Annotated in this window: 68 protein-coding genes and 2 other annotated features (1 of these 70 cut by a window edge); all 68 genes read right to left on the bottom strand. The window is 44.7% G+C overall.

The annotated features are described in order from the left end of the window. Nucleotides 1-40, bottom strand: partial view of a DNA-directed RNA polymerase subunit alpha gene (locus tag QMA04_RS17375; RefSeq protein ID WP_191716887.1) — the beginning only. It extends 905 nt beyond the left edge of the window; 40 of the gene's 945 nt are visible here — the first part of the coding sequence; the start codon lies at nt 38-40; its stop codon lies off the left edge, out of view. A gap of 130 nt (nt 41-170) precedes the next feature. Further along, entirely contained in the window at nt 171-560 is a 390-nt protein-coding gene (gene rpsK, locus QMA04_RS17370) for a 30S ribosomal protein S11 (protein ID WP_006828953.1), read from the bottom strand. Nucleotides 561-585: 25 nt separating this feature from the next. Beyond that, nucleotides 586-951, bottom strand: a complete 366-nt coding sequence (gene rpsM, locus QMA04_RS17365; RefSeq protein ID WP_006828952.1) for a 30S ribosomal protein S13 — start codon at nt 949-951, stop codon at nt 586-588. A gap of 23 nt (nt 952-974) precedes the next feature. Beyond that, nucleotides 975-1088 (bottom strand): 50S ribosomal protein L36, encoded by a 114-nt coding sequence (gene rpmJ / locus QMA04_RS17360; RefSeq protein WP_006828951.1) that lies wholly within the window; start codon nt 1086-1088, stop codon nt 975-977. A gap of 37 nt (nt 1089-1125) precedes the next feature. Further along, nucleotides 1126-1344, bottom strand: coding sequence for a translation initiation factor IF-1 (gene infA, locus QMA04_RS17355; RefSeq protein WP_006828950.1), 219 nt, complete (start codon nt 1342-1344; stop codon nt 1126-1128). Nucleotides 1345-1743: 399 nt separating this feature from the next. Continuing rightward, nucleotides 1744-2397 (bottom strand): adenylate kinase, encoded by a 654-nt coding sequence (locus QMA04_RS17350; RefSeq protein ID WP_191716886.1) that lies wholly within the window; start codon nt 2395-2397, stop codon nt 1744-1746. 61 nt (nt 2398-2458) lie between these two features. After that, entirely contained in the window at nt 2459-3754 is a 1296-nt protein-coding gene (secY, locus tag QMA04_RS17345; protein WP_191716885.1) for a preprotein translocase subunit SecY, read from the bottom strand. Then, nucleotides 3754-4194 (bottom strand): 50S ribosomal protein L15, encoded by a 441-nt coding sequence (gene rplO, locus QMA04_RS17340; RefSeq protein WP_038701928.1) that lies wholly within the window; start codon nt 4192-4194, stop codon nt 3754-3756. Before rplO ends, secY begins: the two co-directional genes overlap by 1 nt. 33 nt (nt 4195-4227) lie before the next feature. Further along, complete coding sequence (rpmD, locus tag QMA04_RS17335; RefSeq protein ID WP_038701926.1) at nt 4228-4410, bottom strand: 50S ribosomal protein L30; 183 nt, start codon at nt 4408-4410, stop codon at nt 4228-4230. Between the two features lie 14 nt (nt 4411-4424). Further along, nucleotides 4425-4925 carry a 30S ribosomal protein S5 gene (gene rpsE / locus QMA04_RS17330; RefSeq protein ID WP_191716884.1) on the bottom strand — a complete coding sequence of 167 codons (501 nt, stop codon included), beginning with the start codon at nt 4923-4925 and terminating at the stop codon, nt 4425-4427. A gap of 20 nt (nt 4926-4945) precedes the next feature. Continuing rightward, the gene (gene rplR, locus QMA04_RS17325) at nt 4946-5308 is read right to left on the bottom strand and encodes a 50S ribosomal protein L18 (protein WP_191716883.1); all 363 of its coding nucleotides are present in this window, start codon (nt 5306-5308) and stop codon (nt 4946-4948) included. Nucleotides 5309-5341: 33 nt separating this feature from the next. After that, entirely contained in the window at nt 5342-5881 is a 540-nt protein-coding gene (gene rplF / locus QMA04_RS17320) for a 50S ribosomal protein L6 (protein WP_191716882.1), read from the bottom strand. 30 nt (nt 5882-5911) lie between these two features. After that, nucleotides 5912-6310 carry a 30S ribosomal protein S8 gene (gene rpsH, locus QMA04_RS17315; RefSeq protein WP_006828942.1) on the bottom strand — a complete coding sequence of 133 codons (399 nt, stop codon included), beginning with the start codon at nt 6308-6310 and terminating at the stop codon, nt 5912-5914. A 29-nt stretch (nt 6311-6339) separates the two neighbouring features. Further along, entirely contained in the window at nt 6340-6525 is a 186-nt protein-coding gene (rpsN, locus tag QMA04_RS17310) for a 30S ribosomal protein S14 (protein ID WP_006828941.1), read from the bottom strand. Between the two features lie 19 nt (nt 6526-6544). Continuing rightward, entirely contained in the window at nt 6545-7084 is a 540-nt protein-coding gene (rplE, locus tag QMA04_RS17305; protein ID WP_191716881.1) for a 50S ribosomal protein L5, read from the bottom strand. 27 nt (nt 7085-7111) lie between these two features. Next, nucleotides 7112-7423 carry a 50S ribosomal protein L24 gene (gene rplX / locus QMA04_RS17300; RefSeq protein ID WP_058386721.1) on the bottom strand — a complete coding sequence of 104 codons (312 nt, stop codon included), beginning with the start codon at nt 7421-7423 and terminating at the stop codon, nt 7112-7114. A 35-nt stretch (nt 7424-7458) separates the two neighbouring features. Beyond that, nucleotides 7459-7827 (bottom strand): 50S ribosomal protein L14, encoded by a 369-nt coding sequence (rplN, locus tag QMA04_RS17295; RefSeq protein WP_006828938.1) that lies wholly within the window; start codon nt 7825-7827, stop codon nt 7459-7461. A gap of 47 nt (nt 7828-7874) precedes the next feature. Continuing rightward, nucleotides 7875-8138 (bottom strand): 30S ribosomal protein S17, encoded by a 264-nt coding sequence (gene rpsQ / locus QMA04_RS17290; protein ID WP_008432511.1) that lies wholly within the window; start codon nt 8136-8138, stop codon nt 7875-7877. Between the two features lie 24 nt (nt 8139-8162). Further along, nucleotides 8163-8363, bottom strand: a complete 201-nt coding sequence (gene rpmC, locus QMA04_RS17285) for a 50S ribosomal protein L29 (protein WP_006828936.1) — start codon at nt 8361-8363, stop codon at nt 8163-8165. Next, nucleotides 8353-8787, bottom strand: a complete 435-nt coding sequence (rplP, locus tag QMA04_RS17280) for a 50S ribosomal protein L16 (protein ID WP_038701916.1) — start codon at nt 8785-8787, stop codon at nt 8353-8355. Before rplP ends, rpmC begins: the two co-directional genes overlap by 11 nt. Before the next feature lies 1 nt (nt 8788). After that, a complete protein-coding gene (rpsC, locus tag QMA04_RS17275; RefSeq protein WP_006828934.1) occupies nt 8789-9445 on the bottom strand; it encodes a 30S ribosomal protein S3 in 657 nt (218 codons plus the stop codon). Nucleotides 9446-9448: 3 nt separating this feature from the next. Continuing rightward, nucleotides 9449-9790: a 50S ribosomal protein L22 gene (gene rplV, locus QMA04_RS17270; protein WP_008432509.1), complete on the bottom strand. Its 342-nt coding sequence runs from the start codon at nt 9788-9790 to the stop codon at nt 9449-9451. Nucleotides 9791-9809: 19 nt separating this feature from the next. After that, on the bottom strand, nt 9810-10088 hold the full coding sequence (rpsS, locus tag QMA04_RS17265; protein ID WP_068871362.1) for a 30S ribosomal protein S19: 279 nt from the start codon (nt 10086-10088) through the stop codon (nt 9810-9812). Nucleotides 10089-10148: 60 nt separating this feature from the next. Continuing rightward, a complete protein-coding gene (gene rplB, locus QMA04_RS17260; RefSeq protein WP_191716880.1) occupies nt 10149-10979 on the bottom strand; it encodes a 50S ribosomal protein L2 in 831 nt (276 codons plus the stop codon). A 45-nt stretch (nt 10980-11024) separates the two neighbouring features. Beyond that, a complete protein-coding gene (rplW, locus tag QMA04_RS17255) occupies nt 11025-11309 on the bottom strand; it encodes a 50S ribosomal protein L23 (protein WP_006828930.1) in 285 nt (94 codons plus the stop codon). Further along, a complete protein-coding gene (gene rplD, locus QMA04_RS17250) occupies nt 11309-11932 on the bottom strand; it encodes a 50S ribosomal protein L4 (RefSeq protein ID WP_191716879.1) in 624 nt (207 codons plus the stop codon). Before rplD ends, rplW begins: the two co-directional genes overlap by 1 nt. Before the next feature lie 29 nt (nt 11933-11961). Then, entirely contained in the window at nt 11962-12591 is a 630-nt protein-coding gene (gene rplC, locus QMA04_RS17245; protein WP_191716878.1) for a 50S ribosomal protein L3, read from the bottom strand. A 49-nt stretch (nt 12592-12640) separates the two neighbouring features. Continuing rightward, nucleotides 12641-12949, bottom strand: a complete 309-nt coding sequence (gene rpsJ, locus QMA04_RS17240; RefSeq protein WP_042478628.1) for a 30S ribosomal protein S10 — start codon at nt 12947-12949, stop codon at nt 12641-12643. Nucleotides 12950-13203: 254 nt separating this feature from the next. Beyond that, nucleotides 13204-14526 (bottom strand): Na+/H+ antiporter family protein, encoded by a 1323-nt coding sequence (locus tag QMA04_RS17235; RefSeq protein WP_290187206.1) that lies wholly within the window; start codon nt 14524-14526, stop codon nt 13204-13206. 250 nt (nt 14527-14776) lie between these two features. Beyond that, nucleotides 14777-15370, bottom strand: a complete 594-nt coding sequence (gene leuD, locus QMA04_RS17230) for a 3-isopropylmalate dehydratase small subunit (protein WP_191716876.1) — start codon at nt 15368-15370, stop codon at nt 14777-14779. A gap of 25 nt (nt 15371-15395) precedes the next feature. Continuing rightward, a complete protein-coding gene (gene leuC, locus QMA04_RS17225) occupies nt 15396-16814 on the bottom strand; it encodes a 3-isopropylmalate dehydratase large subunit (protein WP_191716875.1) in 1419 nt (472 codons plus the stop codon). Nucleotides 16815-16832: 18 nt separating this feature from the next. Beyond that, a complete protein-coding gene (gene leuB, locus QMA04_RS17220; RefSeq protein WP_191716874.1) occupies nt 16833-17933 on the bottom strand; it encodes a 3-isopropylmalate dehydrogenase in 1101 nt (366 codons plus the stop codon). Nucleotides 17934-17964: 31 nt separating this feature from the next. Continuing rightward, nucleotides 17965-19506, bottom strand: a complete 1542-nt coding sequence (locus QMA04_RS17215; protein ID WP_191716873.1) for a 2-isopropylmalate synthase — start codon at nt 19504-19506, stop codon at nt 17965-17967. After that, nucleotides 19493-20527, bottom strand: coding sequence for a ketol-acid reductoisomerase (ilvC, locus tag QMA04_RS17210; protein WP_191716872.1), 1035 nt, complete (start codon nt 20525-20527; stop codon nt 19493-19495). The genes QMA04_RS17215 and ilvC overlap by 14 nt, the downstream gene beginning before the upstream one ends. 27 nt (nt 20528-20554) lie before the next feature. Further along, a complete protein-coding gene (gene ilvN / locus QMA04_RS17205) occupies nt 20555-21067 on the bottom strand; it encodes an acetolactate synthase small subunit (protein WP_191716871.1) in 513 nt (170 codons plus the stop codon). Beyond that, nucleotides 21064-22791, bottom strand: coding sequence for a biosynthetic-type acetolactate synthase large subunit (gene ilvB / locus QMA04_RS17200; protein ID WP_191716870.1), 1728 nt, complete (start codon nt 22789-22791; stop codon nt 21064-21066). Before ilvB ends, ilvN begins: the two co-directional genes overlap by 4 nt. A 344-nt stretch (nt 22792-23135) precedes the next feature. Further along, complete coding sequence (gene ilvE, locus QMA04_RS17195) at nt 23136-24035, bottom strand: branched-chain-amino-acid transaminase (protein WP_191716869.1); 900 nt, start codon at nt 24033-24035, stop codon at nt 23136-23138. Nucleotides 24036-24360: 325 nt separating this feature from the next. After that, nucleotides 24361-25548: an elongation factor Tu gene (gene tuf, locus QMA04_RS17190; protein WP_290187205.1), complete on the bottom strand. Its 1188-nt coding sequence runs from the start codon at nt 25546-25548 to the stop codon at nt 24361-24363. 116 nt (nt 25549-25664) lie between these two features. Next, a complete protein-coding gene (fusA, locus tag QMA04_RS17185) occupies nt 25665-27743 on the bottom strand; it encodes an elongation factor G (RefSeq protein ID WP_290187204.1) in 2079 nt (692 codons plus the stop codon). A 50-nt stretch (nt 27744-27793) separates the two neighbouring features. Continuing rightward, complete coding sequence (gene rpsG / locus QMA04_RS17180) at nt 27794-28264, bottom strand: 30S ribosomal protein S7 (RefSeq protein ID WP_008432480.1); 471 nt, start codon at nt 28262-28264, stop codon at nt 27794-27796. A gap of 44 nt (nt 28265-28308) precedes the next feature. Further along, nucleotides 28309-28728: a 30S ribosomal protein S12 gene (gene rpsL / locus QMA04_RS17175; protein ID WP_290187203.1), complete on the bottom strand. Its 420-nt coding sequence runs from the start codon at nt 28726-28728 to the stop codon at nt 28309-28311. A gap of 98 nt (nt 28729-28826) precedes the next feature. Beyond that, nucleotides 28827-29075: a ribosomal L7Ae/L30e/S12e/Gadd45 family protein gene (locus QMA04_RS17170; protein WP_191716866.1), complete on the bottom strand. Its 249-nt coding sequence runs from the start codon at nt 29073-29075 to the stop codon at nt 28827-28829. A 138-nt stretch (nt 29076-29213) separates the two neighbouring features. Continuing rightward, complete coding sequence (gene rpoC / locus QMA04_RS17165) at nt 29214-32819, bottom strand: DNA-directed RNA polymerase subunit beta' (protein WP_191716865.1); 3606 nt, start codon at nt 32817-32819, stop codon at nt 29214-29216. A gap of 107 nt (nt 32820-32926) precedes the next feature. Further along, nucleotides 32927-36481 (bottom strand): DNA-directed RNA polymerase subunit beta, encoded by a 3555-nt coding sequence (gene rpoB, locus QMA04_RS17160; protein ID WP_191716864.1) that lies wholly within the window; start codon nt 36479-36481, stop codon nt 32927-32929. A 214-nt stretch (nt 36482-36695) separates the two neighbouring features. Beyond that, the gene (locus tag QMA04_RS17155; RefSeq protein ID WP_290187202.1) at nt 36696-37298 is read right to left on the bottom strand and encodes a class I SAM-dependent methyltransferase; all 603 of its coding nucleotides are present in this window, start codon (nt 37296-37298) and stop codon (nt 36696-36698) included. Between the two features lie 128 nt (nt 37299-37426). Next, a complete protein-coding gene (gene rplL / locus QMA04_RS17150) occupies nt 37427-37786 on the bottom strand; it encodes a 50S ribosomal protein L7/L12 (protein ID WP_290187201.1) in 360 nt (119 codons plus the stop codon). 56 nt (nt 37787-37842) lie between these two features. Continuing rightward, on the bottom strand, nt 37843-38343 hold the full coding sequence (gene rplJ, locus QMA04_RS17145) for a 50S ribosomal protein L10 (RefSeq protein WP_191716861.1): 501 nt from the start codon (nt 38341-38343) through the stop codon (nt 37843-37845). Nucleotides 38344-38374: 31 nt separating this feature from the next. Beyond that, nucleotides 38375-38523: a sequence feature (ribosomal protein L10 leader region), on the bottom strand. 42 nt (nt 38524-38565) lie between these two features. After that, nucleotides 38566-39264 (bottom strand): 50S ribosomal protein L1, encoded by a 699-nt coding sequence (gene rplA / locus QMA04_RS17140; RefSeq protein ID WP_191716860.1) that lies wholly within the window; start codon nt 39262-39264, stop codon nt 38566-38568. 105 nt (nt 39265-39369) lie between these two features. Continuing rightward, nucleotides 39370-39795: a 50S ribosomal protein L11 gene (rplK, locus tag QMA04_RS17135; protein ID WP_006828906.1), complete on the bottom strand. Its 426-nt coding sequence runs from the start codon at nt 39793-39795 to the stop codon at nt 39370-39372. Between the two features lie 164 nt (nt 39796-39959). Then, nucleotides 39960-40493, bottom strand: coding sequence for a transcription termination/antitermination protein NusG (gene nusG, locus QMA04_RS17130; RefSeq protein WP_142830501.1), 534 nt, complete (start codon nt 40491-40493; stop codon nt 39960-39962). A 103-nt stretch (nt 40494-40596) separates the two neighbouring features. Continuing rightward, complete coding sequence (gene secE, locus QMA04_RS17125; RefSeq protein WP_191716859.1) at nt 40597-40782, bottom strand: preprotein translocase subunit SecE; 186 nt, start codon at nt 40780-40782, stop codon at nt 40597-40599. Between the two features lie 59 nt (nt 40783-40841). Next, entirely contained in the window at nt 40842-40988 is a 147-nt protein-coding gene (rpmG, locus tag QMA04_RS17120; protein ID WP_142830497.1) for a 50S ribosomal protein L33, read from the bottom strand. A 69-nt stretch (nt 40989-41057) separates the two neighbouring features. Further along, the gene (sigH, locus tag QMA04_RS17115; protein ID WP_191716858.1) at nt 41058-41708 is read right to left on the bottom strand and encodes an RNA polymerase sporulation sigma factor SigH; all 651 of its coding nucleotides are present in this window, start codon (nt 41706-41708) and stop codon (nt 41058-41060) included. A 71-nt stretch (nt 41709-41779) separates the two neighbouring features. After that, complete coding sequence (locus QMA04_RS17110) at nt 41780-42289, bottom strand: NYN domain-containing protein (RefSeq protein WP_191716857.1); 510 nt, start codon at nt 42287-42289, stop codon at nt 41780-41782. Nucleotides 42290-42293: 4 nt separating this feature from the next. After that, a complete protein-coding gene (gene rlmB, locus QMA04_RS17105) occupies nt 42294-43049 on the bottom strand; it encodes a 23S rRNA (guanosine(2251)-2'-O)-methyltransferase RlmB (RefSeq protein WP_191716856.1) in 756 nt (251 codons plus the stop codon). After that, a complete protein-coding gene (locus tag QMA04_RS17100) occupies nt 43046-43465 on the bottom strand; it encodes a Mini-ribonuclease 3 (RefSeq protein WP_191716855.1) in 420 nt (139 codons plus the stop codon). Before QMA04_RS17100 ends, rlmB begins: the two co-directional genes overlap by 4 nt. A 5-nt stretch (nt 43466-43470) precedes the next feature. After that, nucleotides 43471-44871 (bottom strand): cysteine--tRNA ligase, encoded by a 1401-nt coding sequence (cysS, locus tag QMA04_RS17095; RefSeq protein ID WP_290187200.1) that lies wholly within the window; start codon nt 44869-44871, stop codon nt 43471-43473. Beyond that, on the bottom strand, nt 44868-45530 hold the full coding sequence (epsC, locus tag QMA04_RS17090) for a serine O-acetyltransferase EpsC (protein WP_203341395.1): 663 nt from the start codon (nt 45528-45530) through the stop codon (nt 44868-44870). Before epsC ends, cysS begins: the two co-directional genes overlap by 4 nt. A 53-nt stretch (nt 45531-45583) precedes the next feature. Then, nucleotides 45584-45802 (bottom strand) — a binding site (T-box leader). 43 nt (nt 45803-45845) lie between these two features. Continuing rightward, on the bottom strand, nt 45846-47309 hold the full coding sequence (gltX, locus tag QMA04_RS17085) for a glutamate--tRNA ligase (RefSeq protein ID WP_290187199.1): 1464 nt from the start codon (nt 47307-47309) through the stop codon (nt 45846-45848). 40 nt (nt 47310-47349) lie between these two features. Next, a complete protein-coding gene (ispF, locus tag QMA04_RS17080; protein ID WP_191716851.1) occupies nt 47350-47850 on the bottom strand; it encodes a 2-C-methyl-D-erythritol 2,4-cyclodiphosphate synthase in 501 nt (166 codons plus the stop codon). Next, nucleotides 47847-48542 (bottom strand): 2-C-methyl-D-erythritol 4-phosphate cytidylyltransferase, encoded by a 696-nt coding sequence (ispD, locus tag QMA04_RS17075; RefSeq protein ID WP_191716850.1) that lies wholly within the window; start codon nt 48540-48542, stop codon nt 47847-47849. The genes ispF and ispD overlap by 4 nt, the downstream gene beginning before the upstream one ends. Nucleotides 48543-48558: 16 nt before the next feature. Beyond that, nucleotides 48559-49653 (bottom strand): PIN/TRAM domain-containing protein, encoded by a 1095-nt coding sequence (locus tag QMA04_RS17070; protein ID WP_290187198.1) that lies wholly within the window; start codon nt 49651-49653, stop codon nt 48559-48561. Nucleotides 49654-49744: 91 nt separating this feature from the next. After that, nucleotides 49745-51121, bottom strand: coding sequence for a DNA repair protein RadA (radA, locus tag QMA04_RS17065; RefSeq protein ID WP_191716848.1), 1377 nt, complete (start codon nt 51119-51121; stop codon nt 49745-49747). Between the two features lie 61 nt (nt 51122-51182). Continuing rightward, nucleotides 51183-53645: an ATP-dependent Clp protease ATP-binding subunit gene (locus tag QMA04_RS17060; protein WP_191716847.1), complete on the bottom strand. Its 2463-nt coding sequence runs from the start codon at nt 53643-53645 to the stop codon at nt 51183-51185. Beyond that, entirely contained in the window at nt 53642-54733 is a 1092-nt protein-coding gene (gene mcsB, locus QMA04_RS17055; RefSeq protein ID WP_203341392.1) for a protein-arginine kinase McsB, read from the bottom strand. The genes QMA04_RS17060 and mcsB overlap by 4 nt, the downstream gene beginning before the upstream one ends. After that, nucleotides 54723-55256, bottom strand: coding sequence for a UvrB/UvrC motif-containing protein (locus QMA04_RS17050; RefSeq protein WP_191716845.1), 534 nt, complete (start codon nt 55254-55256; stop codon nt 54723-54725). Before QMA04_RS17050 ends, mcsB begins: the two co-directional genes overlap by 11 nt. A 12-nt stretch (nt 55257-55268) precedes the next feature. Beyond that, nucleotides 55269-55739: a CtsR family transcriptional regulator gene (locus tag QMA04_RS17045; RefSeq protein WP_191716844.1), complete on the bottom strand. Its 471-nt coding sequence runs from the start codon at nt 55737-55739 to the stop codon at nt 55269-55271. Nucleotides 55740-55891: 152 nt separating this feature from the next. Then, the gene (locus QMA04_RS17040) at nt 55892-56137 is read right to left on the bottom strand and encodes a hypothetical protein (protein WP_290187197.1); all 246 of its coding nucleotides are present in this window, start codon (nt 56135-56137) and stop codon (nt 55892-55894) included. Between the last annotated feature and the right edge of the window lie 96 nt (nt 56138-56233).

Here is a 56233-nt window from a genome sequence, read left to right as displayed (position 1 = left end):
TCTCAACCGTTTCAATCTTTGGTTTTTCTATTTCGAGCATTCATTTTACCCTCCTTCAAAACGTCGGTTTTTTTCGTTTCATCAAAGAATTCGATAGTCACAGACTTTCGCTACGATTCAGAACCCATCCAGTAAGTCGTGATGTTCAAAAATCCTATTCAGATTAACGATTATACGCGACGGCGTTTTGGTGGGCGGCAACCGTTGTGAGGTACTGGAGTTACATCTTTGATAGCTGTAACTTCTAGTCCGGCAGCTTGAAGTGCACGGATTGCAGCTTCACGACCTGAACCAGGACCTTTAACTGTAACTTCTAGAGTTTTAAGACCGTGTTCGATTGATGTTTTAGCAGCAGTTTCAGCAGCCATTTGAGCAGCGAAAGGAGTAGATTTACGTGAACCTCTAAATCCTAGAGCCCCTGCACTTGACCATGAAACAGCGTTACCCTGCATGTCAGTGATAGTAACGATTGTGTTATTGAATGTTGAGCGGATGTGAGCAATACCAGATTCGATATTCTTTTTCACACGACGCTTACGAGTTTGTTGTTTACGTGCCATGTTAAGAAGAAACCTCCTTTACTGATTATTTTTTCTTGTTAGCTACAGTTTTACGAGGACCTTTACGCGTACGCGCATTGTTCTTCGTATTTTGACCGCGGACCGGTAGTCCACGACGATGACGGATTCCTCGGAAGCTAGCAATTTCCATCAAACGTTTGATGTTCATTGAAACTTCACGGCGAAGGTCACCTTCGATTTTGTATTGATCTAATTGTTCACGGATATTGTTCAACTCGTCTTCTGTAAGATCACGAACGCGTGTCTCTTCAGAGATACCAGCAGCAGAAAGAACTTTCTGTGCAGTTGTTTTACCAACACCGAAAATGTATGTTAATGAAATAACAACGCGTTTGTCGCGCGGAATGTCAACACCAGCAATACGTGCCATGTGTGCGATGCACCTCCTTCAAATTAGCCTTGTCTTTGTTTGTGTTTCGGATTTTCACAGATTACCATTACTTTACCGTTTCTGCGAATAACTTTACATTTTTCACAGATCGGTTTTACAGATGGTCTCACTTTCATCTAACCCAACCTCCTTAGTAGTCCGGAGTGCAAAAGATTATTTAAAACGGTATGTGATACGACCGCGTGTTAAATCGTAAGGAGAAAGTTCCACTGTCACTTTATCTCCTGGCAGAATGCGGATGAAATGCATGCGAATCTTGCCTGATACGTGCGCAAGAATCGTATGGCCGTTTTCCAATTCCACTTTAAACATCGCGTTAGGCAAAGTCTCAACGACAGTTCCTTCGATTTCAATTACATCGTCTTTCGCCATCGACCCAGTCTCCCTTCTGTATACAAATCAGGTTCTCATCTTCAAACAGTATTTGCTGATTGAATAGTAGTAGTACATTCATTCACAAGAAATGCATGAGTGACATTCGAAAGACATTCTCCGAGTCCCGCAGATTAGCGGGCCGGGGGTAATCCGGCAAAGCCAGTCTGTCTCATGTATCCTCGACTGCCCGGACTGCTTTGGATGAGTTCCAAACCCGTTACACAGATGCTTCCACGAAACCCATTATACTAGTTTCAATGCACGATTGCACGAATGCGCACCTTGCATCAACGTTCATACTCTGAGCCTTGTTTGCTTTTGCAGCTCTCGAAAATTCATATCTCCGGTGCTCCTTAAAGCCACATGGAGGCAACTAACTGCGCCCGGCGCCGGGGATTAGCCTCGGTCGCCCTTTAGAAGAGCATCAATGTCAGCAAATACTTTTTGGATGTCCTGCTGTCCATCTATATTCTGCAGCACGTTTTTGCTTTCATAGAAATCAAGAAGCGGCTGCGTTTGTTGCATATTTACTTCTAAACGTTTAGTGACGGTTTCAGGCTTATCATCTTCACGCTGGTAGAGTTCTCCACCATCTTTGTCGCACACACCAGCAGTTGCCGGCGGGTTGAACACAGTATGGTAAGCAGTTCCACAAACTTTACAGATCCATCGGCCTGTCAAACGTGCAATTAATTCATCTTGTTCGACTTGAATATTTACGACATGCTCGATTCGCTTATCAAGATCGGCCAAAAGAGATTCCAACGCTTCAGCTTGAGGAACAGTACGCGGAAAGCCATCCAATAAGAAGCCATCCTCGCAGTCCTTTTCGCTAAGTCGTTCTCGGACAATGCCGATAGTCACTTCATCAGGCACTAGAGCACCTTGATCCATGAATGATTTTGCTTTCAAGCCCAGTTCCGTTCCGCCTTTTATAGCAGCTCGAAACATGTCACCTGTAGAAATATGAGGGATGTCGTACTTCTTAACAATTTCGTCTGCTTGAGTACCTTTTCCGGCACCCGGTAGACCCATTAATACGATATTCATACGTTTGTCCCCCTCAGACAATTGGACAAGAGACGCTTTCACGTCCCTCTAGATCCATTGATTATTTCATAAAGCCTTTGTAATGACGTTTCACAAGTTGAGATTCCAATTGTTTCATCGTCTCCAGTGCTACCCCTACAACAATCAGAAGGCTTGTTCCGCCGATTTGCGCCGATTGCGGTAAATTCGCAATGTTAATGAAGAAAATCGGTAGAATAGCGATGACTGCCAGGAAGATGGCACCGACGAATGTCAGTCGGTATAACACACTTGTTAAATAATCCTGCGTATTTTTACCCGGACGGATTCCCGGAATATATGCGCCTTGCTTTTTCAAGTTGTCTGACACGTTCTCAGGATTAACCTGAATAAATGCGTAGAAATACGTAAATGCTACGATCAAAGCGACATAAATGATCATGCCGACAGGGCGCGTATAATCGAACGTACTCTGAACCGCTTCCGTAAACGCGTTAGCACCAAAGAAAGAAGCAATGGTTTGTGGCGTAATGATAAACGCTACTGCAAAGATTACCGGGATAACTCCGGCCGCGTTCACTTTCAAAGGTAAATGCGTTTGCTGCCCGCTTGTCGTCTGACCACGGCCAGCAACTCGCTTCGCATACTGAATCGGTATTTTACGCAACGCTTGTTGAACGTAAATGACCAAAACCGTAATGGCAACAACAGCTAATGCAAGCAATGCCATGATGGCAATATTGATCGGAAGCTGATCTCCAGCTCCTTGGATCTGCTGTGCATACAATTGGTTAATAGCGCCTGGTACTGCAGCGACAATCCCTGCGAAGATGATAATCGAAATACCGTTCCCCACACCTTTTGCCGTAATCTGCTCACCAAGCCACAATAGGAACGCCGTACCAGCAGTCAAGACAATGGCGATGACAACATAAGTTGAAATCGTGTCGTTCTGGATTAAAGAACCGCCGTACATTTGGTTAAACCCATAAGACATACCGATTGCTTGAATAAAGGCAAGAACAATTGTGAAGTAGCGAGTGAATTGAGCAAGTTTCCGTCTTCCGACTTCTCCTTGTTTCGCCCACTCTGCAAATTTCGGTACAACATCCATCTGCAATAATTGCACAATGATTGACGCTGTAATGTATGGCATAATTCCCATCGCTAAAATCGAAAAGTTAGCTAGGGCACCTCCACCGAAAGTATTTAAGAATCCAACCAGACCCATCTGGTCAGTAGCTTGCAAAACCGAAGCGTCAACATTCGGTACTGGAACAAAAGTTCCAATACGGAAAATGATGAGCATCAATAATGTAAAGAATATTTTATTTCGAATATCAGTCACGCGCATAAAATTAGAGATTGTCTGAAACATTAAACCACCTCGGTTTGTCCGCCGGCAGCTTCAATCGCTTCTTTAGCTGATCCAGAGAATTTGTGAGCTTTTACTGTCAATTTCTTTTCTAAGCTACCGTTGCCCAGAATTTTGATTCCAGAACGTTCATTGCTCACAACACCTGTTTCGATCAACAATGCTGGTGTTACTTCTGTGCCTTCGTCGAAACGGTTAAGCACTTCGATGTTTACAACTGCATAGTCTTTACGGTTGATGTTGGTAAATCCACGTTTTGGCAAACGACGGAACAAAGGGTTTTGTCCACCTTCAAATCCAGGACGAACACCGCCGCCTGAACGAGCGTTTTGACCTTTATGACCTTTACCTGCTGTTTTACCAGTACCTGAACCGATACCGCGTCCGATACGCTTTCTCGAGCTGCGTGAACCTTCTGCTGGTTTTAATTCATGAAGTTTCATTTGGTTGGCACCTCCTTCTATAGAAATCCGTAATTAAACTTCTTTGATAGTTACTAAGTGAGCGACTTTATCAAGCATACCGCGAACGGCTGCATTGTCTTGGTGCTCAACAGTTTGGTGCATTTTGCGCAATCCCAAAGACTGAACAGTTTTGCGTTGTGCCGGTTTAGAACCGATCACGCTTTTTGTGAGGGTAATTTCCAATTTAGTTGCCATGTGATTTTCCCTCCTTATCCTAACAGTTCTGCAACTGATTTGCCGCGAAGTTTTGCAACTTCATCAGCACTCTTCAATTGAGTTAAACCGTTAATAGTTGCACGTACCATGTTGATTGGTGTGCTTGAACCTAGAGATTTAGACAAGATATCCTGTACTCCAGCTAATTCAAGTACCGCACGAACAGGTCCGCCAGCAATTACACCGGTACCTGGAGAAGCAGGTTTGATAAGAATTTGGCCTGCGCCAAAACGACCGATTACTAAGTGTGGAGTTGTACCCTTAACCATTGGTACTTCAATAAGGTTTTTCTTCGCATCTTCGATAGCTTTGCGGATTGCATCTGGAACTTCTTGAGCTTTACCAGTACCAAAACCAACATTACCATTTTTGTCGCCTACAACAACTAATGCGGAGAAACGGAAACGACGTCCACCTTTTACAACTTTAGCTACGCGATTGATTGTAACTACGCGTTCTTCAAGTTCAAGTTTGTTTGGATCAATACGACTCATGAAATGTGTCCCTCCTTTTTTTAGAATTCTAAACCATTTTCACGGGCAGCTTCTGCTAATGCTTTTACACGTCCATGATATAAATAACCACCGCGGTCGAAAACAACCGATTTTAAGCCGTTTTCAGTAGCGCGTTTTGCAATTGTTTCGCCGACTTTAGCTGCCGCTTCCACGTTGCCAGTAGATTCTACTGAGAAATCCTTCTCCATAGATGATGCACTTGCAAGTGTAACGCCATTCATATCGTCGATCAATTGAGCGTAGATGTATTTATTCGAACGGAATACGTTTAAACGTGGGCGTTGTGCTGTGCCTGTAATTTTAGAACGTACGCGTGCATGACGTTTTTTACGAGATGCGTTTTTATCGAGTTTCGTAATCACTGAGGTCACTCCTTTCAGCCTGCCTAAGCAGCATTATTTACCTGTTTTACCTTCTTTGCGGCGAACAACTTCACCTTCGTAACGGATACCTTTGCCTTTATATGGCTCTGGCGGACGTACTTGGCGGATGTTCGAAGCAAGAGCTCCAACACGTTCTTTATCGATGCCTTTGACGATGACTTTTGTGTTTGCTGGAACTTCAACTGTTACGCCGTCTTCCGGAGTGAATTCAACCGGATGAGAGTAACCTACGTTAAGAACCAATTTTGAGCCTTGTAATTGAGCACGGTAACCAACACCTACTAATTCAAGTGTGCGTTGGAATCCTTCTGAAACTCCAGTAACCATGTTTGCAAGCAAAGCACGGGATGTACCGTGGTTTGTGCGGTGATCTTTAGAATCTGAAGGACGTGACAATGTTAGGACGTTATCTTCTTGTGTGATTGTAATATCTTTGTTGAATACGCGAGTCAACTCGCCTTTAGGGCCTTTAACAGTTACGGCATTCTTGTCTCCAAGAGTTACGGTAACGTTAGCAGGAACCTCGATTGGTTTTTTACCTACACGTGACATTCTGTTGCACCTCCATTCGTTTGTTGCTTATTACCAAACGTATGCTATGATTTCTCCGCCGATTTGTTTCGCGCGGGCTTCTTTATCAGTTACCAAACCTTGTGATGTTGAGACTAAAGCGATTCCAAGACCGTTTAGTACACGTGGCACCTCGTTAGTTTTAGCGTAAACACGTAGTCCTGGTTTTGAAATGCGTTTCAATCCAGTAATAACGCGTTCGTTGTTAGCTCCGTATTTAAGGAAAATCCGGATCATGCCTTGTTTATCATCTTCAACATATTCTACGTCACGAACGAAACCTTCACGCTTAAGGATTTCAGCGATGTCTTTTTTCACATTAGAAGCCGGAAGCTCTAATTTCTCGTGACGAACCATGTTTGCGTTACGAATGCGTGTCAGCATATCTGCAATCGGATCTGTCATTGTCATTACTTTTACCTCCTTCCCAAATTAGGGGATTACCAGCTGGCTTTTTTGACGCCAGGAATTTGTCCCACATATGCAAGTTCACGGAAACAAATACGGCAAAGTTTAAATTTGCGTAATACTGAATGCGGACGTCCGCAACGTTCACAGCGTGTGTACTCTTGTACTTTAAACTTTGGCGTGCGTTTTTGTTTTGCGATCATAGATTTTTTAGCCACGTTTACGCCTCCCTCATGTTTACTTTTGGAACGGCATTCCGAATTGTGTTAATAACTCACGAGCTTCTTCATCAGAGTTCGCAGTTGTTACAATTACGATATCCATACCGCGTACTTTGTTAACTTTATCGTAGTCGATTTCAGGGAAGATCAATTGTTCTTTTACGCCAAGTGTGTAGTTACCGCGTCCGTCGAACGATTTGTTCGAGACGCCACGGAAGTCACGTACACGTGGAAGTGAGATAGCAATCAATTTATCCAGGAAGTCGTACATACGCTCTCCGCGTAGTGTAACTTTACATCCGATTGGCATACCTTCACGAAGACGGAAGCCAGCGATAGATTTTTTAGCTTTAGTAATAACTGGTTTTTGACCAGTGATTGTTTGTAATTCTTCAACAGCAGAGTCAAGTGACTTAGTGTTTTGAACAGCTTCGCCTACACCCATGTTGATAACAATTTTGTTTACTTGGGGTGCCTGCATTACAGATTTATATTCAAACTTGCTCACTAGAGCAGGAGTGATTTCATTCACATATTTTTCTTTTAGGCGGTTCATGTGTGTACCTCCCTTCATTCAGGAATTTTATTTATCTAATTTTTCGCCGGATTTTTTTGCAACACGAACTTTTTTACCATCTTCAACCTTGTATCCTACACGAGTCGGCTCGCCGGATTTAGGGTCAAGTAACATAACGTTAGAAACATGAATTGCTGCTTCTTGGCTGACAATTCCACCTTGCGGATTTGCCTGGTTCGGTTTTGTATGCTTTTTGATGATGTTGACACCTTCAACAAGCACACGGTCTTTCTTAGGTAAAGCAGTCAAAACAACGCCTGTTTTGCCTTTGTCTTTGCCTGAGATTACCTTAACTGTATCGCCTTTTTTAACATGCATTCTGTCGCACCTCCTTGGTATGGCACATTGATTTATTAAAGAACTTCAGGAGCAAGTGATACGATTTTCATGAAGCTGTTATCGCGAAGTTCGCGGGCAACAGGTCCGAAAATACGAGTTCCGCGTGGACCTTTGTCGTCACGGATAATGACACATGCATTTTCATCAAATTTGATATAAGTACCGTCTTTACGGCGAGCTCCGCTTTTCGTGCGAACGATGACAGCCTTAACGACTTCACCCTTCTTAACAACGCCACCTGGTGTTGCTTTTTTCACGGTACAAACGATTACGTCTCCGATGTTTGCAGTCTTGCGACCAGAACCACCAAGTACTTTAATCGTTAGTACTTCACGAGCACCCGAGTTGTCTGCAACTTTTAAACGACTTTCCTGTTGGATCACTTAGGTAACCTCCCTCCGGAATTTCTTAGGTTCCGAAATTATTTAAATTAGATGATAACCGCTTTTTCTACAATTTCCAATACGCGGAAACGTTTTGTAGCTGATAACGGACGAGTTTCCATGATGCGAACTACGTCGCCCATTTTCGCTTCGTTTAGCTCATCATGAGCTTTATATTTCTTAGAGTATTTTACACGTTTGCCATAGAATGCGTGCTTCTTTTGAGTTTCAACCATTACTGTAACGGTTTTGTCCATTTTGTCAGACACAACACGGCCTGTGTATACTTTGCGTTGGTTACGCTCAGTCATACTTGCAAACCTCCTCTCGATTTATCAGTTATTGCCACTGAGTACTCTTTCGTGAATCACAGTTTTCATACGGGCAATCGCTTTACGTACTTCGCGGATGCGAGCAGTGTTTTCTAATTGACCAGTAGCCAATTGGAAGCGAAGGTTGAAAAGCTCTTCTTTCAGTGATTTCACTTTTTGTTCAATCTCAGCAGTGGTTAGGTCACGGATTTCATTAGCTTTCATTCGATTCACCACCAATTTCTTCGCGTTTTACGAACTTCGTTTTGATTGGAAGTTTGTGAGATGCAAGGCGCAATGCTTCGCGTGCCACTTCTTCAGATACTCCACCAAGTTCGAACATGATTTTACCAGTTTTGACAACGGCTACCCAGCCTTCAGGTGAACCTTTACCAGATCCCATACGAACCTCTAGAGGCTTTTTCGTATATGGTTTATGCGGGAAAATTTTGATCCAGACTTTACCGCCACGTTTCATGTAACGAGTCATGGAAATACGTGCAGCTTCGATTTGACGGTTAGTGATCCAAGATGATTCTAATGCTTGGAGACCAAATTCGCCGAATGCGATTTCTTTACCGCCTTTAGCTTCGCCGCGCATCTTGCCTCGGTGCTCTCTACGATATTTAACGCGTTTAGGCATTAACATATTATTTGCCTCCTTCCTCAGATTTCTTCTTAGTTGGAAGGACTTCACCGCGGTAGATCCATACTTTTACGCCGAGCTTACCATAAGTTGTGTCTGCTTCAGCATGCGCATAATCAATATCAGCGCGGAGCGTATGGAGCGGAACAGTACCTTCACTGTAGTGTTCAGCACGCGCAATGTCAGCGCCGCCTAGACGTCCAGATACTTGAGTTTTGATTCCTTTAGCGCCAGAACGCATAGTGCGTTGGATCGCTTGTTTTTGTGCACGGCGGAAAGACACACGGTTTTCCAGTTGACGTGCAACACTTTCAGCAACCAATCTTGCATCAAGGTCAGCTCTTTTAATTTCAATGATGTTGATGTGTACACGCTTGCCAGTCATAGAGTTAAGCTGTTTGCGAAGTACTTCTACTTCAGATCCACCTTTACCGATTACCATACCTGGTTTCGCAGTGTGAATAGTTACGTTGACACGGTTTGCAGCGCGTTCAATTTCAATTTTAGAAACTGAAGCTTCTTTCAAACGTGCTTCAACATATTCACGGATTTTAATATCTTCGTGAAGAAGTGTCGCATAATCTTTCTCAGCGTACCATTTAGACTCCCAATCACGAATGATTCCGATACGCATCCCAATTGGATGTATTTTTTGTCCCACGAATTATCCCTCCTTCTGGTCAGATACCACTAGTGTAATGTGGCTTGTGCGTTTATTAATTGCGCTTGCGCGTCCCATTGCACGTGGACGGAAACGTTTAAGTGTTGGTCCTTCGTCAACGAATACTTCACTGATGACCAAGTCATTCAGATCCATTTCGTAGTTGTGTTCAGCGTTAGCAGCTGCAGATTTCAATAACTTCTCAACAACAACAGATGCTGCTTTCGGAGTGTGGTTCAAAATCGCAACAGCTTCGCCAATTTGCTTGCCTCGAATTAAATCTACAACTAAACGGACTTTACGAGGAGCAATACGTACTGTTCTAGCGACAGCTTTTGCTTGCATAGGGAAATCCTCCTCTCAATTAACGTCTTGTTTTCTTATCGTCTGCACCATGACTAGCGTATTTGCGTGTTGGAGCGAATTCGCCTAGTTTATGGCCCACCATGTCTTCAGTCACATATACTGGAATGTGTTTATGACCATCGTATACTGCGATTGTTTGTCCGATGAATGTCGGGAAAATTGTAGAACGGCGAGACCAAGTTTTGATCACTTGTTTTTTCTCAGAGTCCTTTTGTGCTTCAACTTTTTTCATAAGATGATCATCAACAAAAGGTCCTTTTTTCAAGCTGCGGCCCATGTGGGATCCTCCCTTCGTGATTGCACCACGGTTCTTTCGGCGAACCGTAGCGGAATCAAATTATTTTTTACGACGACGCACGATGAATTTATCGGATTTGTTCGTTTTCTTACGTGTCTTGTATCCAAGAGTAGGTTTGCCCCATGGAGACATAGGTGATTTACGTCCGATTGGCGAACGTCCTTCACCACCACCGTGTGGGTGATCGTTAGGGTTCATTACAGATCCGCGGACTGTTGGGCGGTTGCCTTTCCAGCGGTTACGTCCTGCTTTACCAATGTTGATCAATTCGTGCTGCTCATTTCCTACTGCACCGATAGTAGCGCGGCAAGTAGCAAGGATCATGCGAACTTCGCCTGATTGCAAACGAACTGTTACGTATTTACCTTCTTTACCCAATACTTGAGCTGAAGTTCCTGCAGAACGAACTAGTTGTCCGCCGCCGCCTGGCTTCAATTCGATGTTATGGATTGTAGAACCCATTGGGATGTTTGACAACGGCAAAGCGTTACCTGCCTTGATGTCTGCTTCAACACCTGACATGATTTGAGTTCCAACTTCGACTCCTTTAGGAGCTAGGATGTAACGTTTCTCACCATCAGCGTAATGAATCAAAGCGATGTTTGCAGAACGGTTTGGATCGTACTCGATTGTAGCAACGCGTCCTGGAATGCCATCTTTGTTACGTTTGAAATCAATCACACGGTATTGGCGTTTATGTCCACCACCGTGGTGGCGTACAGTAATTTTACCTTGGTTGTTACGGCCGCCTTTACGCTTTACAGGTCGTAAAAGCGATTTTTCAGGTTTGTTCGTAGTGATTTCAGCGAAATCTGAAGTTGTCATGTTACGACGACCGTTAGTGGTAGGTTTATATTTTCTTATGCCCACGTTGTTTCCCTCCTTCTTTAGTAGTTCTTTAAGAACTTATCGAAATTAAATTTCGAACAACTCGATATCTTTAGATTCAGCAGTCAATTTAACAATCGCTTTACGGCGTTTGTTTGTGTATCCTGCGTGTTTGCCCATACGCTTGAATTTGCCTTTGTAGTTCATGATGTTGACTTTCTCAACTTTCACGCCAAAGATCTCCTGCACGGCTTGTTTAACTTGTGTTTTGTTTGCGCGAGTGTCCACTTCAAAAGTGTACTTTTTCTCTGCCATTACTTCAGATGATTGCTCAGTAATGACCGGACGCTTTATTACATCACGTGCTTCCATTAACTAAGCACCTCCTCAATTTTTTCAATCGCTGCTTTTGTCATAACAATCTTGTCATGTCCAAGCAAGTCTAAGACGTTAATGCCATCTGCTGCTACCACTGTCATTCCTTTAAGGTTACGTGCAGATTTTGCAACGTTCTCATCAAGGTCAGCAGTTACGAACAAAGCTTTTTTGCCAATTGAAAGATCTTGGATCAACTGGTTGAATGCTTTTGTTTTTGGTGCATCAAATGTCAACCCTTCAAGTACCATCAGGTTTTCTCCAGCTACTGTAGATGAAAGCGCAGAGCGTAGAGCCAAACGACGGACTTTCTTAGGAAGTTTGTAGCTATAGCTACGTGGAGTTGGACCGAATACGATACCGCCTCCGCGCCATTGTGGTGAACGGATCGACCCTTGACGAGCACGGCCAGTTCCTTTTTGACGCCATGGTTTTTTACCACCACCAGCTACTTCAGAACGATTTTTTACTTTATGGTTACCTTGACGAAGTGAAGCGCGTTGAGACACTACTGCGTCAAATAACACTGATTCATTTGGTTCGATACCGAATACATAGTCGTTCAATTCGATGTCGCCAACTTGTGAACCTGTTTGATTTAATAAAGCTACTTTAGGCATTCTTGTTTCCTCCTTTCTCTAAAAAATTATTATTTCGCTTTAATTGCCGATTTAACACGGATCAATGCTTTGCGAGAACCAGGAACATTACCTTTAACAAGAAGCAGGTTACGTTCAAGATCAACTTTCACGATTGAAAGGTTTTGAATCGTAATTGTCGTGCCACCCATTTGACCAGGTAATTTCTTCTGTTTGAATACGCGGTTAGGAGCAACCGGACCCATTGAACCAGGACGACGGTGGTAACGTGAACCGTGTGTCATTGGTCCGCGAGATTGTCCGTGGCGTTTAATAACACCTTGGAAACCTTTACCTTTTGTTGTTCCTGTGACATCTACTACATCGCCTTCTGCGAATACATCTACTTTGACTTCTTGACCAATCTCGTAATCAGCTAAGTTTACATTGCGAAGTTCGCGAATGAAGCGCTTAGGAGCAGTGTTCGCTTTTGCTACGTGTCCTTTAGAAGGTTTGTTGGAAAGCTTTTCGCGCTTGTCTTCAAAACCTAATTGGATTGCTTCGTAGCCGTCAACCTCAACTGTTTTCTTTTGAAGTACTACGTTTGGAGCAGCTTCAATAACAGTTACAGGGATTAAATCACCGTTCTCAGCAAAAACTTGCGTCATACCGATTTTTCTACCTAAGATTCCTTTGGTCATGTTGTCACACCTCCTGTGATTATTTATGTTTTCTATTTTCGTTTACCGATTAAAGTTTAATTTCAATGTCAACGCCTGACGGTAAATCAAGTTTCATCAACGCATCGACAGTTTGTGGTGTCGGGTTAACGATATCGATTAGACGTTTGTGTGTGCGCATTTCAAATTGCTCACGAGAATCTTTGTACTTATGGACAGCACGCAAGATTGTGTAGACCGATCTTTCAGTCGGCAACGGTATCGGACCCGATACACTTGCACCTGAACGTTTAGCGGTTTCTACAATTTTCTCAGCAGACTGATCTAGAATTCTATGATCATATGCTTTTAAACGGATACGAATTTTTTGTTTTGCCATTATTTTCCCTCCTTTTCGCCTATTTTTGATAGACATTCTCCACGAAAATTTTCCAATCACTCGCCATGGCAAAGCGGCCGGGTGTATCGGTAACCTCTCGCTTCATCGCAGTCAAAGACCAACATTAACCATTATACAAAAGAAAAAAGAATTCCGCAAGTGTTTCCACGAAATTCTTTCTTATTCGCTTTTTTTATTATAACAGGATATTTTAGAACTTCAAGCATGACGATAATAGTCCGAACATTTCGAGCTTAACCCAGCACCATGACAGCAATCCAACCGAAAATCACCAGCGGTATATTGTAGTGGAGGAAGGTCGGCACGCATGTATCCCAGATATGGTTGTGCTGTCCGTCGACGTTCAATCCGGCTGTCGGGCCCAAAGTTGAGTCAGAAGCTGGTGACCCAGCATCTCCTAGCGCCCCTGCTGTACCAATCAGTGCAATGATCGCCATTGTGGAGAATTCGAACTCCAGGCTCAAAGGTACAAAGATGGCAGCAATAATCGGGATCGTTGCAAACGATGAGCCGATGCCCATCGTCACGAACAGGCCAACGATCAGCATTGCCAGCGCCGCAACACCCTTGTTGCCGGCAAACAGTTCAGATACGCTGGCAACCAATGGGGCAACGGCTCCTGTTGCCTGGATGACCGAGGCAAATCCATTTGCACTAATCATAACAAAACCGATAAAAGCCATCATGCGCATGCCTTCTGTAAGCACATCGTCCGCTTCACGCCATTTCATGGCACCGAAGACATACAGCACAAGAATTCCGGCAAGTGCACCGATGATCATCGAATCCGTCTGGATCTGAGCAATCAAAGCCGCAACTAATGCTGCGATCGTCACGATGACATCTTTTGTGGAAGCTGTCTTTTTCAGAGTTTCTTCTATAGAAGTAGAGGCTTTATGATAATCACGTGGTTTGCGGTAAGAGATGAACACTGCAATGATTAATCCGACCAATAGACCTGCGACTGGAATGGCCATGGCTTTTGGAATATCGGCCATATCAATCGCCAAACCTGCAAGTTCCATCTGCGTAAAAACAATCTTATGAAAAATCAGCCCAAAGCCATAAGGCAATAAAATATAAGGAGCTGTCAGACCGAACGTCAAGACAGCCGCGATCAAGCGGCGGTCGATCCGCAACTCATTCAAGATGTGCAAAATCGGCGGAACCAGTAACGGAATAAAAGCGATGTGAATCGGAATCAGGTTTTGCGAAAAGATGGCCATTGCCAGCAGCGCCAGAATGATAAGAGCTTTCGCTAAATTCGCCCGTGTCGCTTCACCGTCTTTATTGACCAATTTCAAGACGCCGGACACCAGCAGCTCCGGTATGCCGGTCCGTGAAATTGCTACGGCGAATCCACCAAGCATCGCATAGCTGAGTGCTATAGTCGCCCCTGCTCCCAATCCATCTGTAAATGATGTTAATGTATCCATAAATGATAATCCGCCGCTCAATCCGCCTGCAAGCGCCCCAATCAATAAAGCAAAGACGACGTTCACACGCAACAAGCTCAATACGAGCATGACTAAGACAGCGATGACAACTGCATTCATAAGTAACTCTCCTTTAGTTTGCTAAAGCGTTAAAGTACACACTTTAAATTACCAAAACCCGAATAGCTTGTCAATATCCTATAGCCGGATTATTGAAATACAAAAAAGTCCAAAAATAAAAACCCTTTACGGTTAGATGAACTGCCCCTCCATCATTAGGCATAACTAACAATGGAGGGGCAGTTCATTAGGCAAAGGGTTTATTGATGAGACAAGTTATTCGAACAGCAGCCGTCTGGATGCTTGTTCTTTAGTTAGCCTGCCGCTGCTTTTCTTCATAAGCTGCAATATAGGAGTCGTATTGGAAAGTCAACGCGATTTCATCCCAGCCCTTCAACAGCATTTCCTTCCAGTATGGATCGATATCAAATTCATAACGCGTACCATCCTGGCCAGTGACAGTCTGGTCTTCCAAATTGATTTCCAACTTGAATTCCTGGCGCTGCCCTTTATCAATCAGATCGTTCACTTCCTGATCTTTCAAACGGATCGGAAGGATGCCGTTTTTCACGCAGTTATTATAGAAGATGTCTGCATAGCTGGGAGCGATGACTACGCGGAATCCGTAATCCAAAATCGCCCAGGGAGCATGTTCACGAGAAGAACCGCAGCCGAAATTTTCTTGTGCGACCAGAATTTCGGAGTCGTTGAATCGTGGGTCATTCAGCACAAACTCTTCTATGGGTGTACCATCGGCATGGAAGCGCCAATGATAAAAGAGATATTTGCCGAATCCTGTTCGTTCAATACGCTTTAGAAACTCTTTCGAAATGATTTGGTCAGTATCTACGTTTTTGCGTTCAAGCGGCGTCAAGACGCTTGAGATTTTATTGATCGGTTTCATCGATGGGCCTCCTCATTTATGCCTGTCATGCTGATGGTACGGGCTCTTCCATGTAATTGCGGACATCTGTCAAGTGGCCTTCAATGGCAGCCGCTGCCGCCATCACAGGGCTCACCAGATGCGTCATCGATCCCGCTCCTTGGCGTCCTTCAAAATTCCGGTTGGATGTAGACGCACAACGTTCACCCGCAGGAACCGAATCTTCATTCATCGCCAGGCACATACTGCATCCCGTTTCACGCCATTCAAAGCCAGCTTCAAGAAATACTCGATCCAAGCCTTCCTGTTCTGCTGCACGTTTGACCGTTTCAGACCCAGGTACGACAATTGCCGTTACGGATGGATGCACTTTCTTGCCTTTAATGATTTCACTGGCAGCGCGCAAATCACCAAGACGGGCGTTCGTGCAGGAGCCGATGAAAACATGCTGAATATCGATTGAAGAAAGGGGCGTCCCTTCTTCCAGGTGCATATAAGCCAAAGCTTGCTTTAACGCATCTTTATCCGACTGCTTATCGTAATCTGCAGCGGATGGAACTCGTTCGGCAATGCCTGAACCCATCGAAGGGTTGGTTCCCCATGTAACGAATGGAGAAATCTCATCTGCATGGATTGTGACAGACGTATCGTACTGTGCGCCTTCGTCTGTTGCAAGAGCCAGCCAACGGGCAGCTTCTTTTTCAAACGCTTCGCCTTCAGGCACATGTCTGCGCCCTCTCAAGTACTCTACTGTTGTCTCATCCGGACTGATCAACCCGGCGCGTGCCCCAGCTTCAATCGACATATTGCAGATGGTCATCCGCTCTTCCATGGATAGGCCCCGAATAGCCTCTCCTGTGTACTCCATAATATGGCCGGTTCCCATATCGATGCCGAATTTAGAAATGATGGCCAGAATGACGTCTTTTGAAGAAACGCCAAACCCGAGCTTGCCATCGATCCGCACTTCCATGGTTTTTGGTTTTGATTGCCATAGCGTCTGAGTAGAAAGTACATGCTCCACTTCGCTGGTGCCGATACCGAATGCCAGAGCGCCAAAGGCTCCGTGTGTCGAAGTATGGCTGTCGCCGCAGACAATGGTCTTTCCTGGCTGCGTCAAGCCCAGCTCCGGTCCGATCACATGGACAATTCCCTGATCCGGATGGTTGATGCCCGCAAGCGGAACGCCGAACTCATCACAATTGTCCTGCAAGGTTTTGATCTGTTTCCGTGAAATGGGATCGGTGATCGTTTCCCGGTTACGGGTCGGAACATTATGGTCCATCGTTGCGAAGCAAAGATCCGGCCGGCGGACTTTGCGTCCGTTCAACCGAAGCCCTTCAAACGCTTGCGGAGATGTCACCTCATGCAATAAATGAAGATCGATATATAGCAGGTCCGGCTTTCCTTGCTCTTCGAAGACGATATGCTGTTCCCAAATTTTCTCTATGATTGTTTTTGCCATGCGAACCGCTCCTTCCACTTACACATAAGAGTACATGATGTGTTCTGATACAAATTCTCTTTCCAGTTCTTCCACTACTTTGGTGACGAAGCGATCGGTCGAAACGGTGCGTTTCCCGTCGCCTGCCAAATCACCTGTGCAATATCCGTCTTCCAAGACATCCATGACCGCTTTTTCGATAGCAGCCGCTTCTGTATGAAGGCCGAATGAATGCTTCAGCATCATTGCTGCAGACAAGATGGCCGCTGCCGGATTCGCTTTGTTTTGTCCTGCGATATCCGGTGCTGAACCATGTACGGGTTCGTAAAGGCCAAAACCGTCTGAACGGATGCTCGCAGACGGCAGCATGCCAAGTGAACCTGTGATGACCGAAGCTTCGTCGCTCAAGATATCACCGAACATATTCTCAGTCACTACGACATCGAAAGTACGTGGATCGGTAATCAATTTCATCGCTGCTGAATCAACCAGCATATGTTCCACTTCGATATCGGGATAGGCTTTTCTGCGTTCTTCCACAACTTCGCGCCATAGTTTGCTGGTTTCCAGTACGTTGGCTTTATCGACTGAAGTCACTTTGCCTCTGCGTGTGCGGGCAATTTCAAACGCCTGGTTGACGATGCGTTCGATTTCTTCTCTCGTATAAACCAATGTGTCCACCGCTGATTTTTCTGAACGGCGTTTCGGTTCTCCAAAATACAAACCGCTCGTCAATTCACGGACAATGACCATATCCACTTCTTTTGCCACCTCTTCTTTTAATGGCGAAGAAGCAAGTAAAGCCGGCACTGCTTTAACCGGACGGATATTGGCGAACAAATCGAAGTGCTTACGGATGTTCAAAAGCCCTTTTTCAGGACGAAGGTGAGCAGGATTGCTGTCCCATTTCGTTCCTCCGACTGCACCGAGGAGAATCGCGTCACTTTCTTCACAAACATCAATGGTTTGCTGAGGCAGCGGGTTGTCGAATTGATCAACTGCTGTACCTCCGATTGCCGCGTGCTTTAAATGAAAAGTATGTCCATAACGCATTGCAATGGATTGCAGCACTTTTACCGCCGCATCTGTTACTTCTGGTCCAATTCCGTCTCCTGGCAATACCGCTATTGTTTTTTTCATTTTAAATTCCTCCTCTTTCGATCTGTTCTTTTTACACTGCCGACATCCTGACTTTCTTTCCTACCTGGACAATTTGACGATTGACTGCATTCAAGTATGCTTTTGCTGTTGCTTCCAGAACATCCTGTGCGACATCCCGGCCCGTTACGGTCTCTCCGTCATAGCTCATATTGATGACCGCTTCACCTAAGGCGTCGCGCCCTTTGCCGATGGAAGTGACACGGTAGTCCAAGATATGGACTTTGCCTTCTACAATTCGTTCGAGCGTATTGAAAATCGCTTCCACTGATCCGGCGCCAGTAGCTGCTTCGCTGATCAATTCACCATTCGGGTGATAGGCAGAAGCGGTCGCCGTCGGGATATTGGCTGTGCCATATTGAACCTGAACACTTTCCAATTTGTAAACCGGTGTTTCCGTATCATGAATTTGCTGATCAGTCAGCAATACATATAAATCATCTTCCAAAATTTCTTTCTTGCGATCAGCCAACTTCTTGAATTCAGCAAATGCATTGTTCAGCTTTTCGTCTGTTAAATCAAAGCCCATTTTAACGGCCCGGTCTTTAAAGGCATGGCGCCCTGAATGTTTGCCAAGCACCAATTCAGTCGCTGCATCACCGATTAGTTCCGGCGTGATGATTTCATACGTCAACGGATTCTTCAGCATGCCATCCTGGTGGATACCTGATTCATGGGCAAATGCATTTTTGCCGACAACCGCTTTATTCGGTTGAATCAAACTGCCTGTCAATTGGCTGACCAATTGGCTTGTGCGTTTGATTTCATGTAGGTTGATCCCTGTTTCAACATTGAAGATCTGCTTGCGGATATGCAAAGCAACTGCAATCTCTTCAAGCGCTACGTTGCCGGCACGTTCACCGATGCCATTAATGGTTCCCTCGATTTGAGTAGCGCCATTTTCGATAGCGGCCAAGGTATTGGCAGTAGCCATCCCCAAGTCGTTATGGCAATGGGCTGACAACTTCACTTTTTCGATTCCTGCCACATGATCGGTCATGTACTTGAACATTGCCCCGTATTCTTGAGGCGTTGCATAACCGACTGTATCTGGAAGGTTAATCGTCGTCGCTCCCGCTTCAATCACTTTGCGGATAATATGAGCCAAAAATTCAGGGTCTGAGCGGGAAGCATCTTCCGCTGACCATTGGACCAACGGGAAGAACTTACGCGCGTATTTTACCGACTCTACAGCAAGTTCAACGACTTGCTCCGGTGTTTTGAATAATTTCGTTTCCATGTGGATAGGTGAAGTAGCCAAAAAGATATGAATATGCGGCTGTTCCGCTCCTTTTAGCGCTTCCCACGTCCGATCAATATCACTTTGCATCGAGCGGGCAAGGCCCGTTACGATGGAATTCTTCACTGTACCTGCGATTCGCTGCACAGCGTCAAAATCTCCTGGAGATGAAGCAGGAAATCCTGATTCGATAATCGTCACTCCCAGACGTTCAAGCTGGCGGGCGATTTCGATTTTCTCTGCTGTATTCAAGTTGATCCCGGCCGACTGTTCCCCGTCTCGTAATGTCGTATCGAAAATATCAATTTGTGACATTGGCGACCACCTCTTTTTGTTTAGCTTTTTTGCCTTCATTAACGAAAGGCATCATTGCACGCAATTCGCGGCCCACTTGTTCGATTTGGTGAGATTCTTCCGCTTTTTCGATTGCTGTAAATTCTGGACGATTCAATTGGTTTTCAAGCAACCAGCCTTTTGCGAATTTCCCTGTTTGGATATCCGTAAGCACATCTTTCATGCGAGCTTTCGTATCTGCATCCACAATGCGCGGCCCTGAAACAAAATCTCCCCACTGCGCTGTATCGGAAATTGAGTAGCGCATTCCTGACAAGCCACCTTCGTACATAAGGTCAACGATCAGTTTCAATTCGTGCATACATTCGAAGTAGGCAAGTTCCGGTTGGTAGCCGGCTTCAACCAATGTTTCAAATCCAGCTTTTACAAGTGAAGTGACACCGCCGCAAAGAACAGCTTGTTCTCCAAATAGATCCGTTTCCGTTTCTTCTTTGAATGTCGTTTCCAAAACGCCTGCACGTGTAGCTCCGATTCCTTTTGCATAAGCAAGGGCAATTTCCTGAGCTTGTCCTGAAACGTCCTGATGGATCGCGATCAATCCAGGAACTCCAGCACCTGCTTCATACGTACGGCGAACAAGATGTCCAGGTCCTTTTGGAGCTACCAAGAATACATCCACATCTGCAGGCGGCACGATTTGGTTAAAGTGAACGTTGAAGCCGTGTGCAAAAACAAGGGATTTCCCAGCTGTTAATGCCGGTTTGATTTCTGCGTTGTAGATTTGCGTCTGTTTTTCATCAGGCACTAAGATCATGATCACGTCTGCCGCTTCTGCTGCTTCTTTTACTGTAGCCACTTTCATGCCGTCGTTTTTAGCTTGATCGAATGATTTACCCTGGCGCACTCCAACTACTACATCAAATCCGGATTCTTTCAAGTTTTGAGCATGTGCATGGCCCTGAGAACCATAGCCGATCACCGCGATTGTCTTTCCTTTAAGTACCTGTTCGTTTACGTCTTGGTTATAATACATTTTAGCCATTTTTAATTTCCTCCTCGGGTTTGGGTTTTATAGGATGTTCAATTGCGGTGTTTGCGCTTTTTGTGTTTCTCTTACAAACGCGGATACTCCGGTTCGTGTCAGTTCTTTCACACCATACGGTCTCATCAGATCAATAAATGCTTCAATTTTTTCCGGGTCGCCTGTTACTTGGAATGTTGTTACATTTTTGCTCATGTCGACGACTGTCGCCCGGAACGGTTCGACGATGCTCAATACTTCGTTTCTGACTGCTGGCGGCACTACCACTTTCACCAGTGCCAGTTCTCTCATCACCATCGCCTTATCGGTAATGTCATTTACTTTAATGACATCAATTTGTTTCTGCAGCTGTTTCAGCAATTGCTCCAGCTTGCCTTTATCTTCTACATTGACCACAAAAGTCATTTTCGACATGCCAGGCTGCTCTGTGTGACCGACCGAAATGCTTTCGATGTTGAACTGCCGTTTCATCAATAATCCTGTAACGCGGTTCAACACCCCGCTTTGGTTGATCACCGTTGTTGTAATGACTCGTTTCATTCGCCTTTCACTCCGATCATTTCATTCAAGCCTTTGCCTGGTGCAACCATCGGATAAACACATTCCATCTGCACCACCCGGCAATCGATCAACACGGGCTCGTTTGAATTAAATGCTTCTGCAAAAACCGCTTCCGCTTCTTCCATCGTTTCGACTTTATAGCCTTTGATGTCATAAGCCGCCGCCAACTTCACAAAATCCGGTTGAACGGGAATCAAAGATTGTGAATAACGTCCTTCATAAAATGTTTCCTGCCATTGTCTAACCATTCCCAAGCTTTGGTTGTTCAGGATAACAACCTTCACCGGCAGCCGCAGCTCTTGAAGTAGGGACAGTTCCTGCAAAGTCATTTGGAATCCGGCATCCCCTACTATAGAGATAACTTGCTCATCCGGTTTCGCCAACTGGGCACCGATGGCTGCAGGGAAACCAAAGCCCATTGTGCCGAGGCCGCCTGATGTCACCCAGTTGTGAGGGTTATTGAAGCGGTAGTATTGAGCCGCCCACATTTGATGCTGCCCCACATCTGTTGTGACAACTGCATTGCCTCCGGTCAGTCGATGGATCAACTCTACGGCTTGTTGAGGCATGATTCCTTTCCGATCTCTTGCATGGTATTGAAGCGGGTATTCCACTTGGTTCCCGGATAGCATTTCAAGCCATTCTGCAGTGTCGGGGCTTCTAAATGATTGATTAAGCAATTGAAGCAGCGCCTCTTTGGCATCCGCAACAATCGGGACGGCTGTCGGAACATTTTTTCCGATTTCTGCCGGGTCGATATCAATATGGATTACTTGTGCATTTGGCGCAAAGCTTGCAAGATTTCCGGTCAACCGGTCATCGAATCGTGCACCAATATTCAACAAGACATCACAATCACATATTGCTGTATTCGCTGTATAAGTGCCGTGCATGCCGGCCATTCCGAGGAATAGTTCATGTTCGCCAGCAATGCTGCCTAAGCCCAACAATGTGTTGGTAACCGGAATTTGATGGCGCTCAGAGAAGACTTTCAACTCTTCTGTTGCCTTTGCCGCCAAGATACCGGCTCCAGCTAAAATCAACGGTCTTTTCGCCTGTGACAATAATTGAGCCGCTTTTTGGATTTGCAGGTAGTTCGGGTTCGTCGTTGGTTGATACCCTGGAAGATATACTGCCTCTTCTTCTTTATTGGATAAGAACAACTCAGTTGCTATATTTTTCGGTATATCGACCAAGACCGGTCCTGGACGTCCAGTAGAAGCAATATAGAAAGCTTCTTTAATGATTCTTGGAAGATCCGATACTTTTTTCACTTGGTAATTATGCTTTGTAATCGGTTGTGTGATGCCGATAATGTCTGCTTCCTGGAAAGCATCAGTCCCTATTACTGAAGTTGCGACCTGGCCTGTGAAAATGACCAGCGGCAAGGAGTCCAACATGGCATCCGCTATGCCTGTCACTAAGTTTGTTGCGCCTGGTCCTGATGTGGCAAGAACAACTCCGGCTTTTCCAGATACTCTTGCGTAGCCTTCTGCGGCGTGTATGGCACCTTGTTCATGTCTAGCCAATACATGGCGTATTGGATTTTTGTGCAAGGCATCGTAAATTGGCAGTACCGCGCCTCCTGGATAGCCGAAAATCATTTCAACACCCTGACCTTTTAAAGATTGAATCAGTACATCTGCACCATTGCCTGTCAGCTTCTGTTTAACTTCTTCTCTAACTTGTACGTTTACTCCCAATCCTTCCGCCTCCTTTTCTAAGTTTCCGGTGGCATGAAAACAAAAAAGCTTTTTCATCCCTACACAAAGAAACATGTTCTTCGCATAGGGATGAAAAAGCTTCATGGTACCACCCTATTTCACTGCGCAACCGCAGCCTCATGGATAAGCATTGCTTATCCGCTGATAACGATGATTTCTAACTTGCAAACCACCGGGACTACCTAAACAGCCGAAGCTTTTCAGCAATCCACTCAGAGGGGATGTCGCAAATGGTTGTATTACCGGCTTCCACCTGTACCGGCTCTCTGTGAATACAGTATCCATCTACTTTAACCTCGTCATTGAGTTGAACTTCTATTTTTTTATACTGCGTTTAAATGATCGCTATACACTTTTACTCCATCGTTCTGAACTAGTTCTCTGAATGATTCAAGCAAGTCGTTTGTAACCGGTCCGGGCTTCCCTTCGCCAATTACTCGGCCATCCACTTTCACTACCGCGATCACTTCTGCAGCTGTTCCTGTCAGGAACACCTCATCCGCTACATACACATCGTGTCTTGTGAAAACACCTTCTTGGATGTCGTAGCCTTTTTCTGCAGCTACATCCATGATTGCATTGCGCGTAATTCCTTCGAGTGCTCCTACATAACCAGGAGGAGTCAATAATTTGTTTTTACGGACAATGAAGATGTTATCTGCTGAGCCTTCAGCTACATACCCTTGATCATTCAGCATCAATGCTTCTGAGACACCTGCCAGATGAGCTTCCAGCTTAACCAGGATATTGTTCATGTAGTTCAAAGATTTCACTTTCGGACTCAATACATCCGAACGGCTTCTGCGTGTCGCAACCGATACAATCTCGATTCCTGTTTCGTACATTGATTTAGGGAACAGAGACAAAGGTTCGGCGATTACAATTACACTGGGATGCGAGCAACTGTAAGGATCCAATCCTAAGTTTCCTACGCCTCTTGAAACGATGAGGCGGATATAAGCATCTTTGAATTTATTTTCTCGTAATGTGTTAACAACAATTTGCGTCATTTCTTCAAAAGTGTGGGGAATCTCGAGCATTACCGATTTTGCTGAATCGTAAAGCCGCTCTAAATGTTCTTCCAGCCGAAAGACATTTCCGTTGTAAGAACGGATTCCTTCAAACACTCCATCACCGTATAAAAACCCGTGATCGTAGACTGAAATTTTAGCGTCTTCCTTTTTAACAAATTCGCCGTTTAGATAAATTACTTGTTCGCTCATGATGTCCACTTCTTTCTCGAAAGTTTTATAATATGCAATATATCGAATTCTGTTTGCGTCTAGTAAATTGTTGCTATCATATCGCCTATTTCAAAGCGTGTCAATCAACTATTGGTTATTTTTTTATGAATTTTGAATATTCATAAACTATGTATCCGTTTTCATTGTTGCTAACGCTGGCTTTTAAAGATTTTTTAAAAAGTTTGAATATTTTATGAACAGCTTGTATTTTCAGTGAATTTCCCCTAAGCCAGTTGGGAAAACGCAAAAAAAGACCCTGTCTCATAATAATGAGACAGGGTCTTAAATCAACACTCAGCAGTTATTACTTAGTGATTTTAGCAACAACGCCAGCGCCTACAGTACGTCCACCCTCACGGATAGAGAATTTAGTACCTTCTTCGATAGCGATTGGAGAGATCAAAGAAACAGTCATTTCAATGTTATCTCCAGGCATAACCATTTCTACGCCTTCAGGAAGGTTACAAACACCAGTTACATCAGTTGTACGGAAGTAGAACTGCGGACGGTAGTTTGAGAAGAATGGAGTGTGACGTCCACCCTCTTCTTTTGAAAGAACGTAAACTTCAGCATTGAACTCAGTGTGTGGAGTAATTGTGCCTGGTTTAGCCAATACTTGTCCACGTTGTACGTCGTCGCGAGAAACCCCGCGAAGAAGTGCACCGATGTTGTCGCCAGCTTCAGCATAGTCAAGCAATTTACGGAACATCTCTACACCAGTTACAGTTGTAGATTTTGGTTCTTCAGTAAGACCGATGATATCAACGTTATCACCGATTTTGATTTGTCCGCGTTCAACGCGTCCAGTAGCAACCGTACCACGGCCAGTGATTGAGAATACATCCTCAACAGGCATCATGAATGGCTTGTCAGTGTCACGTGGTGGAGTAGGGATGTACTCATCAACCGCGTTCATCAATTCAACGATTTTTTCTTCCCATTCTGCTTCTCCTTCAAGAGCTTTAAGAGCAGAACCTTTGATGACAGGAATGTCATCGCCAGGGAAGTCATATTCAGAAAGAAGGTCGCGGACTTCCATTTCAACTAGTTCAAGAAGTTCTTCGTCATCTACCATATCACATTTGTTCATGAATACTACTAGGTAAGGAACACCTACTTGTTTAGACAAAAGAATGTGCTCACGAGTTTGCGGCATTGGGCCATCAGCAGCAGATACTACTAGGATCCCGCCGTCCATTTGAGCAGCACCAGTGATCATGTTTTTAACATAATCGGCGTGTCCAGGGCAGTCAACGTGTGCGTAGTGGCGAGTTTCAGTTTCATACTCAACGTGTGAAGTATTGATTGTGATACCGCGCTCTTTTTCTTCAGGAGCGTTGTCGATTTGAGCGTAAGAACGAGCTTCCCCGCCTGATTTTTTAGCTAAAACTGTAGCGATTGCTGCAGTCAAAGTTGTTTTACCATGGTCAACGTGACCAATTGTACCAATATTCGCGTGTGTTTTAGAGCGATCAAATTTAGCTTTTCCCATTAGAAAAATCCTCCTCAAAATGTAAGTGAATGTTTTCATTTGAAGCGCCGGAATAATAGGGCCCTATTATTCCAGGCATACAAATTATTTATACTTGATTAAAGATCAAAATTCAATTATTGACCTTTATTTTTTTTGATGATTTCTTCAGAAATTGATTTCGGTACTTCTTCATAGTGATCGAAGTGCATTGAGAACACACCACGGCCTTGCGTGTTTGAACGCAATGAAGTTGCATAACCGAACATTTCTGCAAGAGGTACCATAGCACGAACTACCTGCGCGTTTCCGCGAGCGTCCATACCTTCTACACGGCCGCGGCGTGACGTGATGTCACCCATGATATCCCCAAGGTATTCCTCAGGAATAACAACCTCAACGCGCATAATTGGCTCAAGAAGAACCGGATTAACTTTCGAAATTGCATTTTTAAGTGCCATAGAAGCAGCAACTTTAAATGCCATCTCATTCGAGTCAACATCATGGTAAGATCCGTCGAACAAACGAGCTTTGATGTCGATCAATGGATATCCGGCGATAACACCGTTGTCTAGTGAGTCACGAAGACCCGCTTCAACTGCTGGGATGTATTCACGTGGAACAACACCACCAACGATACCATTTTCAAATTCAAAACCTGCTCCTTCTTCGTTTGGAGAGAATTCAATCCAAACGTGTCCGAATTGTCCACGTCCACCAGATTGGCGTACGAATTTACCTTCAACTTTAGCAGACTGACGGAATGTCTCACGGTAAGATACCTGAGGCGCACCCACGTTAGCTTCTACGTTGAACTCACGGCGCATACGGTCAACGAGGATATCAAGGTGAAGTTCACCCATACCCGCGATGATTGTTTGGCCAGTTTCCTGGTCAGTGTGCGCACGGAAAGTTGGATCTTCTTCTTGCAATTTCGCAAGGGCTTGACCCATTTTATCTTGATCGGCTTTAGACTTAGGTTCCACAGAAAGAGAAATAACAGGTTCTGGGAAGACCATGCGCTCAAGAATTACTTGTTGTTTCTCGTCACTTAAAGTATCACCTGTTGATGTATCTTTAAGGCCGATAGCAGCAGCGATATCTCCGCAGTATACTTCAGAAATTTCTTCACGGGAGTTTGCATGCATTTGAAGGATACGTCCTACGCGCTCACGCTTGCCTTTAGAAGAGTTCTGAACATATGAACCAGATTTAAGAGATCCAGAATACACACGGAAGAAAGTCAATTTCCCAACGTATGGATCTGTCATTACTTTAAACGCCAACGCAGAGAATGGTTCGTCTTCGCTAGGTTTACGCAATACCTCTTCGTCTGAATCAGGAAGAACACCAGTCATCGGAGGTACATCCAATGGAGATGGCAGGTAATCAATTACTGCATCAAGCATTAATTGAACCCCTTTGTTTTTGAAAGCAGTTCCGCAAACTACTGGGTAAAACTCAACGTCCAGTGTCCCTTTACGGATACCAGCTTTAAGTTCTTCTACAGTGATTTCTTCCCCACCAAGATATTTTTCCATCAAGTCTTCGTCAAGCTCAGCAACAGCTTCCACTAATTTAGTGTGCCATTCCTCAGCAAGTTCTTTGTACTCTTCAGGAATTTCGCCATCGGTAATTTCAGTTCCCTGATCATTTGCGTAGAAGCGTGCATTCATTTCAACTAGATCAATGATTGCTGAAAAGTTGTCTTCTGCGCCGATTGGCAATTGGATCGGGTGAGCATTAGCTTGTAGACGTTCATGCAATGTGCCTACAGAGTAAAGGAAGTCAGCACCGATTTTATCCATTTTGTTGATAAATACGATACGAGGAACTCCGTATGTTGTAGCTTGACGCCAAACTGTTTCAGTTTGAGGCTCAACACCTGATTGAGCATCAAGAACTGTAACAGCGCCATCAAGTACGCGTAATGAACGTTCAACTTCAACAGTGAAATCTACGTGTCCTGGAGTATCGATGATGTTTACACGGTGGTTTTTCCATGAAGCAGTTGTTGCAGCAGACGTGATTGTAATTCCACGTTCCTGCTCTTGCTCCATCCAGTCCATTTGAGAAGCACCTTCGTGCGTTTCTCCAATTTTGTGGATTTTACCAGTGTAGTATAAAATACGTTCCGTAGTAGTCGTTTTACCGGCATCGATGTGTGCCATGATCCCGATATTACGTGTCTTGTCTAATGGGAACTCTCTAGTCATGTTTTTTTCACCTTCCGTTTCGGTTTAAGATGTAAACATCTCGAAAGAAATTACCAGCGATAGTGAGCAAATGCTTTGTTTGCTTCCGCCATTTTATGAATATCTTCACGTTTTTTAACAGCTGCACCAGTGTTGTTAGCAGCATCTAGAATTTCATTAGCCAAACGCTCTTCCATTGTTTTCTCTCCACGAAGACGTGAATAGTTTACAAGGTAGCGAAGACCTAGAGTTGTACGGCGTTCAGGACGAACTTCAACCGGCACTTGGTAGTTAGCTCCACCAACACGGCGAGCGCGTACTTCAAGAACTGGCATAACGTTAGTCAATGCTTGTTCGTATACTTCAATCGGATCTTTACCGCTGCGTTCTTTAACTAACTCAAACGCTCCGTATAGGATCTTTTGTGAAGTACCTCTTTTTCCGTCAACCATCATTTTATTAATTAAGCGTGTCACCAATTTCGAATTGTAAATTGGATCTGGCAACACATCACGTTTAGCTACAGGACCTTTACGAGGCATGTATGTTCCTCCTTTCAACGAATTCTCTTCGTTAAATTAACTTATTATTTTTTTACTTTAGGACGTTTAGTTCCGTATTTAGAACGGCTTTGCATACGGCCGTTTACTCCAGCTGTATCAAGTGCTCCACGTACGATATGGTAACGCACACCCGGTAAATCTTTTACGCGTCCGCCGCGAAGAAGAACTACACTGTGCTCTTGAAGGTTGTGGCCTTCTCCAGGGATGTAAGCATTAACCTCGAGTTGGTTAGTCAAACGTACACGCGCATATTTACGCAATGCGGAGTTTGGTTTTTTCGGTGTCATCGTACCAACACGAGTACATACTCCACGTTTCTGTGGTGATGTCACGTTAGTCTGAGACTTTTTAAAGCTGTTATACCCTTTGTTTAACGCTGGTGAATCTGATTTCGTGCTCTTTGGTTTACGAGGCTTGTTAACTAATTGGTTAATTGTAGGCATCGATTTTTTCCTCCTCTCAAAAGGTGTTCTAATACCACATATCCAGGTGGTTCATTTTTGGGTAAAAAACAAAGTCTTTGTGATTTACACAAAAACTGTTATCCAGTAATAGCCACAGCAGCTGCACCGACATTAATGCCATATGCTTTGCCAAGCTTCAATCGTGAATCTGCAAATTCGATCCGAATACCTTTTTCTAAGGCTAGTAGGATAATCTGTTCGGTCATTCGATCGTCCGCGTCTCTTGCCACTATTACTTCTTGGACAATACCGCTCTTTAATGCTTTTACTGTCTGCTTTGTACCGATGATTATTTGACTTGCCTGTTTTACTTTTTCATTAGACATTTTCATATCCTCCAAAGCGTCAGACCGTTAACCATCAACCCTCAACATATTATCATTCTATGACAATGCTGTCAACAGGATTCTTAAAAAATCCCGGGGAGATTATTCAGGAACTCCCCGGAATCCATTATTTCATTTTTATGACTCTGTGCCGACAATTTCCTGCTTCTCCGCTTTTTCGCTTTGAGCAATCTTAATCTGGCGGTAACGCTGCATTCCTGTTCCAGCCGGAACAAGTTTACCGATAATGACGTTCTCTTTCAATCCGAGAAGTTCATCACGTTTTCCTTTTATCGCTGCATCTGTTAGGACACGAGTCGTTTCCTGGAAGGATGCGGCAGATAGGAAGGATTCTGTTTCAAGGGAAGCTTTTGTGATCCCCAGGATAACAGGACGGCTTGTCGCTGGCAGATTGCCTTCTAGAACCGCTTTGACGTTGGCTTCAGTGAATTGGTGAATATCCAATAGTGAACCTGGCAGCAATTCAGTGTCACCGGCTTCAATAACGCGGACTTTACGGAACATTTGACGAACCATAACTTCTACGTGCTTATCGCCGATTTCTACCCCTTGCATACGGTATACTTTTTGAACTTCTTTCAATAGATACACTTGAACAGCCTGAACGTCTTTTACTTGAAGCAATTGCTTCGGATCAATTGAACCGTCAGTCAATACTTCGCCTCGAACAATAGCATCATCCACTTGAACTTTAATGCGTGCATTATAAGGAGCTAGATATTTACGGGTTTCAACATCCCCTTGAATCGTTACTTCTTTCTGGCCTTCGCGAATTTCGTCAATTTCAGTAACGGTACCTGTAATTTCAGAAATAACTGCCTGGCCTTTCGGATTACGCGATTCGAAGATTTCCTGGATACGCGGAAGACCTTGTGTAATATCGTCTCCTGCTACCCCGCCTGTATGGAATGTACGCATCGTCAACTGAGTTCCTGGCTCACCGATTGATTGAGCTGCAATAATACCTACTGCTTCGCCCACTTCAACTTCGTCTCCAGTTGCCAAGTTAGTGCCGTAACACTTCTTACAAACGCCGTGTTTTGTATTACATGTAAACGCAGAGCGAATTGTTACTTCTTTAATGCCTGCTTCGATAATAAGGCGAGTCAGGTCTTGTGTAATCAATTCATCTTTCGCTACAATAACTTCTTTTGTTTCCGGATGGCGGATTGTTTTCTTAGCATGGCGGCCAACGATACGCTCATCAAGCTCTTCAATCACTTCTGTGCCTTCCATCAACGCCCCTACCAGCAAGCCTCTGTCCGTGCCACAATCATTTTCGCGGACAATTGCATCTTGTGCAACGTCTACCAAACGACGAGTCAAGTAACCAGAATCGGCTGTTTTCAGTGCTGTATCGGCAAGACCTTTACGAGCACCGTGAGTAGAGATGAAATATTCAAGTACTGTTAATCCTTCACGGAAGGAAGATTTAATCGGAAGTTCAATAATGCGTCCAGCCGGGTTGGCCATCAATCCACGCATACCCGCAAGCTGCGTAAAGTTAGATGCGTTACCACGAGCTCCGGAATCACTCATCATAAAGATTGGATTCAAGTTATCAAGAGATGCCATCAGTTTGTTCTGGATGATATCTTTTGCGTTGCTCCAATAAGAAATGACACGTGCATATCGCTCTTCTTCTGTAATCAATCCGCGACGGAATTGTTTCATTACTTTATCGACATTTTCTTGTGCATCAACCAAAATTTCTCCTTTGTCAGGAAGAACTACGATATCCGCTACACCAACAGTGATGCCGGCTTGTGTCGAATATTTGAATCCAAGGCTCTTCATACGGTCAAGCATCTTCGAAGTTTCCGTAATGTGGAAACGTTTGAAGACTTCCGCGATGATTTCCCCAAGAATTTTCTTCTTGAATGGAGTTACAAGTTCCGCTTCTTCAATATGCTTGCGAATATCTGTCGTTGTAGGGACAAAATATTTCGCTGGTGTTTCCACCTGCAGATTGTAATCAGTCGGTTCGTTGATGTACGGGAATGACTTCGGCAGAATTTCGTTGAAAATGATTTTACCAACAGTAGTCAATAACAGCATTTTGTTCTGTTCTTCTGTGAATGTCGGGTTGTTGACGGATCCAGCCTGAATTGCAATACGTGTATGCAAGTGGACATGGCCTGTTTGGTAAGCGATCATCACTTCTTCAGGTCCTGAGAAAGTAGCGCCTTCGCCTGTAGCACCTTTACGCTCCAGAGTTAAGTAATAGTTTCCTAGAACCATATCCTGAGATGGTGTTACAACAGGTTTTCCGTCTTTCGGGTTCAAGATGTTCTGAGCTGCAAGCATCAACAGACGTGCTTCTGCCTGAGCTTCGGATGATAGAGGTACGTGGACAGCCATTTGGTCACCATCGAAATCGGCGTTGTATGCAGTACATACAAGCGGATGCAGACGGATCGCTTTACCTTCAACCAATGTCGGTTCAAATGCCTGAATACCCAGTCTGTGAAGAGTCGGTGCGCGGTTCAATAGAACCGGATGCTCCTTGATGACATCTTCCAATACATCCCAAACTTCAGAGTGAAGACGTTCGATTTTGCGTTTCGCACTCTTGATGTTATGGGCCAATCCGCGTTCAACCAATTCTTTCATAACGAAAGGCTTGAACAACTCGATTGCCATTCCTTTCGGCAAACCACATTGATACATCTTCAGGTTAGGTCCAACTACGATAACGGAACGGCCTGAGTAATCAACTCGTTTACCAAGAAGGTTTTGGCGGAAACGCCCTTGTTTCCCTTTCAGCATATGAGAAAGAGATTTCAATGGACGGTTACCAGGTCCTGTGACCGGACGGCCGCGGCGGCCGTTGTCGATCAACGCATCAACAGCTTCTTGCAACATACGTTTTTCGTTTTGAACGATGATGCTTGGTGCACCAAGGTCCAAAAGACGTTTCAGACGGTTATTCCGGTTGATTACGCGGCGATAAAGGTCGTTTAAATCGGAAGTCGCAAAGCGGCCGCCGTCTAATTGAACCATCGGACGAAGTTCAGGTGGAATAACAGGAAGTACGTCTAGAATCATCCAGTCAGGGTTGTTGCCTGAGTTACGGAATGATTCAACCACTTCAAGACGTTTGATCGCACGGGTGCGGCGCTGGCCTTGAGCCGTTTTCAACTCTTCTTTCAAAGAATCCGTTTCGCGTTCAAGGTCAATTTCCTGCAATAGACGTTTGATTGCTTCCGCTCCCATGGCAGCTTGGAATTTCTTGCCAAACTTATCACGGTAAGCGCGGTATTCTTTTTCAGAAAGAAGCTGTTTCTTTTCAAGCGGTGTATCCGCAGGATCGATTACCACATAAGAAGCAAAGTAAATGACTTCTTCAAGTGAACGTGGAGACATATCCAAGATAAGTCCCATGCGGCTTGGAATTCCTTTGAAATACCAGATATGCGAAACAGGAGCTGCTAATTCAATATGTCCCATGCGTTCGCGGCGAACTTTTGAACGTGTTACTTCAACGCCGCAGCGATCGCAGACAACGCCTTTATAACGGACACGCTTGTATTTACCACAATGGCATTCCCAGTCTTTTGTAGGACCGAAAATACGTTCACAGAACAAACCATCTTTTTCAGGTTTCAGTGTACGGTAATTGATTGTTTCTGGCTTTTTGACTTCTCCATAAGACCATGAGCGAATTTTATCGGGTGACGCTAATCCGATTTTCATATACTCAAAATTATTAACATCTATCAAGGAGCCTACCTCCCTTTTGTCTCGAGTTTCTGTACGGCTCTTCCTCGGTAATGGCTAAACGAATAAATGGAGAACGGCCGTTTAAAGCCGTTCGATTCCAATGGGCATTAATCAATCGTTCCAACCGGTGCTTCTGTATCTGCAATCGGAAGGATGTTCAATGAATCCGCAGGCTGAAGATCTTCTTCTTCATCCAGGTCGCGCAATTCGATTTCTTCATCATCAATCGTCAGCATCTTGACATCCATACCTAAACTTTGAAGCTCTTTAATCAAAACTTTGAATGATTCCGGCACACTTGGTTCCGGTACACTTTCACCTTTGACGATCGCTTCATACGTTTTCACGCGGCCTACGACGTCATCCGACTTCACGGTTAAGATTTCCTGCAATGTATGTGCAGCACCATATGCTTCAAGTGCCCATACTTCCATTTCACCAAAACGCTGTCCGCCGAATTGTGCTTTACCACCCAATGGCTGTTGTGTAACCAATGAGTAAGGTCCAGTTGAACGGGCGTGCAATTTATCATCGACCATGTGGGCAAGTTTGATCATATACATGATCCCTACAGACACACGGTTATCGAATGCTTCACCAGAACGGCCATCATAGAGAATTGTTTTGCCATCGCGCGGCATACCTGATTCTTCCATTGTTTCCAGTACATCTTCTTCATTCGCTCCATCAAATACAGATGAAGCCATATGAATTCCAAGTGAACGGGAAGCCATTCCAAGATGCAGTTCAAGTACCTGACCGATATTCATACGCGATGGTACACCAAGTGGGTTCAACATGATGTCGACCGGTGTGCCGTCTGGCATGAATGGCATATCTTCTTCAGGAAGAATTCTTGAAATAACACCTTTGTTTCCGTGGCGTCCAGCCATTTTATCGCCGACGGAGATTTTACGTTTTTGAACGATATATGCACGAACCAACTGGTTTACACCCGGTGGCAATTCGTCTCCATCTTCACGGTTGAAGATTTTAACATCCAGTACAATACCGCCAGCGCCGTGAGGCACCCGCAATGAAGTATCGCGCACTTCACGTGCTTTTTCACCGAAGATCGCATGAAGAAGACGTTCTTCAGCAGTCAATTCCGTAACGCCCTTAGGTGTTACTTTACCGACTAGAATATCTCCATCTTTCACTTCAGCTCCGACACGGATAATTCCTCGGTCATCCAAGTTACGCAATGCGTCTTCCCCAACGTTCGGGATATCACGCGTAATTTCTTCCGGCCCCAATTTCGTATCACGTGAATCGGATTCGTACTCTTCGATATGGACAGATGTATAAACATCGTCTTTCACTAAGCGCTCACTCATGATGATCGCATCTTCGTAGTTAAAGCCATCCCATGTCATGAAGGCAACCAGTACGTTTCTTCCTAATGCCATCTCCCCACGTTCCATTGAAGGTCCGTCAGCAAGAATGTCGCGTTTGGAAATACGGTCTCCGACTTTAACGATCGGGCGTTGGTTATAACTTGTCCCTTGGTTAGAACGGACGAATTTCTGCAATTTGTAGGTATCCAGGTCGCCTCGGACTTCATTGCCATCCACAACTTCGATGCGGCGGACTGAAATTTCCTTGGCTTCCACGTATTCTACAATGCCATCATGTTTTGCAACGACAGCTGCACCAGAATCACGAGCTGCCAGGTGTTCCATACCGGTTCCAACAAAAGGAGCTTCCGGATTCAATAACGGAACTGCCTGACGCTGCATGTTCGCTCCCATCAATGCTCGGTTGGAGTCATCGTTTTCAAGGAACGGGATACAAGCTGTCGCTACAGAAACGACCTGTTTTGGAGAAACATCCATGTAATCGATGCTGCCGCGTTTATAAACGGTGTTTTCACCGCGGAAACGTGCCACAACACCATCGTCGGCAAATGAACCATCGTCATTCAGCTTCGAGTTGGCCTGAGCCACTACATAGTTATCTTCTTCATCCGCAGTCAGGTAATCAATCTGCGAGGTAACAAGCCCTGTCTCAGGGTCTACACGGCGATAAGGGGTTTCAATGAAACCGAACTTATTCACTTTCGCGAATGTTGACAGAGTATTGATCAATCCAATGTTCGGACCCTCAGGTGTTTCAATTGGACACATGCGGCCATAATGCGAATAGTGAACGTCACGCACTTCAAATCCAGCACGTTCACGCGTTAAACCACCGGGCCCAAGCGCCGACAGACGGCGTTTGTGTGTCAATTCAGCCAATGGATTGGTTTGATCCATAAACTGTGAAAGCTGCGAGCTGCCGAAGAACTCTTTAATTGATGCAATAACCGGACGGATATTGATCAATTGCTGAGGGACGATTGCCTGTGTATCGTTAATGGACATCCGTTCGCGCACAACGCGCTCCATACGGGACAATCCAATACGGAATTGGTTCTGAAGCAATTCCCCTACTGAACGAAGACGGCGGTTACCAAGATGATCGATATCATCCGTGTTTCCGACACCGTAAAGTAGGTTAAAGAAGTAACTGATAGAAGAAATAATATCAGCCGGCGTTACATGTTTGATCTTATCTTCTATATAAGCATTACTGATGACAGTGATTTCTTTCTGGTCTTCACTGTTTGGCGCGTAGATTTTGACCGACTGCAAGGTAACTTCGCCTTCCAGAACTCCGCCTACTTGAGAAACAGTATGGAAACCAACTCCATTTTCCAAGTTCGGGATCAAACGATCAAGTACACGACGGTCAATCAATGTGCCAGCTTCAACTAAAATTTCGCCAGTTTCAGGGTCCACCAATGTTTCAGCAATGGTTTGGTTGAAAAGACGGTTTTTAATATGAAGTTTTTTGTTCATTTTATAACGGCCGACATTTGCTAAGTCATAGCGTTTTGGGTCGAAAAAGCGTGAATACAATAAGCTCTTCGCACTTTCAACCGTCGGTGGCTCACCAGGGCGCAGGCGTTCGTAAATTTCAAGAAGCGCTTTTTCTGTGCTCTCTGTGTTATCTTTTTCAAGCGTATTTTGAAGGAATTCGTTATCGCCAAGTAAATCAATGATTTCTTGGTCAGATCCGAAGCCAAGAGCTCTCAAAAGAACCGTTACCGGCAATTTACGTGTGCGGTCAATTCTGACGTACACGACATCTTTCGCATCTGTCTCATATTCCAACCATGCTCCACGGTTCGGAATAACAGTTGCTCCAAAGCCTTTTTTACCGTTTTTGTCTGTCTTGTCGTGGAAATAAACACTTGGCGAACGAACCAATTGGGAAACGATGACGCGCTCTGCGCCGTTAATGACGAAAGTACCCGTTTCTGTCATTAATGGGAAATCCCCCATAAAGACATCCTGTTCTTTCACTTCATCTGTTTCTTTGTTGTGTAGACGCACTTTGACACGCAGCGGCGCTGCGTAAGTAACGTCACGTTCTTTCGATTCATCGACTGGATACTTCGGTTCCGCGAGACTGTAATCAACAAACTCGAGTGATAGATTTCCTGTGAAATCTTCAATCGGCGAGATATCCCGGAACATTTCGCGAAGTCCTTCTTCAAGGAACCATTCGTAAGATGACGATTGAATTTCGATCAAGTTCGGAAGATCCAGCACTTCACTGATTCTCGAAAAACTTCTGCGTTGACGATGTTGACCGTACTGAACTAGTTGACCTACCAACTTATTCACCCCTCAATAAAACGATTATAGGTCTTTGCGATTTCCACAAAATAGTGTATGATATCGAAAAGACAAAAAGAAAACGAGACTAAATTAGCTCATTTTCGGTTTACACGTGACTAGCTCTGTCGCCATGCCATGCCCGAAAAAGGGCAAACGACCTCAAAATAATAAATTTTGCATTTCATTATAATAACACAGGCGTTTTGTCAAGTCAAACTTTTCTCGCTTCGAAAATAAAGTAACCTTTCTTCTTATCGGCCACTTTTACTTCTCCGAAAAGCTCTTCCAGTTTCACCTGCGTAGAAGGCGCACCCTGCTTTTTCTGGATAACTACCCACAACGATCCACCATCCGCTAACTTTTCAGCAGCTTCTTCATAAAACCGGAAAATGGTGTCTTTCCCTGCCCGAATTGGCGGGTTTGTGAGAATAGCAGAAAACCCGGAAACCTCCACAGCACTCAACCCATCACTTTCGTAAATCTCGGCATTGGAAATATCATTTTTTTCAACATTTGTTTTTGCCAGTTCAATAGCCCGCGTATTCACGTCCACCATATGAACCTGTTTTTGGGGAAATGCTTTGGCGACCGCCATTCCGATCGGCCCGTAACCGCAGCCCACATCCAGCACCGGTCCATCTATTTCAGATCCCTGAAACGTTTCAATCAATAAACGCGAACCAAAATCAACTTCACTTTTGCTGAAAACGCCTGCGTCAGTTTGGAACCGGAATTTCTCGCCGCGCAATACGTCTGTCCATTCTCGAGGATTGCTTTTTGTTTGAGGATTTTTGGAATAATAATGTTGGGACATCTAAAGTCCTCCTTACATTCACCATATTACGGACGAATGCCCGCGATGCAAATAAATTGAAAAAGAAGAAAAGCCCGTCGGTATAACCTGACGAACTTTCCCTCCTTTTTTTTCATAATTTTATAAAATTACTTAACTTCTACTGATGCGCCAACTTCTTCAAGTTTGCCTTTGATTTCTTCAGCGTCTTCTTTAGAAACGCCTTCTTTGATTGCTTTAGGAGCTTCGTCTACAAGAGCTTTCGCTTCTTTAAGACCAAGACCAGTTACTTCGCGTACTGCTTTGATTACTTTGATTTTTGAATCGCCAGCAGAAGCTAGGATTACGTCGAATTCAGTTTGTTCTTCAGCAGCAGCACCGCCAGTAGCTGCAGCAGCAACTGGAGCAGCAGCAGTTACGCCGAACTCTTCTTCGATTGCTTTTACTAGGTCGTTTAATTGAAGAACTGTCATTTCTTTGATTGCGTCTAAGATTTGTTCTTGTGTCATTATAGTTTCCTCCTATTGATAGGTAATATTTTTTTCGTGCTTAGCCGGCTAACTTATTAAGCGCCTTGTTCTTCTTTTTGATCTGCAACTGCTTTTGTAGTAGCTGCAAAGTTGCGGACTGGAGCTTGTAGTACGCTGAGTAGCATAGATAGCAAGCCTTCGCGTGATGGAAGTTCTGCCAATGCTTTCACATCTTCAGCAGATGCTACCGCACCCTCGATGATACCTGCTTTAATTTCAAGCGCTTCGTTCGCTTTAGCGAAGTTGTTGATGATTCTTGCTGGCGCTACTACATCTTCGTTAGAAAATGCAATTGCGTTTGGTCCTGTAAAGTGTTCGTTGATCGCTTCAAGACCGTGCATTTCTGTTGCACGACGAGTCATTGAGTTTTTGTAAACTTTAAACTCAATGCCTTCTTCACGAAGCTGTTTACGAAGTTCTGTTAATTGCGCAACGTTCAATCCACGGTAATCAACAACTACAACCGAAGCTGCAGCGCCGAATTTATCAGCGATTGTTTGCACGACAACTTTTTTCGTTTCAACTGCTTTGCTCATTTTGGCACCTCCTATAGATTTTTCATTTATACCGTCCATAAGAAAAGCCTCTGGTCCATTACAGACACAGAGGCATAAAATCAGCATCCAAAAGATGTTATCTGAATTCATCATGTCCTCGGCAGGGATAAATTAAGCGACTGGCGCCCCTACTGTCTGCGGTACAAATGGGTATTTCACAACTCCGCTAGTATAGCAGAGCGGAAATGTAATGTCAATATCTTATTTAGCAACTACTTTAGTTGGGTCAACTTTAACAGCAGGCCCCATTGTAGTAGTAACATTCAATGATTTGATGTAAGTGCCTTTAGCAGAAGATGGCTTCGCTTTTAGGACTACGTCATAGATTGCTTCCAAGTTTTCAGCAAGTTTGCTGTCATCAAAAGAAACTTTCCCGATTGGCGCGTGGATGATACCTGTTTTGTCTGCACGGTATTCCACTTTACCAGCTTTGATTTCCTGAACAGCTTTGGTTACATCAAATGTAACTGTGCCTGTTTTCGGGTTTGGCATTAAGCCTTTTGGCCCTAAAACGCGTCCAAGTTTACCAACTTCACCCATCATGTCAGGAGTTGCAACGATCACGTCGAAGTCAAACCATCCTTGTTGGATTTTTTGGATATATTCAGCATCGCCTACGAAATCTGCGCCAGCTGCTTCAGCTTCTTTCAGTTTTTCGCCTTTAGCGAAAACCAATACGCTTTGAGTTTTACCAGTTCCGTTTGGAAGTACTACTGCCCCACGGATTTGCTGGTCGTTCTTGCGCGTGTCGATTCCAAGACGGAAAGCCACTTCTACTGTAGCGTCAAAGTTCACTGTGCTTGCTTTTTTCGCAAGTTCGATTGCTTCTTTAGCTTCGTATTGTTTTGAACGGTCGATCAATTTTGCTGCTTCTTGCAGCTTTTTGCCTGTTTTAGCCATTTTAAACGTCCTCCTTGTTGTGGTATAACGGAATGAACCTCCCACGATTAAAGGCTGCGCGGCTCATGATGAACTGCGCAACCCATCCAAAAACAACTGCTAGAATTAGTCTTCGATTGTAATGCCCATACTGCGAGCAGTACCTTCAACCATCAACATTGCAGCTTCTACTGAAGCAGCATTTAGATCTGGCATTTTAGTTTCTGCGATTTCGCGAACTTTGTCGCGTTTCACAGTCGCTACTTTATTGCGGTTCGGTTCGCCTGAACCTGATTCAATACCGGCTGCTACTTTTAATAGAACAGCTGCGGGTGGAGTTTTCGTAATGAATGTAAATGAACGATCTTCAAATACTGAAATCTCAACTGGAATGATCAGTCCTGCTTGGTCTGCCGTACGCGCGTTGAACTCTTTACAGAAGCCCATGATGTTAACACCTGCTTGACCCAATGCTGGACCAACTGGTGGCGCTGGATTAGCTTTTGCTGCAGGAATCTGCAATTTTACAACTTTAACAACTTTTTTAGCCACGAAACACACCTCCTTAAGTCCGTGATGTGGTAATAGGGTTTCCCCTCCCACTCAATATCTGTCTGTCAACGATGTTGATAGAATTAGCTAAATTGTACAGATTGTCCTAGGACAGTCTGACCTCTGAAATAATACCATTAATACTTGAGAATAGCAAGGGGCTTTTATACTTTTTGAACTTGCTCGAAATCCAGTTCCATTTTGGTTTCGCGGCCGAAGATATCAATCGACACTTTAACTTTGCCTTTTGTATCATCGATTTCTTCCACTTTCCCTTGGAAGTTGGCGAATGGCCCTTCCATTACTTCAACTGTATCGGCAACTGCAAAGTCAATATCCACTTTGCGTTCAGTCATTCCCATTTGTTTCAGAATGAAATCAACTTCTTCGTCTAATAATGGCGTTGGTTTTGCTCCCCCGCCTGATGACCCGATAAACCCTGTAACTCCCGGGGTGTTTCTGACGACATACCAAGATTCATCTGTCATGATCAATTCCACAAGGACATACCCAGGGAATGTTTTGCGCATGACTGTGCGTTTCTTGCCGTCTTTAAAATCTGTTTCCTGTTCTTCCGGAATGATGACGCGGAAAATCAGATCTTCCATACCCATTGTTTCTACACGTTTTTCCAGGTTAGCTTTAACTTTGTTTTCGTACCCGGAATACGTATGGACTACATACCAATTTTTCTCCATAATCGAGCGGACTGAACGTCCATCCCTCCTTTTTTACCAAATGAAAAAACCCGTTCTCATAGAATGACGGGCTATTTTTTATGCGTTATTCTTGTCGGATGACTTAAAGTGCTAAGAACCAACGGAATATTTCCGAGATGCCTGCATCAATTACTGCAAAGAAGAGGGCCATGAAAATACAAGTAGAAAGAACAACGATCGTATAACGAGTTAGTTCTTTTCGCTTCGGCCAGCTAACTTTCCGCATTTCCGAAACGACATTTTTAAAGAAACCGCCAATGTTACCCATTGTTTAAAAAACCTCCGAATTTCAAAATCACTCTATATCGTCCGGCATTCAGTTAAAATTCATATCGTTTGTTTATGCACGGTATGCCCATTGCAATGAGCACAGAATTTTTTGAGTTCCAAACGTGTGCTGGATTCCGCTTTCGCAGGAACCGTGTAATTGCGGGATGCACATTTCGAGCAGCTTAAAACAATTTTTTTAGCCATGTTATCACCTTATTCAAGTTTACAGCTTTTTCAAGGTTATCACCTTCAAACAGACCTGTCAACCGCGCGTCAAGAGCTCGGCATCTCGTTGATCTGCAAGTGGCGTTCGAGTTTTCGCTTGACCCGCTGCAGCGCGTTGTCAATTGATTTTACGTGGCGCTCAAGCTTTTCCGAAATTTCCTGGTAGGATTGGCCATCCAGATAAAGGGCCAGCACTTCACGCTCAAGTTCACTCAGTACTTCTCCCATCTTCTCTTCCATATACTGAAATTCCTCGTTATGGATGATCAAATCTTCCGGGTCGTCCACACCGTTTCCAGTCAGTACGTCCATCAAGGTACGGTCAGATTCTTCATCATAAATCGGCTTATCCAAAGATACATAAGAATTCAACGGGATGTGCTTCTGGCGTGTGGCCGTTTTAATGGCCGTGATGATTTGCCGGATGATGCAAAGTTCTGCAAACGCACGGAACGAAGATAATTTATCACTTCGGAAATCACGGATAGCCTTATACAGGCCGATCATGCCTTCCTGGATGATGTCTTCCTTATCGGCACCGATCAAAAAATACGAGCGGGCTTTCATTCGAACAAAAGGCCGGAACTTTGTAATCAAAAAATCCAATGCTTCCGTGTTTCCACTGTGGACTGAACTGACAAGTTCCTCATCTGTCATGTCGGTGAATCGTTGGGGCTGAACTTGATCATTAATCTCCACGGGTGATCCCTCCGATTGCGTGAGCCTCGATATCTTCAGTATACAGGAAGAAAAAAATGAGCGTCAACCGTTCATTTCAAGCCTCTTCGCCATTTTTCGAAAATTTCCGCTACTTCGCCGGACAGCGGTATTTTGGAAATCCCGCGCTGCTCCTGGATTTCTTTTACTTTTTTAGTGATGTTCTCCTGAATTTCAATCATTTCGATTTCCAACTCACGGGCTGAAATTCGCAAGGCGCCTTTGCCGAAAATGACCCATTGCTCGGTCAGATCCGACGTGGCTACATAAATCTGGTCGCGGCGGTTGTTTAAACTGGTCGCCAGTTTCTCGATCCGTTCATCTGCCGTTTCGCTTTCTTTTGTGAAAATGACTTCAACATCGTGGTGCAGATTCTTGGCTTCAATGCCTGGAACCAGGTGGGCATCAAAAATGATGATGACACGCCATCCTTTGTAACTCCGGTATTCAGCCATGCGCTCTATGAGCCGGTCTCTGGCATTGGCCAATTTGTCTTTCTTCAGTTCTTGCAGTTCCACCCAGTCTCCAATGATATTGTACCCATCAACCAGCAGAATATTCATGGCATTAAACCAGTGGATTGCGCTTTCTGTAAACTTCGTACATCAATAAGCTTGCTGCTACTGAAGCATTCAATGAAGTTACATGGCCGACCATAGGCAATTGGTAAAGGAAATCGCATTTTTCGCGTAAAATCCGGCTCATTCCTTTTCCTTCACTGCCGATGATGACGGCCAACGGAAGAGCTGCATCCATTCTCCGGTAATCCACCGATTCTTTGGCATCTGTACCAGCAATCCAAACTCCACGCTTTTTCAACTCATCCACGGTCTGCGACAAATTATTGATGCGTACAACGGGCACATGTTCAATCGCTCCTGTTGAAGCTTTTGCTACCACACCCGTCAAGCCGACAGCGCGGCGCTTCGGAATAATCAAACCATGCACGCCGATCGCATCAGCCGTTCTCATAATGGAACCCAAATTATGCGGATCTTCCAACTCATCTAGAATCAGGAAAAACGGATCTTCATTTTTTGAAGCAGCTGCCTCGAACAAATCATCCAGGCTCGCGTAATTATAGGCAGCCACTGCTGCTGCAATGCCTTGGTGGTTGGTGTCCGTCAAACCGTCGATTTTCTTCTTCGGCACGGACTGGACGATAACGCCTTTGTCTTTTGCCAGTTGCAGCAATTCGGTGATGCCTTTTTTCTGGACGCCTTCTGCAATCCAGATTTTATTGATATCCCGGTCTGCACGCAGCGCTTCCAAAACCGGATTCTTGCCGCCGATTATCTCTGGTGCCAATTCTTCTTCCGTCATTTCAACACGCCTCCCAGCTCTTCGACAATCTCAATCGCATAGGAAATGATTTCGTCCACACGCGCTTGTTCTTCTTTTAAGTATAGCCAGCCCAGCACCGCTTCAAAAGCCGTACTGAAATTATAAGTCTGAACGTCGGTGTTTTTCGGAACCGATCCCGACTTGGCATTGCGCCCCCGTCTCATGACCGCCAATTCCGCTTCTGTCAGAAATCCTTCTTCCGTCAGCCGCTTCAGGACCATCGCCTGCGCTTTGGCAGAAACGAAAGTGGTCGACTGGCGGTGCAGGATATTTGGTTTAACGCGTCCCGAACGCAATAAATGTTCGCGGATGGACTGCTCATAAACGGCATCCCCCATGTAGGCAAGAGCCAACGCGTTCAGTTGGTCTACATCATTTTTTCGTAAAACATTCAACTTTATTACCCTCTCTTCCAGCGTGTACCTTGTGCCGTATCTTCCAAAATGATATTTTTCTCTTTAAATAAATCACGGATTTCATCAGCCCGGGCAAAATCGCGGTTTTTGCGCGCTTCGATGCGCTCTGCCATCAAAGCCTCGACTTCTTCATCCAGCAATTCTTCCTCTTGGCTGAATGGAACCCCCAACACGCCGGCTAATTCATCAAAGACGGCAATAAAGGTTTCCAGAACCGTTGTTGATGTCTGCTTCTCCAGCAAATACGTATTCGACAAACGGGACAAATCAAATAAACTTGAAATGGCATTTGCCGTATTGAAATCGTCATCCATCGTTTCAACGAAAGCTGTTTTAATGGTTTCGATTTTATCGATCCAAATATCGGAATGGTCACCAAGATCAGCTGATGTGCTTAAGCGATGCTTTAAATTGGCATATGCCGTACGCAGCCGCTCCAACCCGGCAATGGCATCTTCCACCAATTGCTGCGAGTAGTTGATCGGGTGGCGGTAATGAACCGACAGCATGAAGAAACGCAACACTTGTGGATCAAGTTCCTTCAATATATCGTTCACCAGCACAAAATTGTTCAGTGACTTCGACATTTTTTCGTTATCAATATTAATATACCCATTATGCATCCAATAACGCGCAAAAGGTTTACCGGTTAAAGCTTCCGATTGGGCAATTTCATTTTCATGATGCGGGAAAGTCAAATCTTGTCCGCCTGCATGGATATCGATGGTATCACCCAAATGTTCACGCGCCATGACCGAGCACTCAATATGCCAGCCCGGACGCCCTTTGCCCCATGGGCTGTCCCATGAAATCTCTTTCGGCTTCGCTGTTTTCCACAAAACAAAATCCAATTCGTCTTCTTTTTTGTCGCCGGTTTCAATGCGCGCACCGACTTTCAGTTCGTCGACTGACTGGTGGGACAGTTTGCCGTAGCCTTCAAATTTCCGGGTACGGTAATAGACGTCTCCTTGCGACTCATAGGCATATCCCTTTTCAATCAACGCTGCAATAAAATCGATGATCTGCACCATATGGTCGGTTACACGTGGGTGGACGTCCGCTTCTGCGCAGCCCAACGCTTTCGTATCTTCAAAATAAGCAGCGATAAACCGCTCTGCAATTTCCGGTACTTCCTGGCCGAGTTCGTTGGCCGCTTTGATCAATTTATCATCAACGTCAGTAAAGTTTGATACATATTTCACATCATAGCCGCGGTATTCCAGATGGCGGCGCACTGTATCATAGACGATTACCGGACGCGCGTTGCCGATGTGGATGTAATTATAAACAGTCGGTCCGCAGACATACATTTTTACTTTTCCTTCTTCTAAAGGAACGAACTCTTCTTTTTGCCGTGACAATGAATTAAAAATCTGGATAGTCATAAACGTTGCCCTTCTTCCTGCCTAGCTTTTTTTAACTCTTCAACTTCTTGCTGTAATCTGGCAATCTTCATTTCCATGCTTTCGCATTTATCCATAACGGGATCCGGCATATTCTGATGGTTCAAATCCGGCTTAATTCTGACGCCGTTTTGAATCACCACTTTCCCCGGAATCCCGACTACTGTCGAATTCATCGGTACGTTCTTCAACACCACTGATCCTGCTCCAACTTTGGAATTGGCACCGACAACGATCGATCCAAGTACTTTGGCGCCAGTGGCAACCAGCACATTGTCTTCCAATGTCGGATGGCGTTTCCCGCGTTCTTTCCCGGTACCGCCTAACGTAACGCCCTGGTACAAGGTGACATTGTCACCGATTTCACAAGTTTCTCCAATGACCACGCCCATCCCGTGGTCAATAAAGAAGCGGCGGCCAATGACCGCACCTGGATGGATTTCGATTCCTGTGAAAAAGCGGCTGATCTGTGAAATGACACGGGCAATGAAAAATAGTTTATTCTTGAAGAAAAAATGTGCCAGCCGATGCGCCCAGATGGCGTGCAAACCGGAATACGTCAAAATGACTTCCAAATAATTGCGGGCTGCCGGATCCTGCTCGAAAATAACATCAACGTCATCTTTCAATAATTTAAACATCTCTATCGCTCCCTTTCGTATCCAAAATAAAAAGCGCCCCTGTCACATTACATGACAGAGACGCATAGCTGCGCGGTTCCACTCTGATTAAAAGGGCAACTGCACCCTTTTCTCTCGAAGGCCTATAACGCAGGCAAGACGTCTGGTCTACTTGATTCGACTCAGCACTCAGAGAGGCATTTCGATGCAGCAGCGGCCCAGATCCCTTTCAGCCGGTGGGGACCTTCTCTTGAGAGCTTTCTGCATGTACTTCTTCTCGTCAACGTTTTTATTAATGGTAAATTCATTTTACACCGTCAGCTCAATAAGTCAACGTTAGGCACTTGCGTATTGTGAAACACGGGCGATGGCTTTGTCTTTTCCTAACAAGGAAATGGCATCCGGCAATTCAGGCCCATGCATTTGTCCAGTGATTACGACACGGATTGGCATGAACAGGTTTTTGCCTTTATGGCCAGTTGTTTTTTGGACCGCCTTGATTGCGGCTTTGATCTCAGCCGGCTCAAAGTTTTCCAATGAAGCCAATTGCTCTTTGAATGCCGTCATCACTTCAGGCACTTGTTCAGCAGCCAAAATTTCTTTTTCGGCTTCCCCATAGGACAATTCTTCTGTAAAGAACTGCTCGGAAAGCTCAGTGATTTCTGCTCCATAACTCAACTGTTCATGGTACAAAGCCACCAGCTTGTTCGCCCATTCCGCTTGCTCCGGCGTCATTTCTTCCGGCAGCTTGCCTGCTTTCTGCAAATGCGGAAGAGACAATTTCACCACTTCTTCAAGCGGCAATTGCTTGATGTATTGGTTGTTCATCCACATTAATTTCTGCTTATCGAACATCGATGGCGATTTAGACAGACGCTCTACATCGAAGATGCGGATCAAGTCTTCTTTCGAGAAAATCTCTTCTTCGCCTTCTGGAGACCAGCCAAGAAGCGCAAAGAAATTAAACAAAGCTTCCGGAATATAGCCAAGGTCTTTGTACTGCGAAATGAACTGCAGAATCGACTCATCGCGTTTCGATAATTTTTTGCGGTCCTCGTTGATGATTAAGGTCATGTGGCCATAACTTGGATATTCCCAACCAAATGCATCATAGATCATCATCTGTCTTGGTGTATTCGATAAATGCTCTTCTCCTCGGAACACATGGGAAATTTTCATCAAATGATCATCAATGACCACAGCAAAGTTATATGTTGGGATGCCGTTGGTTTTCACCATGACCCAATCGCCGACATCTTTTGATTCGAATGAAATCGGACCGCGCACCAAATCGTTGAACTCATATGTTACTGAAGCAGGAACTTTCGCACGAATCGTAAACGACTTGCCTTCCGCTTCTTTTGCAGCCACTTCTTCAGCTGTCAAGTTGCGGCAAGTGCCGCTGTATTGAGGCGCTGCGATACCCGATGCTTTTTGCGCATCGCGTTCTGCTTCCAATTCTTCAGGTGTACAGAAGCATTTATAAGCCAAGCCTTTTTCAAGCATCTGGTCTGAATGCTCCTTATACGTATCCAACCGTTCCATCTGGCGATAAGGACCGTATTCTCCGCCGATATCAATCGACTCATCATGCTCGATGCCAAGCCATTTCAAGTTATCCAGCTGAGACATAATGCCGGTTTCGATATTGCGGGCTGTATCGGTATCTTCAATGCGTACAATGAATTTCCCGTTATTATGGCGTGCAAATAAGTAATTGAATAATGCTGTACGTGCGCCGCCGATGTGCAAATGGCCTGTCGGGCTTGGCGCATAACGTACGCGTACTTCTTGTGTCATGTAAGTTCCTCCTAAATTATCGTATCCTTCTGTTATTCTATCACTCTGGGACATCAAGCGAAACCGGACGTTTGTTCAATAAGATCACCGCTAATGCCGCAATTCCTTCTTCACGGCCAGTAAACCCAAGATGCTCAGAAGTCGTCGCTTTAACATTGACCTGCGAAATATCCGCTTCCAATAAGTTCGCAATCGATTCGCGCATTTGTTCGATATAAGGAGCCAGCTTCGGTTTTTGGGCGATGACTGTGCAATCGACATTGCCCAGCTCATAGCCTTGCTCTTTTACATATTCCCAAATATGCGTCAGCAATTTTCGGGAATCGGCGTCTTTAAATTCAGGATCGGTATCCGGGAAATGCTTGCCGATATCCCCTCCGCCAATTGCGCCAAGCGCTGCATCTGTAATGGTATGCAGCAAGACATCCGCATCTGAATGGCCAAGAAGCCCTCGATCATGTTCAATCTCCACGCCGCCTAAAATAAATGGGCGTCCTTCTGCCAGTTGATGCACGTCATAACCTTGTCCAATTCTAATCATTTCTGTTCCTCCTGTATGCGACTCTCCAAAATAGCTCGTCCATAAATCAAGTCATCTGGCGTCGTCATTTTAATATTTTCGTATGTACTTTCAATAATAGCTACCGGGTAGTCCATACGTTCAACAAGCATCGCCTCGTCGGTTCCCATGAATCCATCATTGTGCGCTGCCTGAGCCGCTTTTAAGATCAATGAATAGCGGAAAGCCTGCGGCGTCTGGATCATCCACAATTGATTGCGGTCGACCGTTTCAGAAATGACGCCATTTTCCACTTTTTTGATAGTGTCTTTGACCGGCACTCCAGCGACGGCAGCTCCGGATTCCTGCGCTGCCTCTACCAAGCGTGCAATGACTTCGTGATCGATGAAAGGTCGGGCAGCATCATGAACCAAAACAACGCCACAAGGCGGAATCGCTTCAAGACAGGCTCTAACACTATCCTGCCGCTCCGTTCCACCTGCAGCGTACCCTTTCACTTTCGTAATATCATAGCGTTTTACATACTCTTCGATCAGTTCCCGTTCGTGCTCTTTTACCGCCAGCCAAATAGCCTCGCAATTCGGATCCCGCTCAAACACTTCCAGCGTATAGAGAAAAATCGGTTTGCCGAAAAGTTCGAGCAATAATTTATTTTTATCTGCTTTCATTCGTTTCCCGCTGCCGGCAGCAGGCAGGACGACTGTATAGTTCATTGGATAACATCCTTTATCAATTTGTTGCAGTTTGTTTGCCGTCTCGCGGCTTCGCAAAAATCATCCGTCCTGCAGAAGTCTGTAAAACGCTGGTGACAGTGACATTGATCGCCTGGCCAATAAACCCTTTGCCATCTTCAATCACAATCATCGTGCCATCATCCAGATAAGCTACACCTTGATTTTGCTCTTTGCCGTCTTTGATGACCACTACATGCATATCTTCCCCCGGAATCACAACCGGTTTCACAGCGTTTGCCAAGTCATTGATATTCAAGACAGGTACATTATGAAGTTCACATACTTTATTGAGATTAAAATCATTGGTGACCACTTGGCCGCCCATTTTTTTTGCAGCGCGCATCAATTTTAAATCGACTTCACTGACTTCGTCAAAGCTTTCTTCTGTAATCATAATCGCATCCACGCGTTCACTTTGAAGCCGTTTCAAAATGTCCAAGCCTCTCCTGCCGCGCGTTCGTTTCAGCGTGTCCGAAGAATCGGCAATATGCTGAAGCTCAGATAACACAAATTGTGGAACGACAAAGGTGCCTTCCATAAAACCAGTTGCCGAGATGTCCGCAATCCGACCATCAATGATGACACTGGTATCAAGCAGCTTATAAGACACTTTCTCAACCGGTTCTTCCGGCTCCAGCTTTTTCACCGGGGCAAACTTCGCCGGCGTCAACATGGTCAGCATTTCTTCGCGTTTTTGGAAGCCTACCTGAAAACCTAAATAACCAAGCACGACAGATAATATTAATGGTGCCACAGTGGCCACCAATGGAATATCAACGGTACTCAGCGCAAAGCCAATCAGGAACGCCACCACAAGGCCAATAATCATTCCGACCGTACCGAACAATAAATCCGGCGTCGGTGCATGAAGCAGTTTCTCTTCCATCCACTTCATGAAATTTATCAAAGAATCTACAAATAATAAAGATAACAGGAAAAAGACCAGAGCACCAACAATTGCTGCTACGTAAGGGTTACTGATCCATGGATTGTCGAGAAGGGGAATAAGTTCAAATGCAGATGGCAATAATAAGATTCCGACTGTCGCACCAATAAGTAAAAACATAATTTTAATAATAGGTCTTAACACGCGCTCCACCTCCTTTTTTAATTATACACATTTTAAATCTGAAACGCTTTAATGACCCTTATTTAGAAATAAAAGGAGGCATATAGCCTCCTTACTGTGGAAAAATCTCTTTTAACGCATCATTAACACTTTCTACACCGACTACGCGAATCCCTTCCGGATAATCCCAACCGCCTAAATTTGACGCTGGAACAATTGCCCGTTTAAAGCCGAGCTTAGCTGCTTCCTGCACGCGCTGTTCAATACGCGACACACGCCTTACTTCACCGGTCAATCCTACTTCGCCGATGATGCAATCGTACACATTTGGAGCCTTGTCACGGAAACTGGAAACAATGCTTGCGAGGACAGCTAAATCGATAGCGGGTTCATCCAGCTTCACGCCGCCTGCCACTTTGATGTACGCATCCTGTGACTGCAGCAGCATGCCCACCCGTTTTTCCAGCACAGCCATCAGCAGCGACACACGGTTGACATCGATGCCTGTTGCCATGCGTTTCGGATAGTTGAAACTCGATGGCGTCACCAACGCCTGAATTTCAACCAATATCGGACGTGTGCCTTCCATTGAAGCGACGACTGTCGAACCGGCTGAACCACTCGTCCGCTCCTGCAGGAACAGTTCAGATGGGTTCAACACTTCTTTCAAGCCGCTCTGGAGCATCTCGAAAATAGCGATTTCATTGGTCGAGCCAAAACGGTTTTTGACGCTGCGCAAAATCCGGTACGTATGATGGCGTTCACCTTCGAAATACAGAACAGTATCCACCATATGCTCCAAGATACGCGGCCCTGCAATCTGGCCTTCTTTTGTTACGTGGCCCACGAGGAAAATGGCAATATTCTTCGTTTTTGCAATCCGCATCAATTCGGCCGTACTTTCCCTAACCTGTGTCACGCTGCCTGGCGCAGAAGTCACTTCAGGGTGGTGAACCGTCTGAATCGAATCGACAATGACAAAATCAGGAGCTACATCTTCAATGGTATGATGAATCAATTCAAGATTCGTTTCTGCATAAATGAACAGCTCTGAAGACGAAGCATCGAGACGTTCTGCCCGCAACTTGGTCTGGCGGATCGATTCTTCTCCGGAAATGTATAATACCCGGCTTCCGCTATTGGCAAGCATCGCCGATACCTGTAACAGCAAAGTCGATTTACCGATACCCGGATCTCCACCAATCAGCACCAGCGAGCCCGGCACAATTCCCCCGCCGAGGACACGGTTCAATTCACTCAATTCTGTTTCTACTCTTGGTTCATCCTGCGTTTCAATGGCATTGATCGGCGTCGCTTTCTGAGGAACCGATGCACTGTGCTGAAAAGCGCCGCGTGTCCCTTTCGGTGCAGCCACTTCCACTTCCTCAGTCATCGTATTCCATGCCGCACAACCCGGACATTTCCCCATCCATCTGGCTGATTCATAGCCACAAGACTGACAGATGAATTTCGTCTTTTTCTTAGCCATGTGTACCTCCTAAAATAGAAAAACCGCTCGCCGGAGAGCGTCTCCGGCGAGCGGAATGTTCTTATTGTTTTTCCACTACCGCTTCTTTCACTTCTTCTGTTGCTTTTGTGCGAACGATGAAGTCATCGTCCTCCACATCGAAGATAATGCGTTGGCCTGAGAGGGCTGTACCTTTTAACAACTCTTCTGACAAGCGGTCTTCCACGTGTTTTTGAAGAGAACGACGAAGTGGACGCGCCCCGTATTCCGGGTCATATCCTTCTTTAGCGACTTTTTCAAGCGCAGCATCGGTCAGCTCCAAATCGATATCCTGCTCTTTCAAGCGTTCCACCAATTGCTTGGTCATCAAATTCACGATCTCTCTCAAGTTCTCTTTTTCAAGAGAGTGGAAGACGATCATGTCATCAATACGGTTCAAGAACTCTGGGCGGAATGCTTTCTTCAATTCAGCAAGCATTTTGCCTTTCATGTCTTTATAATCTGTTTTCGAATCCTCTAAATTGAATCCGACGTATTTATTGTATTTCAGCTCTTCTGCACCAACGTTTGACGTCATGATGATGACAGTGTTGCGGAAATCGACTCTGCGGCCTTTAGAATCCGTCAAACGGCCATCTTCAAGGACTTGCAGTAAGATATTGAAGACATCAGGGTGAGCTTTTTCAATTTCATCAAGCAAGACCACTGAATATGGTTTTCTGCGAACTTTTTCAGTCAACTGTCCGCCTTCTTCATAGCCGACATATCCTGGAGGTGAACCGACCAGACGTGATGTCGAATGTCTTTCCATATACTCGGACATATCAATGCGGATCATTGCATCTTCATCCCCGAACATAGATTCAGCGAGCGCACGTGCCAATTCCGTTTTACCGACACCTGTTGGTCCAAGGAAAATAAATGAGCCGATTGGACGTTTAGGATCTTTCAATCCAGCACGAGCACGACGGATCGCTTTCGAAATCGATGTAACAGCTTCTTCCTGCCCGATGATGCGGTTGTGAAGAATCGATTCCAGGTTGAGCAATTTATCAGATTCTGTTTGAGCCAGTTTTGAAACCGGAATGCCGGTCCACATGGACACGACTTTCGCAATGTCCTCCACTGTTACTTCAGACTCTTCTTTGCCTTGCTTTTCTTTCCATTCTTTCTTCGTTTTATCTAATTGGTTCTGCAATTTCTGTTCTGCATCACGGAGCGAAGCCGCTTTCTCAAATTCCTGGCTTTGCACTGCTTCATTTTTCTCAGAACGTGCAGCTTCCAAGCGTGCTTCCAACTCCTTCAAATCTGGTGGAGTTGTATAAGAGCGAAGTCTTACTTTAGAGCCTGCCTCATCAATCAGGTCAATCGCTTTATCCGGAAGGAAACGATCCGAAATGTAGCGGTCTGACATTTTAGCTGCCGCTTCAATTGCTTCATCCGTGATTTTCACACGGTGATGCGCTTCATAGCGATCACGCAATCCGCGGATAATCTGAATCGACTCTTCAACAGTAGGCTCATCCACTTGAATCGGTTGGAAACGGCGTTCAAGAGCCGCATCTTTTTCAATGTACTTGCGGTACTCATCCAAAGTTGTAGCACCGATACATTGAAGTTCTCCACGCGATAGGGAAGGTTTCAGGATATTGGATGCATCAATCGCACCTTCTGCCCCACCTGCTCCGATTAACGTGTGAAGCTCATCAATGAAGAGAATGACATTGCCCGCTTGGCGAATTTCATCCATTACTTTTTTCAAGCGATCTTCAAACTCGCCACGGTATTTGGTTCCAGCAACCACTGTACCCATATCCAAGACCATAACGCGCTTGTCGCGCAAAGTTTCCGGGATTTCATTGTTGACGATTTGTTGAGCCAAACCTTCTGCAATCGCTGTTTTACCGACACCTGGTTCCCCGATCAATACAGGATTGTTTTTCGTTCTGCGGCTCAATACTTCAATAACGCGTGTGATTTCATCACTGCGGCCGATGACCGGATCCAAGCCGCCATCACGGGCCACCTGAGTCAAATCACGTGCCAAGCCATCCAGCGTCGGGGTATTTGCCGAAGCATTCGGGCTTGTGCCTGTAGACGCCTGTTCATTGTTGCCCAGAAGCTGCAACACCTGCTGGCGTGCTTTGTTCAAGCTGACGCCTGCATTACCTAATACACGCGCTGCAACGCCTTCACCTTCGCGAATCAACGCCAACAGCAAGTGTTCTGTACCAATATAAGAATGGCCCAATTTACGGGACTCATCTACTGACAATTCAATGACTTTTTTCGCTCTCGGCGTATAATGCACAATCGGGCCCACATCTTTTTCGCCGACACCGACAAGTTCCTTAACGCCTTCTTCAATCAATTGTGTATTCACTTCAATCGCTTCCAGAGCTTTAGCAGCAATGCCGCCGCCTTCGCGAATTAAACCGAGAAGAATGTGCTCTGTACCGATTGATTCATGTTTCATGCGAATGGCCTCTTCTTGAGCTAACTGAAGAACTTTTTGTGCGCGTTGTGTAAATCGATTAAACATCATGCAAGATCCTCTCCTTCACTATTTATACCTTCTTTATTCAATCGCTCCCGGAACAGCTTCGCCCGGGCAAAATCGCGTTCTTTCGGCTGCAGCGGCTTATCTGCATATTGCTGCAGGAAGGCCGGCTGCATAAAAATCATCAATTCATTTAAAATCGACATGTCTACATCTTGGATCATCTTTAAATCAATACCCAATCGAACATCTGACAAACAAGTGGCAGCTTCTTCCGTCGTCAGCAGTCTCGAATGGGTAAGAGTTCCAAGTGACCGATAGACACGATCTTCCAACACCAGCGGCGAATTCAACAAAATTGCTTCCCGCGCTTTGCGTTCCTGTTGGATAATCTGTTCCGTCATATTCTCCAAATCCTGAAGAATTTCGTACTCAGACTTACCTAGCGTCAATTGATTGGATATTTGATAAACATTTCCTAATGCTTCACTGCCTTCACCATAAATGCCACGAACTACCATGCCAAGCCTTGAAATCGCTGGAATGATCCGTTGAATTTGATGGGACATCGTCAATGCCGGCAAATGTAGCATGACCGAAGCCCTCATTCCAGTACCCACATTCGTAGGGCAACTAGTTAAGTAGCCGTATTTTTCATGAAAGGCATAAGATAAGTTCTTTTCCAATAAGGAATCTAACTCATTCGCTATCTTATACGCTTTCTGAAGATGGAATCCTGACTGCAGACTTTGTATCCGCAAATGATCCTCTTCATTTACCATAATACTCAGCTCTTCGTTATCAGACAATAAAACAGAACCGGAATGTTGGCTATTGGCCAGATAAGGACTGATTAGGTGTTTTTCCACCAGTACTTCCTTTTGGAGTTTAGCAAGTTCTTCAATACTGATATGGCTGAAAGTATAGTCCAACTCGCCACCTTTATCCAGTAATACAGATGAAATCTCTTTATCTACTTTAAGTGCCTCATCTTCAGTAAAAGAATACGGAAACTTGAAATTCTCTAAATTTCTAGCCAACCGGATTCTTGTACTCATTGCAATATCAACATTCTCTCCATCATTCGCCATCCAGCTGCTTGCTCGAGGTTGGAGAAACCGTTCAACTGCCATTGGAAGCACCTCCCTCAAGCTTGGAACTCAAAACTTTTACTTCATCTCTTAGCCGTGCAGCTTCCTCAAAATCCTCTTCACTCACAGAAACCTGCATTTGCTTGCGCAGTTCCTCTATTTCTTTTTTTATCTTTAAAGTTGTGCCATAAGAAGCCGGGATCTTCCCAGTGTGTTCTGTATTCCCATTATGAAACCTTTTAAATATTTCATCCAATTGGGAGGAAAATGCATCATAACAAGAAGCACAACCAAACTTGCCAAGCTGCAGGAACTTCGGAAAACTAAATCCACAGGATGGACAGGTCACCGCTTCTTTTCTGACAGGGTTAACGGATGCCTGCGAATTAGGGAACCAATTTGATAATAGCTGATGAATAGCTAATGGATCCTGTTCAAAAGCAATATTAATGCTATGGTTTTCAGCTGCACAGATATGGCATAAATGAAGCTCCGTTATCTGTCCTTGTTGCTGTTGTTTAACTATTACTGATGCAGAACGTTCTCCGCACTGATCGCAAATCATCTTTTCACCCCTTTATATCGTGGTTTGATACTTAATTGTAAAGAGCATCGCTATAAGAATACGAGCTCGGACTTCATCACGCGTCGGAAGAGGCAAAAGCAGCGTCGCGCGATCTACAGCACTGAGAATCAGCTTTGCTTCTCTTTTAGAAATAACCTCTTCATCCAGCAACCTAAAAACAATATCTTCTGCCATTACTTGAGTGGCACCATGTTCTAAGCGCTGAATCACATCTGCGATTACATCTGATTTTTGATGAAGCCTGATTCTTTTAATTCGAATATACCCGCCACCACCGCGCTTACTTTCTACCAAATATCCACGGTCAACTGTAAATCGAGTATTGATGACGTAGTTTATTTGAGAAGGAACACATTGAAACTTTTCAGCTACTTCACTGCGTTTAATTTCAATATGGTCTCTCTCGCTTAATTCGATAACCTGCTTCAAATAACCTTCTATTACATCCGAAATATTCCGCATCGCTTTCACCTCTTCGATACATAATATGCCAAAGTTGACTTTGACTATATTTGACTTAATTATACACCAAGCTTTTTGCGGATATCAAATAGTACGAATCAAAATTTACAATCAAAAAAGTCCCGAAGCAATTTCGCTTCAAGACTTCCTGTTTATTCCTGATCGAATATTCTCTTCACAAAATCTTTTGCATGGCTGGATACAGATTCTGTTTTTTCTTCCATGTACTTAGTCTTCCACTTAATGCCTTCCTGCCAGACCTCCACTACATCGCCAACTGAAACATTATGAGTAAAATCTGTTATTGGAAAAGTATACTGTTCTTCCCCATTTTCAATTGTTTTTAACAATGCTGTTCTTTTATCAATAGCTTCGACTCTATAAATACCGGGTTTCATAATTCTCACCTCACTCCTGCTTTTCCCATTTCACATCCTCTTCAATCCTTATTCTCAATTATTATAAATAACTTTTATAGAACAACGTTTTTTTCA

The sequence above is a fragment of the Planococcus sp. APC 3900 genome, assembly GCF_030407735.1.
Taxonomy (GTDB): Bacteria; Bacillota; Bacilli; order Bacillales_A; family Planococcaceae; genus Planococcus; species Planococcus notacanthi.
Note: the sequence above shows the minus strand (reverse complement) of the source record. Positions and strands in the feature narration are given on the sequence as shown.

Excerpts from the sequence above, each read along its gene's own strand:
- leuB (WP_191716874.1), bottom strand. The coding sequence starts at position 17,933 with ATGAAAAAAACAATAGCGGTATTGCCAGGAGACGGAATTGGACCAGAA.
- rpmG (WP_142830497.1), bottom strand. The coding sequence starts at position 40,988 with ATGGCTAAAAAAATTGTTTTAAGCTGCTCGAAATGTGCATCCCGCAAT.
- rpsK (WP_006828953.1), bottom strand. The coding sequence starts at position 560 with ATGGCACGTAAACAACAAACTCGTAAGCGTCGTGTGAAAAAGAATATC.
- rpsL (WP_290187203.1), bottom strand. The coding sequence starts at position 28,728 with ATGCCTACAATTAACCAATTAGTTAACAAGCCTCGTAAACCAAAGAGC.
- rpmD (WP_038701926.1), bottom strand. The coding sequence starts at position 4,410 with ATGGCAACTAAATTGGAAATTACCCTCACAAAAAGCGTGATCGGTTCT.
- rlmB (WP_191716856.1), bottom strand. The coding sequence starts at position 43,049 with ATGACGGAAGAAGAATTGGCACCAGAGATAATCGGCGGCAAGAATCCG.
- rpsS (WP_068871362.1), bottom strand. The coding sequence starts at position 10,088 with ATGGGCCGCAGCTTGAAAAAAGGACCTTTTGTTGATGATCATCTTATG.
- QMA04_RS17155 (WP_290187202.1), bottom strand. The coding sequence starts at position 37,298 with ATGTCCCAACATTATTATTCCAAAAATCCTCAAACAAAAAGCAATCCT.
- rpsJ (WP_042478628.1), bottom strand. The coding sequence starts at position 12,949 with ATGGCAAAACAAAAAATTCGTATCCGTTTAAAAGCATATGATCATAGA.
- nusG (WP_142830501.1), bottom strand. The coding sequence starts at position 40,493 with ATGGAGAAAAATTGGTATGTAGTCCATACGTATTCCGGGTACGAAAAC.
- infA (WP_006828950.1), bottom strand. The coding sequence starts at position 1,344 with ATGGCGAAAGACGATGTAATTGAAATCGAAGGAACTGTCGTTGAGACT.
- QMA04_RS17050 (WP_191716845.1), bottom strand. The coding sequence starts at position 55,256 with ATGATTTGCGATCAGTGCGGAGAACGTTCTGCATCAGTAATAGTTAAA.
- gltX (WP_290187199.1), bottom strand. The coding sequence starts at position 47,309 with ATGACACAAGAAGTACGCGTACGTTATGCGCCAAGCCCGACAGGCCAT.
- cysS (WP_290187200.1), bottom strand. The coding sequence starts at position 44,871 with ATGACTATCCAGATTTTTAATTCATTGTCACGGCAAAAAGAAGAGTTC.
- rplL (WP_290187201.1), bottom strand. The coding sequence starts at position 37,786 with ATGACACAAGAACAAATCTTAGACGCAATCAAAGAAATGACAGTTCTT.
- QMA04_RS17045 (WP_191716844.1), bottom strand. The coding sequence starts at position 55,739 with ATGCGGAATATTTCGGATGTAATAGAAGGTTATTTGAAGCAGGTTATC.
- epsC (WP_203341395.1), bottom strand. The coding sequence starts at position 45,530 with ATGTTTAAATTATTGAAAGATGACGTTGATGTTATTTTCGAGCAGGAT.
- tuf (WP_290187205.1), bottom strand. The coding sequence starts at position 25,548 with ATGGGAAAAGCTAAATTTGATCGCTCTAAAACACACGCGAATATTGGT.
- radA (WP_191716848.1), bottom strand. The coding sequence starts at position 51,121 with ATGGCTAAGAAAAAGACGAAATTCATCTGTCAGTCTTGTGGCTATGAA.
- secE (WP_191716859.1), bottom strand. The coding sequence starts at position 40,782 with ATGGGTAACATTGGCGGTTTCTTTAAAAATGTCGTTTCGGAAATGCGG.
- rplE (WP_191716881.1), bottom strand. The coding sequence starts at position 7,084 with ATGAACCGCCTAAAAGAAAAATATGTGAATGAAATCACTCCTGCTCTA.
- rplC (WP_191716878.1), bottom strand. The coding sequence starts at position 12,591 with ATGACCAAAGGAATCTTAGGTAGAAAAATCGGTATGACGCAAGTTTTT.
- rpsG (WP_008432480.1), bottom strand. The coding sequence starts at position 28,264 with ATGCCTCGTAAAGGTCCTGTAGCTAAACGTGATGTGTTGCCAGATCCA.
- rplA (WP_191716860.1), bottom strand. The coding sequence starts at position 39,264 with ATGGCTAAAACAGGCAAAAAGCTGCAAGAAGCAGCAAAATTGATCGAC.
- rpsE (WP_191716884.1), bottom strand. The coding sequence starts at position 4,925 with ATGAGTCGTATTGATCCAAACAAACTTGAACTTGAAGAACGCGTAGTT.
- QMA04_RS17350 (WP_191716886.1), bottom strand. The coding sequence starts at position 2,397 with ATGAATATCGTATTAATGGGTCTACCGGGTGCCGGAAAAGGTACTCAA.
- QMA04_RS17060 (WP_191716847.1), bottom strand. The coding sequence starts at position 53,645 with ATGATGTTTAATCGATTTACACAACGCGCACAAAAAGTTCTTCAGTTA.
- ilvE (WP_191716869.1), bottom strand. The coding sequence starts at position 24,035 with ATGAGCGAACAAGTAATTTATCTAAACGGCGAATTTGTTAAAAAGGAA.
- ispD (WP_191716850.1), bottom strand. The coding sequence starts at position 48,542 with ATGAACTATACAGTCGTCCTGCCTGCTGCCGGCAGCGGGAAACGAATG.
- secY (WP_191716885.1), bottom strand. The coding sequence starts at position 3,754 with ATGTTTCAGACAATCTCTAATTTTATGCGCGTGACTGATATTCGAAAT.
- ilvC (WP_191716872.1), bottom strand. The coding sequence starts at position 20,527 with ATGGCTAAAATGTATTATAACCAAGACGTAAACGAACAGGTACTTAAA.
- rplJ (WP_191716861.1), bottom strand. The coding sequence starts at position 38,343 with ATGAGCAAAGCAGTTGAAACGAAAAAAGTTGTCGTGCAAACAATCGCT.
- rplD (WP_191716879.1), bottom strand. The coding sequence starts at position 11,932 with ATGCCTAAAGTAGCTTTATTAAATCAAACAGGTTCACAAGTTGGCGAC.
- leuC (WP_191716875.1), bottom strand. The coding sequence starts at position 16,814 with ATGGCAAAAACAATCATAGAGAAAATTTGGGAACAGCATATCGTCTTC.
- rplO (WP_038701928.1), bottom strand. The coding sequence starts at position 4,194 with ATGAAACTTCATGAATTAAAACCAGCAGAAGGTTCACGCAGCTCGAGA.
- rpsH (WP_006828942.1), bottom strand. The coding sequence starts at position 6,310 with ATGACAATGACAGATCCGATTGCAGATATGCTGACACGCATTCGTAAC.
- rplP (WP_038701916.1), bottom strand. The coding sequence starts at position 8,787 with ATGTTAATGCCTAAACGCGTTAAATATCGTAGAGAGCACCGAGGCAAG.
- rplX (WP_058386721.1), bottom strand. The coding sequence starts at position 7,423 with ATGCATGTTAAAAAAGGCGATACAGTTAAGGTAATCTCAGGCAAAGAC.
- rpmC (WP_006828936.1), bottom strand. The coding sequence starts at position 8,363 with ATGAAAGCTAATGAAATCCGTGACCTAACCACTGCTGAGATTGAACAA.
- ilvN (WP_191716871.1), bottom strand. The coding sequence starts at position 21,067 with ATGAAACGAGTCATTACAACAACGGTGATCAACCAAAGCGGGGTGTTG.
- rplF (WP_191716882.1), bottom strand. The coding sequence starts at position 5,881 with ATGTCACGTGTAGGTAAAAAACCAATCGAGGTTCCTGCTAACGTTACC.
- fusA (WP_290187204.1), bottom strand. The coding sequence starts at position 27,743 with ATGACTAGAGAGTTCCCATTAGACAAGACACGTAATATCGGGATCATG.
- ispF (WP_191716851.1), bottom strand. The coding sequence starts at position 47,850 with ATGATTAGAATTGGACAAGGTTATGACGTGCATCAACTGGCAGAAGGA.
- QMA04_RS17110 (WP_191716857.1), bottom strand. The coding sequence starts at position 42,289 with ATGAATATTCTGCTGGTTGATGGGTACAATATCATTGGAGACTGGGTG.
- mcsB (WP_203341392.1), bottom strand. The coding sequence starts at position 54,733 with ATGGCAGTTGAACGGTTTCTCCAACCTCGAGCAAGCAGCTGGATGGCG.
- QMA04_RS17235 (WP_290187206.1), bottom strand. The coding sequence starts at position 14,526 with ATGAATGCAGTTGTCATCGCTGTCTTAGTCATGCTCGTATTGAGCTTG.
- rpmJ (WP_006828951.1), bottom strand. The coding sequence starts at position 1,088 with ATGAAAGTGAGACCATCTGTAAAACCGATCTGTGAAAAATGTAAAGTT.
- rpsQ (WP_008432511.1), bottom strand. The coding sequence starts at position 8,138 with ATGACTGAGCGTAACCAACGCAAAGTATACACAGGCCGTGTTGTGTCT.
- leuD (WP_191716876.1), bottom strand. The coding sequence starts at position 15,370 with ATGAAACCGATCAATAAAATCTCAAGCGTCTTGACGCCGCTTGAACGC.
- rpsM (WP_006828952.1), bottom strand. The coding sequence starts at position 951 with ATGGCACGTATTGCTGGTGTTGACATTCCGCGCGACAAACGCGTTGTT.
- rplV (WP_008432509.1), bottom strand. The coding sequence starts at position 9,790 with ATGCAAGCAAAAGCTGTCGCTAGAACAGTACGTATTGCTCCTCGTAAA.
- rplW (WP_006828930.1), bottom strand. The coding sequence starts at position 11,309 with ATGGAAGCACGTGATGTAATAAAGCGTCCGGTCATTACTGAGCAATCA.
- QMA04_RS17215 (WP_191716873.1), bottom strand. The coding sequence starts at position 19,506 with ATGTCACAAATTGATATTTTCGATACGACATTACGAGACGGGGAACAG.
- QMA04_RS17040 (WP_290187197.1), bottom strand. The coding sequence starts at position 56,137 with ATGAAACCCGGTATTTATAGAGTCGAAGCTATTGATAAAAGAACAGCA.
- QMA04_RS17170 (WP_191716866.1), bottom strand. The coding sequence starts at position 29,075 with ATGTCTAATGAAAAAGTAAAACAGGCAAGTCAAATAATCATCGGTACA.